At 69.8% G+C, this 52,801-nt stretch carries 49 protein-coding genes and 1 tRNA gene (1 of these 50 running past the window's edge); 29 read left to right on the top strand and 21 right to left on the bottom strand.

Annotated features, from left to right (window positions below):
* Positions 1-359 precede the first annotated feature (359 nt).
* From AB0H62_RS45055 to dnaE, 3 genes are all read right to left on the bottom strand, one after another.
* Complete coding sequence (locus tag AB0H62_RS45055; protein ID WP_220237912.1) at positions 360-1,556, bottom strand: low temperature requirement protein A; 1,197 nt, start codon at positions 1,554-1,556, stop codon at positions 360-362.
* A gap of 485 nt (positions 1,557-2,041) precedes the next feature.
* Entirely contained in the window at positions 2,042-3,517 is a 1,476-nt protein-coding gene (locus AB0H62_RS45050; protein WP_360592334.1) for an MFS transporter, read from the bottom strand.
* Positions 3,517-7,104, bottom strand: coding sequence for a DNA polymerase III subunit alpha (gene dnaE, locus AB0H62_RS45045; RefSeq protein WP_220237910.1), 3,588 nt, complete (start codon positions 7,102-7,104; stop codon positions 3,517-3,519). The genes AB0H62_RS45050 and dnaE overlap by 1 nt, the downstream gene beginning before the upstream one ends.
* A gap of 374 nt (positions 7,105-7,478) precedes the next feature.
* On the opposite strand from dnaE, the gene AB0H62_RS45040 reads away from it, so the two are divergent.
* Genes AB0H62_RS45040 through AB0H62_RS45025 form a run of 4 tightly spaced genes read left to right on the top strand, consistent with a single transcriptional unit; the run spans position 7,479 to position 10,929 of the window.
* A complete protein-coding gene (locus AB0H62_RS45040; protein WP_360592338.1) occupies positions 7,479-8,150 on the top strand; it encodes a FadR/GntR family transcriptional regulator in 672 nt (223 codons plus the stop codon).
* Between the two features lie 5 nt (positions 8,151-8,155).
* Entirely contained in the window at positions 8,156-8,284 is a 129-nt protein-coding gene (locus tag AB0H62_RS45035) for a hypothetical protein (RefSeq protein ID WP_255637662.1), read from the top strand.
* Positions 8,281-9,243 carry an asparaginase gene (locus AB0H62_RS45030; RefSeq protein ID WP_360592333.1) on the top strand — a complete coding sequence of 321 codons (963 nt, stop codon included), beginning with the start codon at positions 8,281-8,283 and terminating at the stop codon, positions 9,241-9,243. Before AB0H62_RS45035 ends, AB0H62_RS45030 begins: the two co-directional genes overlap by 4 nt.
* A 60-nt stretch (positions 9,244-9,303) precedes the next feature.
* Complete coding sequence (locus AB0H62_RS45025) at positions 9,304-10,929, top strand: CocE/NonD family hydrolase (protein WP_220237909.1); 1,626 nt, start codon at positions 9,304-9,306, stop codon at positions 10,927-10,929.
* Here the strand turns inward: AB0H62_RS45025 and AB0H62_RS45020 are convergent.
* Both AB0H62_RS45020 and AB0H62_RS45015 read right to left on the bottom strand, forming a co-directional pair.
* Entirely contained in the window at positions 10,919-11,686 is a 768-nt protein-coding gene (locus AB0H62_RS45020) for a metallophosphoesterase (RefSeq protein WP_360592332.1), read from the bottom strand. The genes AB0H62_RS45025 and AB0H62_RS45020 overlap by 11 nt on opposite strands.
* A 4-nt stretch (positions 11,687-11,690) precedes the next feature.
* The gene (locus AB0H62_RS45015; RefSeq protein WP_220237907.1) at positions 11,691-12,308 is read right to left on the bottom strand and encodes a GntR family transcriptional regulator; all 618 of its coding nucleotides are present in this window, start codon (positions 12,306-12,308) and stop codon (positions 11,691-11,693) included.
* Between the two features lie 45 nt (positions 12,309-12,353).
* Between AB0H62_RS45015 and AB0H62_RS45010 the strand changes: the two genes are divergently transcribed.
* Positions 12,354-13,559 (top strand): aminotransferase class V-fold PLP-dependent enzyme, encoded by a 1,206-nt coding sequence (locus AB0H62_RS45010; protein ID WP_220237906.1) that lies wholly within the window; start codon positions 12,354-12,356, stop codon positions 13,557-13,559.
* 4 nt (positions 13,560-13,563) lie between these two features.
* Here the strand turns inward: AB0H62_RS45010 and AB0H62_RS45005 are convergent, their stop codons facing one another.
* Positions 13,564-14,025: a MarR family transcriptional regulator gene (locus AB0H62_RS45005; protein ID WP_220237905.1), complete on the bottom strand. Its 462-nt coding sequence runs from the start codon at positions 14,023-14,025 to the stop codon at positions 13,564-13,566.
* An 80-nt stretch (positions 14,026-14,105) separates the two neighbouring features.
* On the opposite strand from AB0H62_RS45005, the gene AB0H62_RS45000 reads away from it, so the two are divergent.
* A complete protein-coding gene (locus AB0H62_RS45000; RefSeq protein WP_255637660.1) occupies positions 14,106-14,657 on the top strand; it encodes a carboxymuconolactone decarboxylase family protein in 552 nt (183 codons plus the stop codon).
* 169 nt (positions 14,658-14,826) lie between these two features.
* On the opposite strand, the gene AB0H62_RS44995 is transcribed toward AB0H62_RS45000, so the two are convergent.
* Both AB0H62_RS44995 and AB0H62_RS44990 read right to left on the bottom strand, forming a co-directional pair.
* Positions 14,827-15,924 carry a hypothetical protein gene (locus AB0H62_RS44995; RefSeq protein ID WP_220237904.1) on the bottom strand — a complete coding sequence of 366 codons (1,098 nt, stop codon included), beginning with the start codon at positions 15,922-15,924 and terminating at the stop codon, positions 14,827-14,829.
* 1,401 nt (positions 15,925-17,325) lie between these two features.
* Positions 17,326-18,561 (bottom strand): helix-turn-helix transcriptional regulator, encoded by a 1,236-nt coding sequence (locus AB0H62_RS44990; protein WP_360592331.1) that lies wholly within the window; start codon positions 18,559-18,561, stop codon positions 17,326-17,328.
* A gap of 223 nt (positions 18,562-18,784) precedes the next feature.
* Between AB0H62_RS44990 and AB0H62_RS44985 the strand changes: the two genes are divergently transcribed.
* Complete coding sequence (locus AB0H62_RS44985) at positions 18,785-18,985, top strand: hypothetical protein (RefSeq protein WP_360592330.1); 201 nt, start codon at positions 18,785-18,787, stop codon at positions 18,983-18,985.
* On the opposite strand, the gene AB0H62_RS44980 is transcribed toward AB0H62_RS44985, so the two are convergent.
* Positions 18,982-19,332 (bottom strand): GntR family transcriptional regulator, encoded by a 351-nt coding sequence (locus AB0H62_RS44980; protein ID WP_360592329.1) that lies wholly within the window; start codon positions 19,330-19,332, stop codon positions 18,982-18,984. The two genes, AB0H62_RS44985 and AB0H62_RS44980, sit on opposite strands and share 4 nt — an antisense overlap.
* A gap of 192 nt (positions 19,333-19,524) precedes the next feature.
* Between AB0H62_RS44980 and AB0H62_RS44975 the strand changes: the two genes are divergently transcribed.
* The 8 genes from AB0H62_RS44975 (at position 19,525) to AB0H62_RS44940 (ending at position 25,647) form a co-directional block, all read left to right on the top strand.
* Complete coding sequence (locus AB0H62_RS44975; RefSeq protein WP_360592328.1) at positions 19,525-19,818, top strand: helix-turn-helix domain-containing protein; 294 nt, start codon at positions 19,525-19,527, stop codon at positions 19,816-19,818.
* A 2-nt stretch (positions 19,819-19,820) separates the two neighbouring features.
* Positions 19,821-20,213, top strand: a complete 393-nt coding sequence (locus tag AB0H62_RS44970) for a hypothetical protein (protein WP_360592327.1) — start codon at positions 19,821-19,823, stop codon at positions 20,211-20,213.
* Positions 20,210-20,587 (top strand): hypothetical protein, encoded by a 378-nt coding sequence (locus AB0H62_RS44965; protein ID WP_360592326.1) that lies wholly within the window; start codon positions 20,210-20,212, stop codon positions 20,585-20,587. The genes AB0H62_RS44970 and AB0H62_RS44965 overlap by 4 nt, the downstream gene beginning before the upstream one ends.
* Positions 20,588-20,720: 133 nt before the next feature.
* Complete coding sequence (locus AB0H62_RS44960; RefSeq protein WP_360592325.1) at positions 20,721-20,972, top strand: hypothetical protein; 252 nt, start codon at positions 20,721-20,723, stop codon at positions 20,970-20,972.
* 307 nt (positions 20,973-21,279) lie between these two features.
* Positions 21,280-22,266: an AAA family ATPase gene (locus AB0H62_RS44955; protein ID WP_360592324.1), complete on the top strand. Its 987-nt coding sequence runs from the start codon at positions 21,280-21,282 to the stop codon at positions 22,264-22,266.
* Positions 22,267-22,797: 531 nt separating this feature from the next.
* Positions 22,798-23,016: a hypothetical protein gene (locus tag AB0H62_RS44950; protein WP_360592323.1), complete on the top strand. Its 219-nt coding sequence runs from the start codon at positions 22,798-22,800 to the stop codon at positions 23,014-23,016.
* A gap of 1,267 nt (positions 23,017-24,283) precedes the next feature.
* Positions 24,284-24,487 (top strand): helix-turn-helix domain-containing protein, encoded by a 204-nt coding sequence (locus AB0H62_RS44945; protein WP_360592322.1) that lies wholly within the window; start codon positions 24,284-24,286, stop codon positions 24,485-24,487.
* The gene (locus AB0H62_RS44940; protein ID WP_360592321.1) at positions 24,487-25,647 is read left to right on the top strand and encodes a tyrosine-type recombinase/integrase; all 1,161 of its coding nucleotides are present in this window, start codon (positions 24,487-24,489) and stop codon (positions 25,645-25,647) included. The genes AB0H62_RS44945 and AB0H62_RS44940 overlap by 1 nt, the downstream gene beginning before the upstream one ends.
* A gap of 55 nt (positions 25,648-25,702) precedes the next feature.
* Here AB0H62_RS44940 and AB0H62_RS44935 read toward each other — a convergent pair.
* The 3 genes from AB0H62_RS44935 to AB0H62_RS44925 all read right to left on the bottom strand — a co-directional run bounded on the left by AB0H62_RS44935 (position 25,703) and on the right by AB0H62_RS44925 (position 26,798).
* Positions 25,703-25,777: transfer RNA gene (locus tag AB0H62_RS44935), tRNA-Val, on the bottom strand.
* 49 nt (positions 25,778-25,826) lie between these two features.
* Entirely contained in the window at positions 25,827-26,288 is a 462-nt protein-coding gene (locus tag AB0H62_RS44930) for a peroxiredoxin (protein ID WP_220237891.1), read from the bottom strand.
* 75 nt (positions 26,289-26,363) lie between these two features.
* Positions 26,364-26,798: a DUF3052 domain-containing protein gene (locus AB0H62_RS44925; RefSeq protein ID WP_220237890.1), complete on the bottom strand. Its 435-nt coding sequence runs from the start codon at positions 26,796-26,798 to the stop codon at positions 26,364-26,366.
* A 431-nt stretch (positions 26,799-27,229) separates the two neighbouring features.
* On the opposite strand from AB0H62_RS44925, the gene aceE reads away from it, so the two are divergent.
* From aceE to AB0H62_RS44910, 3 genes are all read left to right on the top strand, one after another.
* Positions 27,230-30,025: a pyruvate dehydrogenase (acetyl-transferring), homodimeric type gene (aceE, locus tag AB0H62_RS44920; RefSeq protein ID WP_360592320.1), complete on the top strand. Its 2,796-nt coding sequence runs from the start codon at positions 27,230-27,232 to the stop codon at positions 30,023-30,025.
* Between the two features lie 155 nt (positions 30,026-30,180).
* Positions 30,181-31,392: an alpha-hydroxy acid oxidase gene (locus AB0H62_RS44915; RefSeq protein WP_220237888.1), complete on the top strand. Its 1,212-nt coding sequence runs from the start codon at positions 30,181-30,183 to the stop codon at positions 31,390-31,392.
* 220 nt (positions 31,393-31,612) lie between these two features.
* The gene (locus tag AB0H62_RS44910; protein ID WP_220237887.1) at positions 31,613-33,226 is read left to right on the top strand and encodes an L-lactate permease; all 1,614 of its coding nucleotides are present in this window, start codon (positions 31,613-31,615) and stop codon (positions 33,224-33,226) included.
* On the opposite strand, the gene AB0H62_RS44905 is transcribed toward AB0H62_RS44910, so the two are convergent.
* The 4 genes from AB0H62_RS44905 to AB0H62_RS44890 form a co-directional block, all read right to left on the bottom strand.
* Positions 33,207-33,845: a nicotinamide mononucleotide transporter family protein gene (locus AB0H62_RS44905; RefSeq protein ID WP_220247468.1), complete on the bottom strand. Its 639-nt coding sequence runs from the start codon at positions 33,843-33,845 to the stop codon at positions 33,207-33,209. The two genes, AB0H62_RS44910 and AB0H62_RS44905, sit on opposite strands and share 20 nt — an antisense overlap.
* 153 nt (positions 33,846-33,998) lie before the next feature.
* Complete coding sequence (locus AB0H62_RS44900) at positions 33,999-34,886, bottom strand: hypothetical protein (protein WP_360592319.1); 888 nt, start codon at positions 34,884-34,886, stop codon at positions 33,999-34,001.
* 375 nt (positions 34,887-35,261) lie between these two features.
* The gene (locus AB0H62_RS44895; RefSeq protein WP_255637658.1) at positions 35,262-36,476 is read right to left on the bottom strand and encodes an ABC transporter permease; all 1,215 of its coding nucleotides are present in this window, start codon (positions 36,474-36,476) and stop codon (positions 35,262-35,264) included.
* Complete coding sequence (locus tag AB0H62_RS44890; protein ID WP_220237885.1) at positions 36,473-37,396, bottom strand: ATP-binding cassette domain-containing protein; 924 nt, start codon at positions 37,394-37,396, stop codon at positions 36,473-36,475. Before AB0H62_RS44890 ends, AB0H62_RS44895 begins: the two co-directional genes overlap by 4 nt.
* Before the next feature lie 160 nt (positions 37,397-37,556).
* Between AB0H62_RS44890 and AB0H62_RS44885 the strand changes: the two genes are divergently transcribed.
* The 5 genes from AB0H62_RS44885 (at position 37,557) to AB0H62_RS44865 (ending at position 42,524) form a co-directional block, all read left to right on the top strand.
* The gene (locus tag AB0H62_RS44885) at positions 37,557-38,768 is read left to right on the top strand and encodes a helix-turn-helix domain-containing protein (RefSeq protein ID WP_220237884.1); all 1,212 of its coding nucleotides are present in this window, start codon (positions 37,557-37,559) and stop codon (positions 38,766-38,768) included.
* Between the two features lie 220 nt (positions 38,769-38,988).
* Positions 38,989-39,912 carry an ACP S-malonyltransferase gene (locus AB0H62_RS44880; protein WP_266118348.1) on the top strand — a complete coding sequence of 308 codons (924 nt, stop codon included), beginning with the start codon at positions 38,989-38,991 and terminating at the stop codon, positions 39,910-39,912.
* Entirely contained in the window at positions 39,909-40,892 is a 984-nt protein-coding gene (locus AB0H62_RS44875) for a beta-ketoacyl-ACP synthase III (protein WP_220237883.1), read from the top strand. The genes AB0H62_RS44880 and AB0H62_RS44875 overlap by 4 nt, the downstream gene beginning before the upstream one ends.
* 71 nt (positions 40,893-40,963) lie before the next feature.
* On the top strand, positions 40,964-41,209 hold the full coding sequence (locus AB0H62_RS44870) for an acyl carrier protein (protein WP_220237882.1): 246 nt from the start codon (positions 40,964-40,966) through the stop codon (positions 41,207-41,209).
* Positions 41,210-41,273: 64 nt separating this feature from the next.
* Positions 41,274-42,524, top strand: coding sequence for a beta-ketoacyl-[acyl-carrier-protein] synthase family protein (locus tag AB0H62_RS44865; protein WP_220237881.1), 1,251 nt, complete (start codon positions 41,274-41,276; stop codon positions 42,522-42,524).
* Positions 42,525-42,599: 75 nt separating this feature from the next.
* Here AB0H62_RS44865 and AB0H62_RS44860 read toward each other — a convergent pair whose 3' ends face one another.
* Positions 42,600-43,193, bottom strand: coding sequence for a hypothetical protein (locus AB0H62_RS44860; protein WP_220237880.1), 594 nt, complete (start codon positions 43,191-43,193; stop codon positions 42,600-42,602).
* Between the two features lie 31 nt (positions 43,194-43,224).
* The gene (locus tag AB0H62_RS44855; protein ID WP_220237879.1) at positions 43,225-43,728 is read right to left on the bottom strand and encodes a DUF3145 domain-containing protein; all 504 of its coding nucleotides are present in this window, start codon (positions 43,726-43,728) and stop codon (positions 43,225-43,227) included.
* 279 nt (positions 43,729-44,007) lie between these two features.
* Between AB0H62_RS44855 and AB0H62_RS44850 the strand changes: the two genes are divergently transcribed.
* A complete protein-coding gene (locus AB0H62_RS44850) occupies positions 44,008-46,323 on the top strand; it encodes a hypothetical protein (RefSeq protein ID WP_360592318.1) in 2,316 nt (771 codons plus the stop codon).
* Between the two features lie 63 nt (positions 46,324-46,386).
* Here the strand turns inward: AB0H62_RS44850 and AB0H62_RS44845 are convergent, their stop codons facing one another.
* On the bottom strand, positions 46,387-47,796 hold the full coding sequence (locus tag AB0H62_RS44845; RefSeq protein WP_360592317.1) for an NAD(P)/FAD-dependent oxidoreductase: 1,410 nt from the start codon (positions 47,794-47,796) through the stop codon (positions 46,387-46,389).
* Between the two features lie 137 nt (positions 47,797-47,933).
* Between AB0H62_RS44845 and AB0H62_RS44840 the strand changes: the two genes are divergently transcribed.
* A complete protein-coding gene (locus AB0H62_RS44840; RefSeq protein ID WP_360592316.1) occupies positions 47,934-48,395 on the top strand; it encodes a histone-like nucleoid-structuring protein Lsr2 in 462 nt (153 codons plus the stop codon).
* Between the two features lie 3 nt (positions 48,396-48,398).
* Here the strand turns inward: AB0H62_RS44840 and AB0H62_RS44835 are convergent, their stop codons facing one another.
* Positions 48,399-49,127, bottom strand: a complete 729-nt coding sequence (locus AB0H62_RS44835) for a lipoate--protein ligase family protein (RefSeq protein WP_360592315.1) — start codon at positions 49,125-49,127, stop codon at positions 48,399-48,401.
* Positions 49,128-49,220: 93 nt separating this feature from the next.
* A complete protein-coding gene (locus AB0H62_RS44830; protein WP_255637657.1) occupies positions 49,221-49,874 on the bottom strand; it encodes a TetR family transcriptional regulator in 654 nt (217 codons plus the stop codon).
* A gap of 128 nt (positions 49,875-50,002) precedes the next feature.
* On the opposite strand from AB0H62_RS44830, the gene AB0H62_RS44825 reads away from it, so the two are divergent.
* The 4 genes from AB0H62_RS44825 to AB0H62_RS44810 form a co-directional block, all read left to right on the top strand.
* The gene (locus tag AB0H62_RS44825) at positions 50,003-51,097 is read left to right on the top strand and encodes a ferredoxin reductase (RefSeq protein ID WP_360592314.1); all 1,095 of its coding nucleotides are present in this window, start codon (positions 50,003-50,005) and stop codon (positions 51,095-51,097) included.
* An 82-nt stretch (positions 51,098-51,179) separates the two neighbouring features.
* Positions 51,180-52,295, top strand: a complete 1,116-nt coding sequence (locus AB0H62_RS44820; RefSeq protein ID WP_360592313.1) for an acyl-CoA desaturase — start codon at positions 51,180-51,182, stop codon at positions 52,293-52,295.
* A gap of 10 nt (positions 52,296-52,305) precedes the next feature.
* A complete protein-coding gene (locus AB0H62_RS44815) occupies positions 52,306-52,572 on the top strand; it encodes a hypothetical protein (RefSeq protein ID WP_360592312.1) in 267 nt (88 codons plus the stop codon).
* A gap of 87 nt (positions 52,573-52,659) precedes the next feature.
* On the top strand, positions 52,660-52,801 hold the 5' portion of the coding sequence (locus AB0H62_RS44810; protein WP_360592311.1) for a sensor domain-containing protein. 1,130 nt of this gene lie beyond the right edge of the window; the window shows 142 of its 1,272 coding nt (coding positions 1-142); the start codon lies at positions 52,660-52,662; its stop codon lies off the right edge, out of view.

Raw genomic sequence — 52,801 nt, 5'->3', positions numbered from 1 at the left:
ACGAGGTTACATATAAGCTCTACTGGCTTAGTTCACTAGCACACTGTTGAGTTCTCAAGCAACACACCGCAACCCAGCCCGCCCAGCAGGCAAACTAGATCACCGCGTTGTTTCAAGCTGTTTTGTTCCAGAGACTTACAGTACACCCTGGCGAAACTCGCGCTTCGCGGGGGGGCTGGTTCAGCTCCGGAGGTTTGGGACCACCCACTCTACCACCCAGAGGTGGGAGCTTGGTTCGTGTTCCCGGCGGCCACCCGGTTTCCCTGGCGACTTGGAGAACTTTACATGGCCGAAAACCGGCCCGAACAGGGGGGTCCCCTTTTCGCGCACCGGGCCCCTGACCTGCACCGATACGCCGCTCAAGCCAGCCGTGGCCGCCCATGGGTCGCGAACACCGTCAGCGCCACCAACGCAGCCGCCAGCACCGCCGCGACGTGAATGGGCGCCGGCCCGAACGAAGCCGCCAGCACGAGCACCGCGGTGACCGGGTATCCGATCGCGATCTCCCGGCACTCGTTCGTCGGCCCGATGTGCAGCAGCCACACGCTCAGCAGGAACACCGCGACCGGCACCGTCACCGCGAGCGCCGTGGCGAGACCGCTGATCGCGCTGTGGTGCGTGTCGTAGTCCACCGCCAGCTCGAGGCCCGTCCCGACCGCCGCGGCGGAAGCGAAGATCAGGTAGTGCCCGTACCCCCAGCTCGACGTGCTCAGCAGCGACGGGTGACGCACGAGCCGCAGGTGCCCCGGCTGGTCGAAGTACAGCCACCACATCGAAAACACCAGCACGAGCCCCGCCGCGGCGAGCCCGATGAGCGTGCCGACGTGCTCGCCCTCGGACACGCCCTCCTTCACGGCGGTGGTGGCGCTCAGCACCACCTCGCCGAGCACGATCAGAGTGAAGAGCCCGTAGCGCTCGGCGATGTGGTGCGGGTGCCACGAAGTACCTCCCCGCGACTCCGCGATGCTCGGCACCGCGAGCTCGCAGACCACCAGCACCGCGAACACGATCGCCGCCGTGGTCTGAGGGAAGCCGATCAACGCGTCGGCGACCCACAACACCTGCACGACGGTGATCCCGCCCGCGTACCAGAGCGCCGTCGTGCGGCGTTCGGGATCCGATTTCGCGGCGCGCAGCCACTGGGTCACCATCGCGAGGCGCATCAGTACGTAGCCGACCATCACCACGCGGAAGTCGCCGTTGAACGCGCGGTCCACGCCGGCCGCGACGGTGAGGCCGCCAGCGATCTGCACGAGGGTGGCCAGCCGGTAGGGCACGTCGTCGGTGTCGAACGCGGAGGCGAACCAGCTGAAGTTCAGCCAGCCCCACCAGATCGCGAAGAACACCATCGCGTAGCTCAGCACACCGTGGCCGATGTGCCCTTCGACCAGCTCGTGGTGCAGGTCGGCGCTCGCGGCGCCCACCGCGACGACGAAACACAGGTCGAACAGCAATTCCAGCGGGGTGGACACGCGGTGGTTCTCACCGCTGTCGCGCGACCGCATCGGCCGGTACCACACCCGGAACCGCTGGACCGGAAAAATCCCCTGGGACATCGACGCTCCCCGCACTCACCCGACGAACGCCGCCATCCCAACACGGCCAAAGCGCTCAGGCGAGTACGACCCCCAACAGAGGGTGAAAGGGGAGAAAATCCGAGGTGAGAAAGGGCGGGCCCGGTTCCCCCTCTTCCGGACCCGCCCGAACGCCTTCGCCGCACTCCCTCGCCACCTCGGGGGCAATGCTCCCGGCGGTCGCCGTACGGTCCCCCGCGGACGCCGACGATCCGTTGCCTGGGAGGTGACCAAGAGTGTCCATTCCATGGAACTCCGGAACTCTCAGCCGCTCGCCCGATCGACCCATCCCCGGTCGATCGATCGAAATGCCACTGTAGGTAGCCAAAGTGTCGTGCTGAAGGCTCCATAAGGTCTACCCGGTTGCTCTGAGTAGCGCCAGTGTCAAACGTAGCGTGTCACTCGGATGGAGCATCGCGGATTCGCTGAAAGTAATTCACCTGTAGTGCTGAGTGAGCGTGATCTGCTCACTGTCGGTGAACGCCGGCAGCCGCTTCCGCAGCGGCACGCTCCTCGTCACGCGCAGCCCTGTTGCGACGCGCCCGCAGCTCCAGTACAGCCAGCACGAGCGCGACGCACGTGAGCCCGGCCGAGCAGCACATCGCCGTGGTGAGGGCCAGCGAGTAGTCCCGGTTCGAGCCCACCACCACCGACTGGAAGACCGACGCCAGCACAGCCGTGCCGATCGCCGTGCCGATGCGCTGCCCGGTCTGCAGGGCGCCACCGGCGACGCCCGCCATCGACGTGGGCACGCACTCCAGCGTCAGCGTGGTGTTCGGCGCCAGCACCATGCCGCCGCCGATGCCGCCGATCAGCAACGGCAGCGCCACCGCGAACCCGGCCGCGGACGGCGGCACGAGCTCCACCACCAGCGCCACCAAGAGCAGCGCGAACGCCACCAGGCTCAGTCCCGTGACGGACAACCGGCGGCCGAACCGCGGCACGAGCCTGCCCGCGACCGCCGCCGAAACGGCCGAACCGATCGCAAACGGCGTGACCGAAAGCCCCGACTGCAGCGGCGTGTACCCCAGCCCCTGTTGGAAGAACAACGCGAAAACGAGCCAGATCCCGGCGAACCCGCAGAAGTACAGCGCACCCACCGCGGCGCCGGCCGAGTAGCCCGGCGTGCCCGTGAACAGCCGGACGTCCAGCAGCGGCGACCGTTCGCGCGCGACCACCCGGCGTTCCCACCGCACGAAACCGATGCCGAACACCACCGCCACGGGGAAGAGCCACCACAGCTTCGCGAGACCGCCCTGCTCCGATTCCACGAGTGGCAGCAGCACCCCGAGCACGGTGATCGCGAGCAGCGCGATGCCGACGAAGTCGATCTCCGAGCGCACTCGCATCGGCCTGCGTTCGGTCTTCGGCAGGAGCCGCATCGCCAGCACGAACGCGACGGCGCCCACCGGCACGTTCACGAAGAACACCCACCGCCAGCCGCCGGGGTCGCCGAACACCGCGAGGATCACGCCGCCCAGCACCGGCCCCACAGCCGTGGAGATCCCCACGACGGCGCCGAAGATGCCGAACGCACGGCCGCGCTCGGCGCCGCGGAACAAGTCCTGGATCAGGCCGCTGTTCTGCGGCGTCAGCAGGCCGGCCGCGCAGCCCTGGGCGAGCCGCGCGATCACCAGCATGGTGGGGCCGGTCGCCGCGCCGGCCAGCACACTCGTGGCCACGAACGCCGCCAGCGCGATGAGGAACATCCGGCGCCGGCCCAGCGCGTCGCCGAGCCGGCCGCCCGTGACCAGGACCAGGCCGAACGTGAGCGCGTAACCCGACACGACCCACTGGACCGTGCCGCTGCCGGTGTTCAGGCCGCGCTGCATCGCCGGCAGTGCCGTGTTGACGATGCTGACGTCGAGCAGCGTCATGAGCCCGGCCGCCAGCGTGACGGCGAGTGCCCGCCACCGGCGCGGGTCCGGCACGTACTCCGTCATCAGGTGTTGGCGGTGATCCCGGGGATGCCCTTGAGCTCACCGATGAGCATCGAACTGACCTTCACCGGGTAATCGTAAAGCGCGAACACGGTCTGGTTCTTGCCGACGAGCTTCAGGTGCACCGGGGTCTCGCCCTTGTGCGCCAGCAGCGTCGACTTGAGCTCGCTCACCACCGACTGGTCGATCTTCTCGGCGGCGGCCAGCAGCATCAGCGGTGGTTCCTCGTCGCCGTTGCCGATCTCGGACAGGTCCAGCGGCACGAGCCCGCCACCGAACACCGACATCTTGTCCTCGCGCCAGTTGACCCGGCCCTTGACCAGCACCGCGTTGTCTTCGACCAGGTCCGCGCCGAACATCGAGTACGCCTTCGCGAAGAACAGCACCTCGATGGCGGCGTCCATGTCCTCGACCGTGCAGATCGCCCAGGGCTCGCCCTTTTTGTTCACGCGCCGCTCCAGCGAGGTGAGCAGGCCCGAGATCACGACCTCGCCCTCCCTCGGCGGATCGGCGAGCAGGCCGGCGATCGGCTTGGGCGCGTGCTTGCGCAGGATGCGCTCGGCACCGTCGAGCGGGTGGGCGGACACGTAGAGGCCCAGCATCTCCCGTTCGTAGGCGAGCAGCTGCTTGCGCGGGTACTCCTCCTCGCCGAACTTCAGGTGCGCGAGCGGCGACGAGGACGGCGTGGCCTCGGCCGAGTCGTCGTCCCCGCCGAAGGAGCCGAACAGGTCGAACTGGCCCATGGCCTCCTGGCGCTTGAGCGGGACGACGGCTTCCACCGCGTCCTCGTGCACCTGGATCATCGACAGGCGGGTGTGGCCCATCGTGTCGAACCCGCCGGCCTTGATCAGCGACTCCATGACCCGCTTGTTGCAGGCCACCAGCTCCGACTTGTCGAGGAAATCGGTGAACGAGGAGTACTTGCCCTTCTCCTCGCGCGTCTTGATGACCGACTCCACCACGTTGGCGCCGACGTTGCGCACGGCACCCAGCCCGAAGCGGATGTCGGTCCCGACGGCCGCGAACCGCAGGGCCGACTCGTTGACGTCCGGCGGCAGCACCTTGATGCCGAGCCGGCGGCACTCCGACAGGTAGATGGCCGACTTGTCCTTGTTGTCACCCACCGACGTGAGCAGCGCGGCCATGTACTCCGGCGTGTAGTTCGCCTTGAGGTAGGCCGTCCAGTACGCGATCAGGCCGTACGCGGCCGCGTGGCTCTTGTTGAACGCGTAGCCGGCGAACGGGAGGATCGTGTCCCACAGCGCCTTGACCGCTTCGGGCGAGAAGCCGCCGGGCAGCAGGGGACTGGCCTTCATGCCCTCTTCGAAGCCCTCGTACTCCTTCTCGAGGACTTCCTTCTTCTTCTTGCCCATGGCTCGGCGCAGCGTGTCCGCTCGGCCCATCGTGTAGCCCGCGACCTTCTGCGCGATCTGCATGATCTGCTCTTGGTACACGATCAGGCCGTAGGTCTCGGACAGGATCTCCCGCAGCGGGTCCTCCAGCTCCGGGTGGATCGGCGTGACCTTCTGCCGGTTGTTCTTGCGGTCGGCGTAGTCGTTGTGCGCGTTCATGCCCATCGGGCCGGGGCGGTACAGCGCGAGAACCGCGACGATGTCCTCGAACCCGGTCGGCAGCATGCGGCGCAGCAGGTCGCGCATCGCGCCACCGTCGAGCTGGAACACGCCGAGCGTGTCACCGCGGCCCAGGAGCTTGTAGGCCTCGGGATCGTCGAAGCCGAGGCGGTCGAGGTCGATCTCCTCGCCGCGGTTGGTCTTGATGTTGGCCAGCGCGTCGCCGATCACCGTGAGGTTGCGCAGGCCCAGGAAGTCCATCTTCAGCAGGCCGATGTTCTCGCACGACGGGTAGTCCCAGCCGGTGATGATCGAGCCGTCGTCGCGCTGCCACACCGGGATCGCGTCGGTCAGCGGCTCGCTCGACATGATCACCGCGCAGGCGTGCACACCGGCGTTGCGGATCAGGCCCTCGAGCCCGCGCGCGGTGTCGAAGATCGTCTTGCACTCCTCGTCGGTCTCGACGAGGGCACGGACCTCCGCGGCTTCGGCGTAGCGCTCGTGCTTGGTGTCGACGATGCCGGACAGCGGGATGTCCTTGGCCATGATCGGCGGCGGCAGCGCCTTGGAGATCTTGTCCGCGATCGAGTAGCCCGGCTGGCCGAAGTGCACGCGAGCCGAGTCCTTGATCGCGGCCTTGGTTTTAATCGTGCCGAACGTGATCACCTGCGCGACGCGGTCGGCGCCGTACTTGTCGGTGGCGTAGCGGATCATCTCGCCGCGGCGGCGGTCGTCGAAGTCGATGTCGATGTCGGGCATCGACATGCGCTCGGGGTTCAGGAACCGTTCGAACAGCAGCTTCTGCGGGATCGGGTCGAGGTTCGTGATGCCCAGCGCGTACGCGACGAGCGCGCCGGCGGCGGAACCGCGACCGGGGCCGACCAGGATGCCGACCTCGCGCGCGTGCTGGATGAGGTCGGCGACGATGAGGAAGTAGGCCGGGAAGCCCTTCTGCTCGATGACGCCGAGCTCGTAGTCGCAGCGCTCCTCGTAGCCGTCGGGCACGCCGGCCGGGAAGCGCCACCGGAGGCCCTCGGCCACCTGGTGGCGCAGCCACGTCGCCTCGGTGTGGCCCTCGGGCACCTCGAAGACCGGCATGCGGTCCTTGTGCGAGTAGACCTCTTCGTAGGACTGCACTCGCTCGGCGATCAGGAGCGTGCTGTCGGCCGCGCCCGGGACCTCCTTGTCCCAGTACTGCCGCATGTCCTCGGCCGACTTGAGGAAGTAGCCGTCGCCGTCGAACTTGAACCGGGTCGGGTCGTTGAGCGTCTTGCCCGCCTGCACGCACAGCAGCGCCGAGTGCGTGTCGGCCTGGTCCTTGGTGACGTAGTGCGAGTCGTTGGTCGCGAGCGGCTTGAGGTCGAGCAGCTTGCCGACCTCGAGCAGGCCCTCGCGCACGGACCGCTCGATCGGCAGGCCGTGGTCCATCAGCTCGAGGAAGAAGTTGTCGGCGCCGAAGATGTCCTTGTAGTCCGACGCGGCCTGGATCGCGGCCTCGCGCTGGCCCAGCCGCAGGCGGGTCTGCACCTCGCCCGACGGGCAGCCGGTGGTGGCAATGATGCCTTCGTGGTTCTCCGCGATCACCTCGCGGTCCATGCGCGGCTTGCGGTAGTAGCCCTGGATCGAGGCGACCGACGAGAGTTTGAACAGGTTCCGCAGCCCGGTGGCGTTCTCGGCCAGCATCGTCATGTGCGTGTACGCGCCGGCACCGGAGACGTCGCCGCCCTCACCGAACTCGTCCGAGCCGCGCTGGCTGGCCTGGCCCCAGAACACCGGCTTCTTGTGGAAGCGGCTCTCCGGCGCGATGTAGGCCTCGATGCCGATGATCGGCTTCAGGCCGTGCTTCTTGGAGGTCTGGTAGAACTCGTCGCCGCCGTACATGTTGCCGTGGTCGGTCATGCCCACCGCGGGCATGCCCAGCCGCGCCGCCTCGGCGAAGAGGGGTCCGATCTTCGCCGCACCGTCGAGCATCGAGTACTCGGTGTGGACGTGCAGGTGGACGAAGGAATCGTTCGACACCAGCGAAAACCTCCCCTAGGCAGACGGCTTCCCGGTTGTTGCTGCGGCGCGGCCCGGGGTCCTCCACCCTAGTCCGCGCTCGCGCTGTGCGGCTCGGTAGGGATCCTCTCTCCTCACCCGCCCGCCGCGCCCGCCGACATGCCGCCCGGGGCCCGACGAAACCTTCGCGGGTGACGCCACGGCGACACCCTCGCACGCCCCACCGACAGAACCGGGGCGAGTGAACCGGCCCACAGAATTCCGGTGATTCCCCCAGTCCGGATGTGGCAGACCTCCACCTGACTTGACACCGGTTCGGCGGAACTTCACGATCTCGTTCCATGAACCTGTCTGACAGCCAGACAGCCGGACAAGGCCCCCGTCGCGTGAGCGCCATGGAGGCTGTGCTGGCCTACCTGCGCCGCGCCATCGAACGCGGCGAGTACGCCGTGGGCGACAAGCTGCCGTCCGAAGCCGCGCTGAGCAAGGAGTTCGAGGTCAGCCGCTCGGTGATCCGCGAGGCGCTGCGCGGGCTGCAGGCGCTCGGGCTCACCGTCTCCCGCACCGGCAAGGGCACGTTCGTCACCGCGACCGGCCCGGCCGAGAGCCCCACATTCGGCGACTATTCGGCCCGCGACCTCATCGAGGTGCGCCGCCACGTCGAGATCCCCGTGGCCGGCTACGCGGCGCTGCGCCGCGACGCCGACCACCTCGACCTGCTCGGCCACCTCGCCGAGCGGATGGAGCTCGAGACCGACAACACGGCGTGGGTGGCACTCGACTCGCTGTTCCACATCACCATCGCCCAGGCCTCGGGCAACCCGGTGTTCGCCAAGGTCATCGAGGAGATTCGCGACGCGCTGGCCCGCCAGTCGGCCTTCCTCAACCAGCTGGGCGACCGGCGCGCGGAGTCGAACGTGGAGCACCGGCGGATCGTCGCGGCGATCACCGAGGGCTCCGAAGAGGCGGCCGTGGCCGCGATGACGGCGCACCTCGCGCACGTCGAGCAGGCGCTGACCACCATCGTGCGGCCGGGCCGCACGGCGAAGCAGAACAGGAACGACTGAAAAACGTGAGTGCGCAGACCCTTCCGTCGTCCGGCGAAACGGAGAAGCACGCCGACGCCGGTGACGCCGGCTACAACAAGGCGCTGAAGTCCCACCACATCTCCATGAGCGCGTTCGAGAAGGCCGAACGGTGAGCACTCCCGAACAGCGCGTGCCGCGCCACGTCCCCCTGGTCCACCTCCTGCGCGACGGCATGGTCGAAGGCGTGCACCACGGTTCGGTGATCGCCCTCGCGCCGGACTGGTCCACGCTCTTCTCCGCCGGCGACCCGGACGTCGCGATGTACCCGCGTTCGACGGTGAAGCCGCTCCAGGCCACGGCGATGGCACGGCTGGGCCTGCGGCTGCCGCCGGCGGGGTTCGCGATCACCGCGGCCAGCCACTCGGGCGAGCGCCGGCACCTCGACGCCGCGGCCGCCGTGCTGGCCGGCCACGGCCTGACCGCCGAGGACCTCGGCAACCCGGCCGACTACCCGTTCGACCCGGTCGAACGCGACGCGTGGGTCGCCGAGGGCCGGCCGCCCGTGCGCCTGGCGCACAACTGCTCCGGCAAGCACGCGGCCATGCTCGCCACCTGCCGGGAGCAGGGCTGGGACCCGCGCACGTACCTCGAGCCCGGGCACCCGTTGCAGCTCGCGATCCGCGCGACCGTCGAAGACCTCACCGGGCAGACCGTGCCGCGCGTGGCCGTCGACGGGTGCGGTGCGCCGCTGTTCGCAATGTCGCTGCGGGGACTCGCCCGAGCGGCCTCGCGGCTGGCGACCGCGGCGCCCGGCACACCGGAAAGCCTGGTGGCCCAAGGGATCCGGCAGCACCCGGACCTCGTGGGCGGCACCCGGCGTGACGTCACCGCGGTGATGCGCGCGGTGCCCGGGCTCCTCGCGAAGGACGGGTTCGAGGCCGTGCAGCTCGCCGCGTTGCCCGACGGCACGGCCGTGGCGCTGAAGATCGCCGACGGCGGCGATCGCGCGCGGCATGCCGTGCTCGCGGCCGCGCTGGAGCGGTGCGGGGTCGACGCCGGCGTGCTCGAACCGTTCACGAACCCGGCGCTGCGGGTGACCGCGGAACTCGAGGGCCGCCCGCGCGCTGCGTGACCCCGCTCACGCGAGACGGGTAGCTTCGAAAGCGTCCGGATTGGTGAAAGGGGTAAACCTGTGCTGCAGCGCATCGCCGACCTCCTGCTCGGTCTCCCGAAGGCGGAGGGCCCGGCCCCCGTCGCCACCAAGGGCCTGCGGATACCCATGCCCGACGGGGTCCACCTCGTGGCCGACCGGTACACGCCGGCCGGCCGGCGTTCGGGGCCGGTCGTGCTCGTGCGCACGCCGTACGGGCGCAGCGGGCCGATCGCCGCGCTCTTCGGCAGCGTCTTCGCGCGCCACGGCCTGCAGACAGTCGTGCAGAGCACGCGCGGCACGTTCGGCTCCGAGGGCGAGTTCCGCCCGTTCCACCTCGAACGCGAGGACGGCATCGCCACCGCCGAGTGGCTGCGCGAGCAGCCGTGGTGCGACGGGCGGCTGGCGACGGCGGGCCTGAGCTACCTCGGGCACACGCAATGGGCGATCGGGCCCTACCTCGACCCGCCGCTCGAGGCGATGGCGCTGGGCGTGACGGCTTCGGAGTTCGTGAGCACGTTCTACCCGGGCGGGGTGCTCGCGGCCGACAACATGGTGTCGTGGTCGGCCATGATCGGCCGGCAGGAGGAGCGGTTCGGCGGGCTGCCGAACCCGGTGCAGACGCGCAAGACGCGCCGCGCAATGGCGCACCTGCCGCTGAACGCCGCCGATGTGGCCGCGATCGGCAAGCAGGTGCTGTTCCTGCGCGACGTGACCACCCACGCCGAACCGGACGACGGCTACTGGGCCATGTCCGACCACAGCGCGGAGGTCGCCGGGCTCACCGTGCCCGTCAGCATGGTCACCGGGTGGTACGACCTGTTCATCCAGGGGCAGCTGCGCGACTTCCGCACGCTGCAGGACGCCGGGCGCGCGCCGCGGATCACGATCGGGCCGTGGGCCCACGGCGACCCGGCCAGCCTGCGGATCTCCGTGCAGGACCAGGTCGGGTTCCTGCGCGCGCACCTGCTCGACGACCGCGCGCAGCTGCAGCGCTCCCCCGTGCGGCTGTACCTGCAGCAGGCGGCGACCTGGCTCGACTTCGACGCGTGGCCGCCCGAGTCCACGGCCACCGACTCGCACCTGCGGCCGATCGGCGGCCTCGGCGAGGTGGTCGACGGCGAAGCCCGGCCCACCGCGTTCACCTACGACCCCGCCGACCCGACACCCGCGGTCGGCGGGCCACTGCTGACGGGCACCAACAAGCAGCAGGACAACAACGTGGTCGAGGCCCGCGACGACGTGCTCGTGTTCACCGGCGAACCGCTGATCGCCGACCTCGACGTGATCGGCGAGGCGAGCGCGACCGTGTTCGTGCGCACCGAACTCGGCCACGCCGACGTGTACGTGCGGCTCTGCGACGTGGACCAGGACGGGCGCTCCCGCAACGTCACCGACGGCATCCTCCGGCTGCGGCCCGGCGCGCCCGAGGCGGACGCCCACGGGATCGTGACGGTGCGGGTTCAGCTCGACCCGACGGCCTACCGGTTCCGCCGCGGCCACCGGCTGCGCGTGCAGGTGGCGGGCGGTGCGTTCCCGCGCTTCGCCCGTAACCACGGCACGGGCGAACCGGTGGCGAGCGCCGTCGACGGCAAGGCGAACCGGTTCGAGATCTTCCACGACGCGGCGCACCCGTCGCGGGTCACGCTGCCCGTCTTCAGCCGCTGAACGGCACCACCCGCTGGTGGGTGGTGAGCCGGCCGTCGTCGTGCAGCACGTGCAGCAGCAGCGACGGCGGCCGCTCGAGGTCGATCGGCCCGCCCTCGGCCCAGGAGCGGTCGGCGCCGGGCTCGACGGGCAGCAGCCCACCGGAGACGACGCCCGGGGCGACGCGCACGGGCACGCCCGCGAACGTGGTGGCGGCGCCGGTGTGGACGTGGCCGCAGAGCAGCGCGAGCACCCGCGGGTGGCGCCGCAGGACCTCGGCGAGGCGGTCTTCGCCGGTCTGGCGGATGGCGTCCACGAGCGGGATGCCGACCTCGACCGGCGGGTGGTGGAACGCGACGAACGCGGGACCGTCGTGGGCGGTGAGCGCTTCGTCGAGCCACGCGAGCGTCGCGTCTTCGAGATAACCCGCGCCCTCGCCGGGAATCGTCGAGTCGCACATGGCCACGAGGACGCCGTTCACGTCGGTGGCGACATTCACCGGGGCGACGCTCGCCGGCTCGCCGAGCAGGACCTCGCGGAAGGCCTCGCGCACGTCGTGGTTGCCAGGACACGTAAGCACGGGCGCGGGGTGCTTGAGCAGCTCGGTCGCGCGGCGGTACTCCTCGGGCAGGCCGTGGTCGGCGAGGTCGCCCGTCACGAACACGGCCTCGACCGGGCGCTCGAGGGCGCGCAGGTAGTCGAGCACCGCGGCGGCGCGCGCGTCGGCGCGTTCGCCGCCGTCGAGGTGGATGTCCGACAGGTGCGCGAAGACCTTCATACGTTCAGCTCCGTTCGAGGTACGCCAGTGCCTTGACCCAGTTGCGCACGAGCAGCGCCGTCGCGCCGGGCCCGTCGCCGGAACGCAGCGCGTCGGCGATCCCCCGGTGCTCGTCGATACTCTCGGCGGCCCGCTCGGGGCCGCCGAAGTACACGGATTCGTAGCGTTTGAGCAGAGGTTTGGTCTGCTCGATCAAGCGCAGCAGGTGCGGGTTGCCGCAGCGGGAGAGCAACAGCTCGTGCCAGCGATCGTCCACAGTGGACAGATCGGCGCCGGCGGGCCGAGCCGCCATCTCGTCGGCGATCGCGTCGAGCGCGTCCGGTAGGAGGGTCAGGTCCAGCGGCGAGGTCCAGCGCAGGGCGAGCGACTCCAGCTCGGCGACCAGCGGGTAGAGCCGCCGGGCCTCCTCCGGGTCGAGCGGCGCGACGAGGAACCCGCGGCCGGGCGCGGCGACGAGCAGCCCGCGGTCGGCGAGCCCGATCAGCGCTTCCCGCAGCGGCGTGCGGCTCACGCCGAGCTCGCGCGCGAGGTGCACCTCGTTGATCCGGGCGTCCAGCCGGCCGTCGAGCACGCGCGCGGTGATCTCCTCGATGAGCTCACCCCGCAGGAGTCGCTTGGTCATCCGCGCAGTATTGCATACAGACTGGCCCTACTGTATTCAGTTCACATGGTCAGCATCCAGCCCGCCGACGTGGCCCGCGCCCGCGCCGAGACGCCCGGCTGCACCGGCGTCGTCCACTTCAACAACGCCGGTTCGGCGCTCCCGCCGGCCCGCGTCACCGACACGATGGTCGACTACCTGCGAGCCGAAGCGCTGGTCGGCGGCTACGAGGCCGCCGCGGCGGCGGCCGAGCGCACCGAGGCCGTGTACACGTCCGTGGCGAGGCTGATCAACGCCGCGCCCGAGGACATCGCGATCACGGACAACGCGACACGCTCGTGGCAGGCGGTCTTCTACGCGCTGCGCTTCGGCCCGGGCGACCGGATCCTGACCTCCCGCGCCGAGTACGCGAGCAACGCGATCGCCTACCTGCAGGTGGCGCGCCGCACCGGGGCACGCGTGGAGGTGGTCGCCGACGACGAGACCGGCCAGCTCGACGTGGCCGACCTGCGCCGCCTGATCGACGACGACGTGAAGCTCATCGCCGTGAGCCACGTGCCGACGCAGTGCGGCCTGGTGAACCCGGCCGAGGAGATCGGCAAGGTCGCGCGCGAGGCCGGGATCCCGTTCCTGCTCGACGCGTGCCAGTCGGCCGGGCAGCTCGACCTCGACGTGGAGCTGCTGCAGTGCGACGCACTGTCGGCTACCGGCCGCAAGTACCTGCGCGGGCCGCGCGGCACCGGCTTCCTTTACGTGCACCCGCGGCTGCGCGAGCAGCTCGAGCCGGCGATGCTCGACCTCCACTCGGCCAGCTGGGAGTCGCCGGACGAGTTCGTGGTGGACCCGACGGCGAAGCGGTTCGAGGTCTGGGAACGCGACTACGCGGCCGTGCTGGGGCTCGGCGCGGCCGTCGACTACGCGCTCGAATGGGGCCTGCCGGCGATCGAGCACCGCGTGGCCGAGCTGGGCGCGACGCTGCGCGGCCGCCTCGGTGACCTCGACGGCGTGCGGGTGCACGACGTCGGCGCGCGCAAGTGCGGGCTCGTCGCGTTCAGCCTCGACGGCCTCGGCGCGGAGCAGGTGAAGGTGCGGCTTTCGGCCGCGAAGATCAACACGAGCGTGACCCACGCGACCTCGGCGCAGTATGACTTCACCGCCCGCGACCTGCCCGACCTCGTCCGCGCGTCGGTGCACTACTACAACACCGAGGGCGAGATCGACTTGCTGACGAGCCAGGTGGCGAAGCTGGCCCAGGAGTCGCGCAACGGCTGACGCGCTACCCGGCGAACCAGCCCGCGACGTCGAGCCGGAAGCCGCCGCCGGTCATGGTGCGCAGGTCGGCTTCGAGGGCGCGGACGCGGTCGGCGCCGAGCTCGCCCACCCAGTTCGCGCGCAGCGTTTCGAAGATGGCGGCGGAGCGGGCGAGGGAGTCGATGCCGCGCGGGGTGAGCCGCACGAGCTTGCGGCGGGCGTCCTCGGGGTCGTCGGCGCGCTCGGCGTACCCGAGCTGCTCCAGGCGGTCGACGGTCTTGCCCGCGGCCTGCTTCGAGACGCCGAGCCGCTTGCCCAGCTCCGACGCGGTGGCCCCGCGCGGTCCGATGGCCTGCATCGCGAAGCCGAACGCGGGGCGCACGTCGGGGTGCCCCTGGCGGGCGAGCTCGGCGTGCAGGTCGTCGATCAGCGTGCGGAAGCCCGAGAACAGCAGCAACGGCAGCTCGAAGCCGGGCGCGTCAGCCATGCCGCTTGCCAAATTCGACAACCAGGTTTACCTTCTGGAATTCGACAACCACGTTGACGACTTTACCCCAGGAGGGTTCCGTGCCGCACTTCCCCGAGCACACCGCCGAGACCGCCCCACCGGCCGCCCGCCGCGCACTGGCCGCGACCGAAGCCCAGTTCGGCTCACTGCCGGCCGCCGTCGCCCGGTTGGCGACGTCGCCGGAGCTGCTGAACGGGTTCCTCAAGCTGAGCGCCCTGTTCGAGACCACCACGTTGTCGCTGCTGGAGCGCGAGACGCTGATCCTGGTGGTATCCACGCGCAACAGCTGCCACTTCTGCGTCGCGATGCACACCGCGAAGCTGGTGCAGCTCGACGCGCCGGCTTCGCTGATCGCCGCGCTGCGCGCGTCGGCGCCATTGCCCGTGCCTCGGCTGGAGGCGCTGCGCCAGTTCGCCTTGACCACGTTCGCGACGACCGGTGATGTGCCTGCTGCTGACCTCGACGCGTTCCTCGCCGCCGGCTACACCCCGCGGCAGGCACTCGAGGTGGTGCTGGGCATCGGCGCGTACACGCTTTCGACGTTCGCCAACCGGCTCGTGGCCGCTCCCCTGCACCCGAGCCTGACCGAGCACGCGTGGACCGCCGCCTGACAGCGTCGGTCCTCGTCGGGTCCTCGTCGGTCTCGGAAGATCACCCGTTTGCCGCAGTCTCCGACGTATCCACCGGGGCCCGCCGAGCCTCCTACTCCACGTTCGCCCGCGACGCGCACCACGCGGCCGGGCCTGTCGAGGGGGCAGGCCCGGCCCCGGTCCGCCGGCCTCAGAACGGCGGCGGCTCCACCGCGGTCCACTCCCGGTAGTGCTTGATCGCCTCGCGGATCGCGTAGGCCGCCGCCAGCACGGCGATGATCCAGCCGGTGACGCCCTGCGGGAGGACGTAGTCGCCGTTCGGGGCGGTGAGGTAGCCGTAGACGTAGTTGCCGGCGAGGTACAGCAGGCCCATCCACGGCTGGGCGCCACGGGTCATGATGTTCAGGCAGGTGATCGACCCGAGGAGGATGCCGGCGACGCCGATGACGGCGCCGACGACCGAGAGGCCGGCGCCGGCGTCGAGGGCGTAGCCGATCGCCACCAGGGCGAGGGCGCCGAGGGAAGCCGGGTGGGACAGGGCGCGCCAGGCGGATCGGCGGGTCGACCAGTTGACCATCATGAGCAGCAGGATCGAGAAGCTCACGACTGCCGGCCCGGCGAGGACGCCAAAGCCGCCGTTGAGGAGCTCGTCCGAGGTGGGGCGGTCGCCGTCGGACAGCAGCCGGGGCACGATCGCGCCGGCGAACAGCGAGGCGTCGACCAGCGTGCCGACGAGCCAGAGCCGGGTCGTCTGGATCGGCCGCGGCGGCTCAGGCTCGACCAAGACCGCGATCCCCGCCGCCTGCAGCGCCAGCAGCTCGTGCCGTTCCCGAAAACGCCACGAGTAGTACCCGGCGGCCGCCAGGAGCACGAGCCCGGCGAACAGCAGGAGAATCGGCCGCGGGAAGTCCACGAGGTTCTGCAGGCGCGCATGTGATTCGGCGTCCCCGAGTTCGCCGGCCACGACCGCGGTGCCGGCCACCGCCCCGAATCCCGCCGCGGCGAGCACCCAGGCGGCCAGCGTGAACGGGAACGCCGGCGAAAACCCCGCCCGGCGCCGCCGCCTGGAGGCTTCGACGTACCGCGCCGACGCGACCTTCCGCCCGGCCCGCAGCACCACCGCTCCGACCACTGCGATTCCCGCCAGCACCAGCGCGGGCGTCCACTCCACCCTCGACCGGCTCAGCGCTCCGTCAGCGACGGCCGCCGTGCCCACCGCGGTGCTGAACAGCAGCGCGAAGAATCCGAACGTCCCGCTGACCCGCCGATATGCACGCTGCGCGTCCACTCGTCCCCCCACCGCAGACCGGCGACCCTCCGATCACGCCGGTCCAGCGTAGGGCCACTCCGCCGCGCCGGTCTCGACCCGTCCCCGACCGATCACCAACCGTTACAGATCAGACAAAGACGACCCCCGCCGGGGGCAGCTCCGGGCGCACCCCCCACGACCACCGCCGGAACGTCCGGCGCCGCCACGACCACCCCAGCCGACGACCGCCGGAACCCGGGAGACCACCCACGCAAGCCGACCACCGCGGGAATCCGGAGACAACCCACCCAAGACGACCACCGTGGGGGCCCGGGCGCGAAGCCCGCCGGGCGGGGTTTGGGGGTTGCACCCCCAAACGACACCGTGGGACGACCCAGTCCGCGCGTTCCGCGGACACAGTCCACCCAGAGGACCGCGTGGGCGCAGCAGGGTTCGAACCTGCGACCGCTCGGGTGTAAATTAAGGGCTTCCCCACTTGCACCCGTCCTTTTCCTGCTCCGACAGGGATTCGACGTCCATCGTTGTTCAGATCCGTCCACGACGGATCACACCCGTTGGTGTCAGAATTGGATGTCAGCCCAGGGGCTGAAACAGAGGGGGCGCTGGCGCCGGCCGAGGTGACGGCACGGGAGGTCGCGGGTTGAGGTGCTGGCGCTTTGCGGGGGCATGAACGCGCCCACGGCGAGGCTCTTGACTGCGAGAAACACGTGTACCATCATCGCGCAGTGACCTCTCTTGGCGTATCAGTATTCGCGCTGGCTATTTCGTTCGCATCCCTGACCATTTCCGGCGGAGCACTCATTTGGAACGTTTACTCATTCCGACGACAAGGGCCAGTTGTCTCCGTTAAAACAAGCGGCGCAACGTCACTAGTTCGCACGAATGAGTCAATCCCGGAAGCATACAAATCCGCCGGAAAATCCGTTACACTTGTGAGCGTTACTATTATTAATTCTGGACGTTCCTCTGTAGAGGTTCGCAGCATTTGGTTCGGCGACAGTAGCCCTGCCTGCAGTATTACACCGCGAGAGGGTAGCCCAGATCTACCTGGACGCATTGAGGCTCACTCCACCCAGGAATGGGACTTTTACTATCTTGAGCTTCTATCAATATTGGATATCGAAAAGGGGGATGATCCCATGTTTGTCGACGTTCACCTCGGAAACGGGCACACAATTAGGGAGAATATTCGACATGGCTGGCTTCATGAAAGAATCTAGTGCGACGAAAAGTCCACGCTGACCTCACGACCGACCTACGGCCCCAAAGATCCCCACGCCAGCTGTACCTGCAGTCATCTACCACTCCCCGTCATGTGCCCTCTCAAACGGGCACATGACGGGAAACGCCCTCGCAGCTGGCGTTTGACCGCTCAACGGCGCCAAGTCAAGCGCCAGCTGAACTGACGTCCGCCTTCACTCATGAGGCCGGCCGCTGGATCGCCCGCAGCTGCTCCAGGTACTCGGTGGCCTCACGCTCACGGGGGTAGCGCTCGCGGAGGACATCCGCCAGGTCCTGCGACACCATCGCCAGCGATGGCAGCGACTTGCGTCCATTGCCGATCGCCTTCCGTCCGTAGCTCACGGCCTCGTCCAGGTCGCCCTCACGGGCCGCGACGACACCAAGGGTGACCTGCGCTTCCGCAATGCGCATCGGCCAACGATCCTGGTTGTTAAACCCCGAGCTGACCCGGATCACCTCGTCTGACAACTCCCGGGCCATTCGGTCCTCGCCGACGTGTCGGTAGCAGTCCATGACGTAGAAGTCGTACTTGGACGGATCGACCACGAAATGATTGTCGATATTCGACGGATACTCCATCTTGTCGAGCGCAACGCGGCCGCGTTCAAGGGTGCTTTCCATTTCCGCACGCTTGCCCATTCGTGCGTACGCCTTCGCCTGCTGGGCGATCAGCTGAACCGAGACGCTGTGGTTTTCGGCAGCCGACTCCCCTGCCTTCCCCGCCGCAACCACGCCCCGGTAATCGCCCGCGGTGAGCGCAAACCACGCACTCATCTCGTGCGCCCACCCGAGAATTCCGGGGCTGCCTACTTCGCGTCCGAGGCTGAGTGCCGCCTGACGAGTCGCCTCGGCGGCCCGTCGGTCCCCGAGGTCGTACTCAAGACAGCCCACCAGAAGCGCCAACCAGCCGGCCAATTCCAGGGTATCGCGTCGCTGCCTGAAATTGAGTCGCTGCTCCTGCATTTCGACAAGTCGCCGAAGCCACTGCCGTCCCTCGCCGATCAGCTCGAAAGGCGGCTGGCGTGCGTACTCGGAGCAGAGCTTGTCGACTGTGATTCGTACGGCTTCGAGAGTGGCGTCATTTACGTCAGATGCCTGGAGACGCGACACGATTTCGAGGGTGTCCATGCCAGTCGCGTTGAGGATTTCCAGACCCGTATTCGGCTTCTCGTCGGGCGGAAACAGCGACTGGGTGACTGTGTTGAGCGTCGCGGCGATGATCGGCGCGTACTCGCGACCGGGCTTGTTCTCCCCCAGCTCCCACGCCTTCCACCGTCGCGCCAGGTGGTCCGTTTCAGGCAGCGCCCGAGGGGAGTGCCGGCGCATCTGCTCCGCCGCCTCCGTCTGGGACCAGCCGCGTGCCTCCCGCATCGCCCTGATGCGTTTGGCCCACGTCGGTTGGTCGTCACTCATCCTGCGTCCCTCTCCCTCGTGGCTGGCTGACCTGCACTTCCAGTGTGGCACCCGCGCCAAGTGTTACGCGGTGATGCGCTGGTGATGCTCATGTATCCCCGCATCACCTCAGTGTCACTGATGGTGACACTACTTTCAACGCTCCGTGACGACGATGGTTGTAAGCGAAGGCAGCGACACCAGCAACGGAAGTCGCAGCAACGTACACGGGAGATGAAACTCGATGGCCAAGACACAGATTCCCGGCTTCAAGACTGGCGGCGGACTGCTCCGGAAGGTGATCGGCTGCGGAGTTGCGATTGCGCTCTTGATCCTGATCATCCGCTACCCCGCCGATGCGGCGAACTGGGCCCATGGGGCAGCCGCGACGGTCGGCGACGCAATCGACGGCCTGGTGGCGTTCTTCCGAGGCCTGGCGAACTAACCGTGACTACGAAGTTGCCGTTCCACCGAGTCGAGCAGACGACGAATCGTCGCGATCTGCTCGTAGACCTGGCCAAGGTCACCGGGAGCCCCGTGGTCCACAACGGGTGGCAAGGGGTCGCGCACGAACGAACCCTGCCCTTGCCGAGTCACGATGAGCTGCTCTTCTTGCAGCTGCGCGAAAGCCCGCTTGACGGTCCCTACGGACACACCGAAGTCATCAGCAATCGCCTGGTGCGAAGGCAGCTTCTCCCCCGGTTCGAACGAGCCGGCGTAGATCTCGGAGCGAAGCGACTCCGACACCTGCAGGTACGGCGAGCGAGCGTCGTTCGGGTCAAGTTTCGGCATGCCAGACAGGTTACGACACCAAGTCAACTAACCCATCCAGGTGAACAACTACTACTTATATTGCCCATGTTGGCTATGTCGTCCTACTGTTCCTCGTGTCGCAGGGATCGCACAAACCCCCGCGAACAGCAGACGGCCCCGGCGGTGCTGGAACACCGGCCGGGGCCCACATCGAAACCTCTGGGAGCAACGATGCAGGTCGAGACTAACCGGTACTTCCGAGTCAAGCAGCTGGCGGAGATGCTCGACGTCTCCCGCGCCACGATCTACCGCGCCATCGAGTCCGGGCAGCTGGACGCGCTGAAGATCGGCACCGGCAAGGGCGCCCTGCGCATCCCCGGCCAGGCCGTGAACACCTACCTGAACGACTGCGCCGACGCCGCTTACCGCGGCTACGTCGAGGGTGGCGAGGCGGCGGCGGCCGACGACACCGACACCGAGATCGCCCAGGTCGAGGCCAGCGCCGACGCGGCGGAGGTGGCGTGATCATGGGGACGCTGCGTAGGGCGATGGCGGCAGGCTCGATCGGCGGGGCGAAGACCCCGTTCCACACCACCACCCAGCAGGAAGACGGGACGGTGCGCGTGTCGATGGCGACGCGACTGACGCTGGAGGACCTGACCGCGCTGGTGTGGTCGGCGCTGTGGGACTCCTCGACCGAGGACATCAAGAAGTGCCTGAAGGACGCGCGCTACGTGCGCCAGCTCGCGCTGGAAATGCTGCTCTGCGAAGGCACCGAGGACATGGAACTGCAGCGCCTCGGCCTGGCCCAGGTCGAGCGCGACCGCGTCCAGCGCCCCCGCCTGGCCCTGGTCCGCGCCCGGGTGGCCCAGCTGTTCGCGAACGGGCTCCCCGCCCCGCGTTCGGGGGCGGGCCGATGATCGACGGACGCACCACCTACGACGGCTACCGGCTCGCCCCGGCCGCGCCCGGCATCGCCGCCGACGGCAGCACCGTGGCCCGGGTCGGCATCTGGGCACCGGGCGCCCCGGCCCCCTACGTCCTCACCGTCGACGAGATCGCCGTGGCCATCGCGCACAGCGGCGACACCATCGGCCGCTACGGCACGATCCTCGACCACGCGGCCGAAATGACGGTCGAGGGCGTGCGCCGCACCGGACGCGGCCCCCTCGCCTGCATGGCCGACCGCCTGCGCGCGGGCAACGAGCTGGACGTGTTCCCGCCCGGGCACGTCCCCGCACGCTGCCTCACAGCCGCTGCCGAGCTCTGCAGCGCCGCCCACCGCAACCGGTAACCCTCGAACCCGCTGGCGCCCGGCGTGGCCCGCCTCGCAGATCCGCCGCACGACCCGCGCCGGGCGCCAGCACACCCCACCCCTATGGCAGCGCCGATCGGTGCTGCCCTCGACTTCCCCTCGGGAGACCTCCATGCGCGACCACGACGCCCACGACCGGACCGTCCGCGAGAGCGACGCCGGCCGAAGCGCCGACCCGTTCACGAACGGCCCGGTGCACCTGCTCACCGACGGACTCGGGAACTACTACGTGCCCGTGTTCAGCGTCGACCCCGACACCGGCACCGCCGTCTACCTCGGGACCGCCGTGTACCGCGACGTCGCCGACGAACCCGGCCACCCGCCGTACTCGGCCTCGATGCCCGCACCCCGGACCGGGGACTGAATCCACCTCGATCACCACCACGACCAGCGCGAGTCGACCCCGGATCGACCTGGACTCACCACAGGCCGAGTCCCCGCCTGACCTGCACGAGTACAGCCCGGATCGACCCTCGATCCACCCAGCGCAAGGGAGTTCACCAGTGACCCACCCCGAGTCCAGCACACGGCACTTGTGGCCGGTCGACCCGGCGGACGCGGGCGCCCGTGAGACCGCCCCGGACGCCGACTCGCGGGCCGTTCACGAACCGCGTGAACCCGCCCCGGCGCGTATCCGCCACATCCGACTCACCCCCGCATCGGAGATCTCCATGGCACCCCCGACCTGGTTATGGGACGGGCGCGTCCCGGAAGGCGCGCTCACGGTCGGCCCCGGCCGCGAGGGCATCGGCAAGTCGCTGTTCTGCGCGTGGCTGGCCGCCCAGGTCACCCACGGCAGGCTCCCCGGCGTGCACGAGGGCAGCCCCAAGGGCGTCATCTACGCGGCCACCGAAGACAGCTGGGAACGCACCCTCGCCGGGCGCCTGCACGTCGCCGGGGCCGACATGGACCACGTCTACCGGGTCGAGGTCGAGCACATCAGCGGCACCTCGATGCCGCTGTCGCTGCCGCGTGACTGCGACGCCATGGCCGACGCGATCCGCGCGCACAACGTCGCGCTGCTGATCGTGGACCCGCTGATCTCCGTCCTCGACGACAACCTCAACCCCCACCAGGACCGGGACCTGCGCATCGGCCTGGAACCGCTGACGAAGCTCGCCGACGAAACCGGGTGCACCATCTTCGGGCTCGCGCACTTCAACAAATCCGCCGGCACCGACGTGCTCTCCCGGATCATGGGCGGCCGGGCGTTCTCCGCCGTCGCCCGCGCCGTGATCGCGTTCGCCCGCAACACCCGCGACGACGACGGCTCCGCCGTGATCTCCCAGGTCAAGAACAACCTCGGCGAGCTCGGCCTCCCCTCGCTGCGCTACGTGGTCGAGTCGGTCGAGGTCCAGACACCCAGCGGCCCCGGCCAGTGGGGCCGCATGGTCATCACCGGCGAAACCGACCTGCACGTCAACGACCTGCTCGACGACGCACCGCCGGACCGGGCCGAACGCCGCGAGAACGAAGCCGCGCAGGACTGGCTGCGCGACTACCTCACCGAGCACGGCGGGGAAGCCGCCTCGGCCGAGGCGAAACAGGCCGCGAAGATCGACGGGATCACCGAACGCACCCTCGCCCGCGCCCGCACCAAGCTCGGCATCACCGTGCGCACCGAAGGCCGCGCGACGTTCTGGCGGCTGCCCACCTGACCCGTGCCAGCACCCGTGCCACCCATGCCACACCCGCGCCACGGGTGGCACGGATCGGAAACCGCCCCTGATCTGCTGAAACAGGGCGGAAAACCCGACCCGTGCCACCCGTGCCAGGCACATAGGCCACTGGCACCCGTGCCACCCATGCCACCCCCTCCTATGCCCCTGGCACAGGTGGCACGGGTCACCGAAAACACCGTAAAACCCCAGGTCAAACCCCCTGCACAACCCGTGCCACCCCTGGCACAGATCTGGCACGGGTGGCACAGGTGCTGGCACCGGTCCGAACCCCGCGCCGCGCACCACCCGAGGGGAATGCCGACACACCCACCGACCACCCGCAAAACGACCCACAGGCACAGCCCGAAGCGGCCGTTCCCCTTGCTCCCCCTCCTCCCCTCCCGGCTCGAAACCGCAGCTCACGGCAGGGGAAACGCGCGGGGGAGCCCGGAGAAGCAAATCCTTCCCCACCACCGCAGCTCCCCTCCCGCTTCACCCGACCGTTCACCCACGCCGATGGAGGCACCCATGTCCGCGTTCGACGTCCTCGACCAGTACGGCCCGGCCAAGCTGCTCGGCTTCCTGCTCGCCGTGACCGCCTTCCTCACCCTGCACCTCGCCCGGCTCCCCCTCGTCGCGATCGCCTGGCTCCTGCACCAAGCCATGCGCGGCATCGACCACCAGCTCACCACCCGCCTCACCCCCGCCGGCCACTCCCGACCCCACCCCGCAGGAGCCCCCACGTGACTGCAACGCGCAGTGGATCCGGCAGTGGCCCGACGCATCGCCAGTGGATCCCCACTCGACCGCCCACTTACCCGACCCACTGCGCGCCACCAGCGCAGATGAGCGGCCAGTGGCTCAGTGGATCGACGCGACGCGGCCCCGTAAGAGGCCCTCGGAGCAAGGTTCCCGGGGTCGACGCGCCGCCCACTCACTGCACCTGGCGGGCCCCGACGGAATTACGGCCGCCGGACCGCACGCGACACCCTGGATTCCGGGGTCCGGGCGGCACCTCGGGAGGGGGCGTAACTCGCGTAATTCCGTAACTTCCCGCAGGTCAGACCGGATTACGGGCCGCGGTGACCCCGAATTAGATCCGTAACTCGGTTCGCAGGCCGTAACCCGGGGCGTAACTCGCCCCGTAAACCGCTCAGCACGCCCCCGGCGACCCCGCCGGGGCCACCACGACAGGAAGGAGCTCCGCCATGTTCAGCGCGTCGGCCGTCGCCCGGATCACCTACTCGAGCGCGGCCCGGCTCCGGAAGATGGCCGGCCATGCCATCGACCAGATCGACCGCTGCGCACTCACCCTCGCGGCCGTCGCCGACACCACCACCGACACCGCGAAGCACGAGGGAGCCGACGAGGGAGCCGCGCCGACCCGAGGGAATTTTCCCTGTCCGGCTCCCTCGGCCGCCTCCCTACTGCTGAGCTGCGCAGACATGCCCAGGAAGGAGGCCAGGGAGCCTAGGGAATGGAGGGAATCCGGGTGCCCAAACCCCCGGAATCGGCGGGTTCGCGACCCTCGCGCCGACTCCCTCCCTCGCGCCACTGTTCCAGCTGTCCTAGACCGAGCGGGGTCTAGGTCTAGACCCCGGCCCTAGACCCCTCCGTCCCCCCAACCAGCTACCTAGACACCTAGACCCGTCGAACGGAGACACCCACGACGCCGCCCCAGAGCCGCTCTCATCCGCGCGCCAGGGCCTAGCCCTAGCCACACGCCAACCACCCGACCACCGCGACACCAGGCGGATACGGCAGGCCCCCACCCCCCACCTGCCAGCCCCTGACCCGACCGCCGCGCCAAGGCTGGCAGGAGGGGGATACGCCACTCCTCGGCAAGCCGTCCCCAGCTCCGCCACCACCACGCACCAACCACACCAGCTCACCAACCGCTGCGTGCGGCCACCAGCTGGCCGCACGGCGACCCAGCACGCCCAAAACCAAGGAGGAGGAGATGCGCGATCACGCGCCAACGCCGCACGTACCTGCGATCTTCGGAGCCTCATCCATGCACACGCACGACACAGAAGCCACCGACCGCCTGTTGCTGCGCGTCGAGGAGGCTGCCCACCTCCTGAACATCGGCCGCACCCGCGTGTACGACCTCATTCGGCTTGACCTCCTCAAGTCCGTGAAGGTCTTCGGGGCCCGCCGAATCCCACGGTCCTCGGTCGAGGACTACGTCAACGCCCTCATCGAGGAGGCCGCCTGATGGCGAAGCGAGCAGAGAACGGCATGGGCACGATCGTCGCCCGAAAAGACGGGCGATTCCACGCCGCTGTCTACGTGCTCACCCCGGACGGGAGCAGCAAGCGCAAGTACGTCTACGGCAAAACGCGCGACGAGGTGAAGGAAAAGCGTGTCGAGCTGCTCGACAACAACCGCAAAGGTGTGCCGTCGATGAGCTCGACCATGCAACTCGGCGACTACCTGGACTACTGGGTGGAGAGCATCATCAAGGTCGAGCGCGCCGAATCGACGTACGCCGGGTACGAGACCGTCATTCGCCGGTTCCTCAAACCCCACCTCGGCAAGCGGAAGCTGAACGCGTTGACACCGCGTGACGTACGAGGCCTCATCGCGAAGTTGCGAAAGGAGAAGACCGTTCACGGTGAGAAGCTGTCCGACCGGTACGTACAGAACGTCTTCGAGGTGCTACGAAGCGCTCTGAGCAACGCCTGCAAAGAAGAGCTGATCGGGCGGAACGTCGCGCGCCTGGTGACCACGCCAAGCCGCGGGGAAACCGACATCGAACCGTTGGACGAAGAGGCCGCCCGCACGTTCCTTCGCGCGGTCGCTGCTCACTGGCTGCACGCGCTGTGGCTGATCCTCGTTACCACCGGACTCAGGAAGGGAGAAGCGCTCGGGCTCACCTGGTCGGACGTGGACATGGAAACGGGACTCGTGAAGGTCCGTCGGACGGTCCAGCGCGTCCGAGGCCGGCTGTTGTTCGGCAAGGTGAAGACGAAGCGATCCCGCCGAGAGATCTACCTCGGCCAGGTCGCGCTTGCCGCCCTGGCCAAGCACCGCCAGCAAACCGCTGAGCGGCTCTCAGAGCCTCTCAACCCTGCTCAGGGGCAGCCAGACGACCTCATCTTCGTCACGAGTTCAGGGCGCGTCGTGGAGCCGCGCAACGTCAACACGATGCTCAAACGCATCCTGACGAACGCCAAGCTCGATCACGTCCGGGTCCATGACCTGCGCCACACCGCCGCGACGCTGCTCCTGCTCGACGGCGCGACCATTCGGGAGGTGATGGAACAGCTCGGCCATGCCTCGATCGCAACGACGGCGAACATTTACGGGCACGTCCTCGACACGGCAAAGAAGCGGCTGGCGGACCGGATGAACCTCCGCGCCACCGGCGACTGATGTCAAATGGTGATGTCAACGGGGCTCCCAATGATCTTGGGAGCCCCGTTCCGCCTGGTGGGCGCAGCAGGGTTCGAACCTGCGACCGCTCGGGTGTAAACCGAGTGCTCTTCCGCTGAGCTATGCGCCCGCTGACGGGACCGGCCGGTGAGAAGCCGGGCCCGTCAACAAAAAGAACGTCAGGCCAGTTCGGCCACGGCCTTCTTCCACGCCGACTGGTCGCGAGCCTCGCCGGGCTGGTTGACCTCGGCGAAGCGGACGATGCCGTCGGTGTCGATGAGGAACGTGCCGCGCAGGGCCATGCCGGCCTTGTCGTTGAAGACGCCGTAGGCCTGGGCGACCGCGCCGTGCGGCCAGAAGTCCGAGAGCAGCGGGAACTGGTAGTTCTGCTGCTCGGCCCACACCTTCAGCGAGAAGACCGCGTCGACGGAGACGCCCAGGATCTGCACGCCCTGGGTGTCGTAGTCGGCGAACTCGTCACGCAGCTGGCACAGCTCGCCGGTGCAGGTCCCGCTGAACGCGAACGGGAAGAAGACCAGCAGCACCGGCTTGTCGCCCTTGAACGACGACAGCGTGACGGGCTGCTTGTTGTAGTCGTTGAGCGTGAAGTCCGGGGCTGGCGTACCGACCTCGACGGCCATGCGGCGAATCCTCTCCGAAAGCGATCACGAAACCTGCGCCGACAACCCTATCGTGTCAGCTGCGCAGGCCCCGGTTCACCGCTGTTTCGCCTTCGAGGATTTCGGCGACACCAGGCGGGTCCCGAGCCAGTCGGCTCCCACGCTGATGTTGGCGGTCTGTGACAGACCGACCTGGGGCACGGCTTCGGCGATCTCACTGGGCTCGACGTGCCCGGGCTGACCCGTTTTGGGCGTCAGGACCCAGATCACGCCGTTCTCGTCCAGCGGACCCCGGGCGTCGACCAGGGCGTCGCCCAGGTCGCCGTCGTCTTCGCGCCACCAGAGCAGCACGACGTCGATGACTTCGTCGGCGTCCTCGTCGAGGAGTTCGGCGCCGATCGCCTCCTCGATCGCCGCGCGAACGTCTTCGTCGACGTCCTCGTCCCAGCCGATCTCCTGGACCACCATGTCCGGCTTGATGCCAAGGCTCTCGGCGACGCCGGCAGTGCCTGCGTCTCCCGCGGCGACCACTGCTTCCACTCCTCCAACTACGACGGAGCGCGGTGGTCGGACACACGGGCGAAGCCGCGCCGGCCACCACACTCGGGTACACGGTTGTCGATAGCGAACACTGGCGCGGCGCTGCGCGCAACCGTCCACACCGGATCTTTGACAAGTCGTGTCGCAGCGTGGAGGCCCCCCGGGGTCTTCGGTGACCCCGGGACAGGTGTCTGTGGGCAGTGTCGCACGACCGCTCCGGCAACCCCCGGAAACCTCTCCTCTAGTGTTGGGGAGAAGAAAACGCGCGCGCGATACACCGCACGCGGGGAGTGGCACACTCGGGGCGACCCTTGTTACCGGACAGTAAAGGTGACGGGAGCCGGGCCGGGGACGACGATGGGAATCGGCGTGCACTCCCGCCCAGCAGCTACAACGGCTACAACCAGTTACAAGGAGACCCCTTGGCCCCGCAGAACGACGGCGCCTCCGGCAAGGAGACCCCGGCACGCGTACGCGTCATCCGTGACGGACTCGCGGCGCACCTGCCCGACATCGACCCGGAGGAGACCGCCGAGTGGCTGGACTCCTTCGACGAGGCGCTGGCCAGGGGTGGTCAGCAGCGCGCGCGTTACCTGATGCTGCGCATCCTGGAGCGCGCCCGCGAGCGCAACGTCGGCGTGCCCGCGCTCACGTCCACGGACTACGTGAACACGATTCCCACGGAGAACGAGCCGTGGTTCCCCGGCGACGAGGAGATCGAGCGCCGCTACCGCCGTTACATCCGCTGGAACGCCGCGATCATGGTGCACCGCGCGCAGCGGCCGGGCGTCGGCGTCGGCGGGCACATCTCGACCTACGCCTCGTCCGCGGCGCTGTACGAGGTGGGCTTCAACCACTTCTTCCGCGGCAAGGACCACTCCGGCGGCGGTGACCAGGTCTTCTTCCAGGGCCACGCCTCCCCGGGCATGTACGCGCGGGCGTTCCTCGAGGGCCGCCTGTCCTCGTCGCAGCTCGACGGCTTCCGCCAGGAGTACAGCCACGCCGGTGAGGGTGGCGGCCTGCCGTCGTACCCGCACCCGCGGCTGATGCCGGACTTCTGGGAGAACCCCACGGTGTCGATGGGCCTCGGCCCGATGAACGCCATCTACCAGGCGCGATTCAACCGCTACCTGCGCGACCGCGGCATCAAGGACACCAACGACCAGCACGTCTGGGCGTTCCTCGGCGACGGCGAGATGGACGAGCCGGAATCGCGCGGCCTCATCCACGTGGCCGCCGGCGAGGGCCTCGACAACCTGACCTTCGTGATCAACTGCAACCTGCAGCGGCTCGACGGCCCGGTGCGCGGCAACGGCAAGATCATCCAGGAGCTCGAGTCGTACTTCCGCGGCGCGGGCTGGAACGTGATCAAGGTCATCTGGGGCCGCGAGTGGGACTCGCTGCTGCACGCCGACCGCGACGGCGCCCTCGTCAACCTGATGAACGTGACGCCGGACGGCGACTACCAGACGTACAAGGCGAATGACGGCGCGTACGTGCGCGAGCACTTCTTCGGCCGCGACCCGCGGACGAAGGACCTGGTCAAGGACCTCTCCGACGGCGACATCTGGAACCTCAAGCGCGGTGGCCACGACTACCGCAAGGTGTACGCCGCGTACAAGGCGGCCATGGAGCACCACGGCCAGCCGACGGTGATCCTCGCCCACACCATCAAGGGCTACGGCCTCGGCCCGGCGTTCGAGGGCCGCAACGCCACGCACCAGATGAAGAAGCTCACGCTCGACGACCTCAAGCTGTTCCGCGACGCCCAGCGCATCCCGATCAGCGACGCCGAGCTCGAGCGCGACCCGAAGCTGCCGCCGTACTTCCACCCGGGCCCCGACTCGCCCGAGATCGAGTACATGATCGGCCGCCGCAAGGCACTGGGCGGCTACCTGCCGGAGCGCCGGCCGAAGCACGCCAAGGCGCTCGTGCTGCCGGGCGACAAGGTCTACGAGGGCATCCGGAAGGGCTCGGGCAAGCAGGAGGTCGCCACCACGATGGCGTTCGTCCGGCTCGTGCGCGAGCTCGCGAAGGACTCGGAGATCGGCAAGCGCGTCGTCCCGATCATCCCGGACGAGGCACGCACGTTCGGTCTCGACTCGATGTTCCCGACTGCCAAGATCTACAACCCGCACGGCCAGACGTACACGTCGGTCGACGCGAGCCTGATGCTGGCCTACAAGGAGTCCGAGAAGGGCCAGCTGCTGCACGAGGGCATCAACGAGGCGGGTTCCACCGCGTCGTTCACGGCCGTCGGCACCTCGTACGCCACGCACGGCGAACCGATGATCCCGATCTACATCTTCTACTCGATGTTCGGGTTCCAGCGGACCGGCGACGGCCTGTACGCGGCGGCGGACCAGATGGCGCGCGGCTTCGTGCTCGGCGCCACGGCGGGCCGCACCACGCTGACCGGTGAGGGCCTGCAGCACGCCGACGGGCACTCGCTGCTGCTGTCGGCGACCAACCCGGCGGTCGTGGCCTACGACCCGGCTTACTCGTTCGAGATCGCCCACATCGTCCGCGACGGTCTGCGGCGCATGTACGGCGAGACCGGGCCGCACGGCAACGGCGAGAACGTCTTCTACTACCTGACGATCTACAACGAGCCCTACCAGCAGCCCGCCGAGCCGGAGAACCTCGACGTCGACGGCCTGCTCAAGGGTCTCTACAAGTACGCCGACGCCCCGGCGGGCGACGGCCCGGAGGCGCACATCCTCGTCTCCGGCGTCACGATGCCCGACGCACTCAAGGCCCAGCAGCTGCTGGCCGAGGAGTGGGGCGTGCGCGCGGCGGTGTGGTCGGCCACGTCGTGGACCGAGCTGCGCCGCGAGGCCGTGGAAATCGACCACGACAACCTGCTCCACCCGGCCGACAGCCCCCGCGTGCCGTACGTGACGCAGGCGCTGTCGGGCGTCAACGGGCCGGTCGTGGCGGTGTCGGACTGGATGCGCGCGGTGCCGGACCTGATCCGCCCGTGGGTGCCCACCGACATGCTCACGCTCGGCACCGACGGGTTCGGCTTCTCCGACACCCGCCCGGCCGCCCGGCGCAAGTTCCTCGTGGACGCGCAGTCGATCGTGGTCGGCGCCCTCACTGCGCTCGCCAAGCGCGGCGAGGTAGCGCAGGACAAGGTGACCGAAGCGGTGCGCCGCTACCGCCTCGACGACGTCTCGGCCGCCGGCCCGCAGACGTCGGACTCGGGCAACGCGTAAGCAGTGGTCGCAGCAAGACCCTCCGGGCGCACAATGGCCCGGAGGGTCTTGTTGTTTCGAGACCCCAGCCCACTAGGGTAGACATCGGATGTATCTCAGCGTCCGAGAGCTCTCGTCCCTGAAATGACCGAGCGCCTGAGGAAGGGTGATCGCGCGTGACCCAGCGTCGTCTGCCGCGGCCGAGTGAACTGAAGCAGATCCTGCGGCCGAAGCCGATCGTGCTCAACCCGACCGAGCGGCGCTTGGCCGGCGCGCACACGATCGCCGACCTGCGGATGATCGGGCGCAAGCGCACACCGCGCGCCGCGTTCGACTACACCGACGGGGCGGCCGAGCTCGAAGACAGCCTGCTGCGCGCCCGCCAGGCCTACCGGCGCGTGGAGTTCCACCCCAACGTGCTGCGCGGCGTGTCCGATGTGGACACCACGCGGACGGTGCTCGGCAAGACCTCGGCGCTGCCGTTCGGCTTCGCGCCCACTGGGTTCACGCGCATGATGCAGCACGAGGGCGAGCGTGCCGTGGGCCGCGTGGCGCAGCGCAACGGCATCCCGATGGGCCTGTCCACCATGGCGACCACCTCCATCGAGGACCTCGCCGCGGCGGCGCCCGACGCGCGCAAGTGGTTCCAGCTCTACGTGTGGCGCGACCACGGCGCGGGCGAAGATCTGATGAATCGCGCGTGGGAGAACGGCTACGACACGCTCCTGCTCACCGTCGACACCCCGGTGGCCGGCGCGCGCATGCGCGATGTGCGCAACGGCCTCACCATCCCGCCGGCGCTCACGCTCAAGACTTTCGCCGACGGCGCGATGCACCCGGCGTGGTGGTTCAACCTGCTCACCACCGAGCCGCTGAACTTCGCGTCGCTGAGCCACTTCGACGGCACCGTGGCCGAGCTGCTGGCCCAGCTCTTCGACCCCACGCTCGACTTCGACGACCTCGACTGGGTGCGCCGCACCTGGCCCGGGAAGCTCGTGGTCAAGGGCGTGCAGAACGTGGCCGACGCGCGCGACGTGGTGAAACACGGCGCCGACGGCGTGGTCCTGTCCAACCACGGCGGCCGCCAGCTCGACCGCGCGCCGACGCCGCTGGAGCTTCTGCCCGCGGTGCTCGACGAGATCCAGGGCACCGCCGAGGTCTGGGTCGACACCGGCATCCTCTCCGGCGGCGACATCGTGGCCGCGATCGCGCGCGGCGCCGACTTCGTGCTCGTCGGCCGGGCGTTCCTCTACGGCCTGATGGCGGGCGGCGAGCGCGGTGTGCAGCGCTGCGTCGACATCCTGCGCACGGAGATGATCCGGACCATGCAGCTGCTGGGCGTGCGCCGCGTCGAGGACCTGCGACCTTCGCACGTGACCCTGCGCTGACCTTCCGCCGAGCCTGAATCGCCCCGATGTGGCGTTCTTGGTGCGCGTTGCACCGAACGCCACATTCGGTGCGCCCAACACACCCAATGCCGCGTTGGGGCATTGGTCCAGACGTGCGACACCGGGTTGACGTACCGGTGGGACTGTGACGAGTATCTCTGCCACCTCGTGAAAGGCTGTTTCCGCAATCCGGAAACGGCGGTCCCCCCGGGAGGTCGGCGTGTTCGTGCAAGACCTGGCTCCGCTCGGTGGTCTCGGGCTTTCCGCGCTCGTCGCGGTGGTGCCGCTGGCCGTGGTGCTGGTGCTACTGGGGGTGGTCCGGACCAAGGCCCACCACGCCGCGCTGATCGGGCTTGTCGTGGCGCTCGTCGTCGGCATCGCCGTGTACGGGATGCCTGTGGGACAAGCGATTTCCGGCGCGCTGCAAGGGGCGGCGTTCGGGCTGTTCCCGATCCTGTGGATCGTGGTCAACGCGCTGTGGATCTACCGGATCACCGTGCACACGGGTCATTTCGACGTGCTGCGCCGCTCGTTCGGGCGGATCTCCGACGACCCGCGGCTGCAGGCGCTGATCATCGCCTTCTGCTTCGGCGCGTTGATGGAGGCGCTGGCCGGCTTCGGCGCGCCCGTGGCGATCAGCGCGGTGATGCTCGTGGCGGTCGGGTTCGGGCCGGGCAAGGCCGCCGTGGTGGCGCTCGTCGCGAACACCGCGCCGGTCGCGTTCGGCGCGATGGGCACGCCCGTGGTCACGCTCGCGCAGGTGACGGGGCTGCCGCTGGAGCAGGTGTCGTCGATCGTCGGGCGGCAGACGCCGTTGCTGGCGCTGTTCGTGCCGCTGCTGCTGGTGATCATCGTCGACGGGAAACGCGGCCTGCGGGAGACGTGGGTGCCGGCGCTGGTCTGCGGCGTCGCGTTCGGCGTGGTGCAGTTCCTCGCGTCCAACTTCGTTTCGCCGCAGCTGGCCGACATCGGTGCGGCCCTGGCCGGCGCCGCCGCGCTCGTAGCGCTGCCGATGACGCGCCGCGCGGTGCCCGCCGAGGTCCGCGCGCAGGTGCTCACCGGCTCCCGCACCGCGACGCTCGACCGGCCGGACGAGCGCGGCGAGGTCGTGCGCGCCTACCTGCCCTACGCGTTGATCATCGTGATCTTCTCGCTCGCGCAGGTGCCGCCGATCAAGAAGCTCCTCGACGCGGCCACGTGGAAGTTCCACTGGCCCGGCCTCGACGTGCACGGCCCGGACGGCAAAGCCGTGTCCGGCAACACGTTCTCGCTGCCGTTCCTCAACACCGGCGGCACGCTCGTGCTCATCGCGGGGCTGCTCACGCTCGTGGTGCTCAAGGTCGCCGCGAGCACGGCCGGACGGGAGTGGCTGGCGACGGTGAAGGAGCTGCGGTTCGCGATCGTCACCGTGACCGGGGTACTCGCGCTGGCCTACGTGATGAACCTGTCCGGCCAGACGACCACGATCGGCACGTTCATCGCCGCCGCCGGCGCCGGGCTCGCGTTCCTCTCCCCCGTGCTCGGCTGGTTCGGCGTCGCCGTCTCGGGTTCGGACACCTCAGCCAACGCGTTGTTCGGCGCCCTGCAGGTCACGGCCGCGCACCAGACGGGCCTGCGCGCGGACCTGCTGGCCGCGGCGAACAGCTCCGGCGGCGTGCTGGGCAAGATGATCTCGCCGCAGAACCTGACCATCGCGTGCGTCGCGGCCAACCTGCCGGGCGAAGAGGGCAAGCTGCTGCGCAAGGTGCTGCCGTGGAGCGTGGGACTGCTGCTGGTCATGTGCCTGATCGTGTTCGGGCAGAGCACCCCGGTGCTCAGCTGGATGCTGCCGTGACCGCCCGGTGCGCGGCCACGCGCTTGGCCGAGCGGTTCCAGTTCCACCAGCCGTGCACGACCAGCACCGCGAAGACGAGGTAGATCGCGGCGGAGAAGTACAGGCCGGAGGAGATCTGCAACGGCACGCCGATCGCGTCGACCACCAGCCACACACCCCAGAACTCGACCAGCCCCGCGCCCTGCGCACCGAAGGCGACGAGCGTGCCGATGAAGATCGCGGCGTCCGGCCACGGCGCCCACGACGCGTTCAGCGCCTGCAGCACCAACGCCATCGCCACCGTGCCGACCACGAACGCGCCGAGCATCGCCCACCGCTCGGTCGCCCGCGCGGTGCGCACGACCACCCCGTTGACTGGGTCGGTGCGGCGCCGCCATGCCCACCAGCCGTAGAGCGAGATCGCGAGGATGGCGATCTGCCGGCTGGCCAGGCCGCCCAGGTGTGCGGAAACGTAGACAGAGAACAGCAGGATCGTCGCGCCGACCTGCACGGGCCAGGTCCACAGCGTCCGCCGGTCGGCGAGGAACACGACCGCGAGCGCGAGCACCTGCCCCGCGAGCTCCGCGATCGAGATCCACTGGCCGAACACCGTGACACCGTGCTGCAGCAGGAAGTCCACGTCCGCACCCCTTCTCGTCCCCATGTAACTCTCGCCGCAACACCTCGGGCGGGCGCGGGATTCCCCGAGGTGTGAGGCGGGCGACACCGTCCCAGCACGCGGACAGGCCCGGTGCCCTCCCGATGCACCGGGCCAGTCCGAACCGCGCCGGGATCAGCGATCGACGCGGTTGAACCCGACCGGCGGGGTCGGGGTGTCGTTCGCGGCCGGGTGGCCGTTTCCCGGCTGAACGGGCTGGGTGCGGGTCTGCGTGGTCTGGGCCTGCGTGGTCTGGGCCTGCGTGGTCTGGGCCTGGGTCTGGGTGGTCTGGGCCTGCGGCTGAGTGGTCTGGGCCTGCAGCCGGCCACCGACCTGCCGCTGACCACCTCCGTCGCCCGGGCTCAGCTGGCCCTGCAGGTTGGCGAGCCAGCCACCCCAGCGGTCCTGGGCGGGCTTGATGAGGCCGCCGCCGAAGCCGACCACGATCACGCCGCCGATGGTCGCCAGCACCGTGATGAGCACCGGGCCCGTGATGGCGGTGGCGATGTTGACCTGGCCCAGCGCGGCGATGATGCCGAACGCCATGATCAGCCAGTAGGCGACGGTGCCGAGCAGCCGGCCCGCCGGCCGCGTGGACATCGCCGAGTTCACGACGTCGCGCACGACCTTCGCGATGGCGGCGGCCACCACGATCAGCACCAGCGCCACCACGATCCGCGGCAGGAACGCGATGATGTCGTTGAGCAGCTGGCTGACCGGATTCGACTCACCGAACACGCCGAACGCCAGCTGGAGCGCGATCAGCAGAATGAAGTAGTAGACCAGTTTCACGAGGATGCCGGTGGCGTCGACATTCGCCTGCTTCATCATTCCGGTCAGGCCCGTCTTCTCGACGAGCCGGGAGAATCCGAGTTTTCCGAGCACCAGTGACAGTGCTTTGGACACCGCTTTCGCGATCAGCCAGCCGATCAGCAGGATGATCAGAAACCCGACGAGTTTCGGGACGAACGTGGCCACCAGATTCCAGGCCTGTCCGAGTCCGTCCTTGAGTTGCTCACCCACACTGGGCTCCCTTCGTCATGGATTCCCGGCTGCGGGCTGTTGCAGCGGGTCGATGATCAGGTACCCAGCCAGCGGGAGTGCGTTGCACCACGATCGAGTGAGACGACTGGCGCGAGAAGATCAATCGCGGCCATACTTGTACTACCGGTGGGGACCGGGGAGACGAGGCCGTCCGGCGCAGCGTAAACCGCAAGCGCCGGGCGGCCTCGAGCATTTGCGGGTATTACCACCGGGCGTATTCAGCGGGTGTTCGCGTCGTCGCCCTGCGAATACGCTTCAGGTTTCGCCGGACCCTTCAGGGCTTTCAGCACCCTTCGAGGTTTCAGCGGCCTTCGGGTTTCACAGGGCGACGACGCACGTTCACCGAACGGACACTCAGGCCGCGCGCAGCGCGTCGCGCAGTTTGACCTTCGCACCGGTGCGCATCACGGCGTTGCGGTAGATCCGCGCGGCCAGCCAGATCAAAAGCGGAATCAGCAGCACCACGAGTCCCACCGACACCACGGCTTCCCACACGGGCACCCCGCCCATGGCGAGCCGCATCGGCATCAGCGTCGGCGCGAACACCGGGATCACCGAAAGCACCTCGGCGAATTCGTTCGACGGGTCCGAGGGCAGCACGGAGATGCCCACCACGTACCCGACGATCACCAGCATCAGCGCCGGCGACACGGCGCCGCTCACGTCCTCCTGCCGCGACACGAGCGCGCCGAGCGCCGCGAACACGATCGAATACATGAAGAACCCGAGCAGGTACCACACCACCAGCCAGACGACGGTGCCGATGGCCGCGGACACCGAGATGGTGAGCACCCCCGTCCCCAGGCCCGCGGCAATGCCGACGACCCCGATCGCGAGCATCTGGATCAACCCGACCGTGCCGATGCCGAGCACCTTGCCCGCCATCAGCTGCCACGGCTTGATGGTGGACAGCAGCAGCTCGACCACGCGCGACGTCTTCTCCTCGACCACACCCTGCGCCACGGTCTGGCCGTTGAGCAGGAGTGACATGTAGATGAGGATGCCCGCGATGATGCCGAGCACGAGCTGCTGGCTGTCGTAGTCGTACGGTTTCTCCAGCGGCGGCAGCTCGTCGATGCTCGCGCTCGCGACGGCGGCGTCCACCTTCGCCGGATCACCGTGCTGCGCGATGATCTCCGAGTTCTGCGCGACGCGGCCCGCGAGCACGGTGAGCACGTTCTTGAGGTTGCCGTCGAGGTCCTTCTCGACCTGCACGTGCACCCGGTCCGCGCCCTGGACCAGCAACGCGTCGATCGAGCCGTCCTTCAGCTTCGCGAGGCCGGCCTGCTCGTCGGCGACGCGCTGCGTGGCGATGTCCTGCCCCACCGACTTCCCGATCGCCGTCAGCGGCGCCGACAGCGGTGCCGCGGCCGGCACGTAGCCGACGGTCTCGTCGGGACCGCTGCTGCCGCCCACGAGCTTCAGCACCACGACCCCGGCGACGATGAGGATGAGCAGCACGAGCGTGCTGATCCGGTAGGCCTTGGACTTCAGCCGCGTGCTGATCTCGCGCGAGGCGACCAGGCCGACCCCGGACAGCGGGCTCATGCGGACGTCGGGCGTGCTCATGCCGCAACCTCCTCGTGATGGTGCTCGGTGACGACGGAACGGAACAGATCGGTCAGCGACGGGAGCTTCCGCGCGAACTCGCGCACCGGCCCGGTCGCCAGCGCCGCGCGCAGCACGACCTGGTCGTCGGCACCGTCGACGAGCTCGAGCTCGGTCACCGAACCGTCGCGGCCCAGCACCGTTACGCCGGGCAGGTTCGCGGCCCAGCCGTCGGCCGCCTGCGGCGCGTCGACGAGCAGCCGCACGGCGCCGCCGGCCCGCAGCTGCGAGACGGTGCCCATCGCCTCCATCCGTCCACTCCGGACGATCCCGATGCGGTCGCAGAGGCGCTCCACCAGATCCAGCTGGTGGCTGGAGAACACGACGGGCACGCCGTCGGCCGCCTTCTCCTTGAGCACCTTGCTCATCACGTCGACCGCGACCGGGTCCAGGCCCGAGAACGGTTCGTCCAGCACGAGGATGCGCGGTTCGTGCACCAGCGCGGCCGCGAGTTGCACGCGCTGCTGGTTGCCGAGGCTGAGCTTCTCCACCTCGTCGCCGCGGCGCGAAGCCACGCCGAGCCGTTCGGTCCAGCGCTCGGTCGACGCCTTCGCGTCGGCCGCCGACATGCCGTGCAGCCGCGCGAGGTACGTCAGCTGCTCGCCCACCTTCATCTTCGGATACAAACCACGCTCTTCCGGCATGTACCCGATGTGCCGCCGGGTTTCGTGAGTGATGGGCGAACCCGCGAAGCGGACTTCGCCCGCGTCCGCGCTGAGCACCCCGAGCGCGATGCGCATCGTGGTGGTCTTGCCCGCGCCGTTGCTGCCGACGAAGCCGAACAGCTCGCCCGGCCGCACGTCGAAAGTCATCTTCTCCAGTGCCACGACAGTGCCGTAGCGTTTGGAGATCGCATCGATCTCCAGTCCGGGCTCTGGCATCGGCCCTTTCCCCCTTGTTGTCGGATTTCGGTGACGTACATCACCGGTTACGGATCGTAGAGTTCCCGCCGGACGGTGCCTAGCGCCCCCGGTTGCGTGTCCGCCACCGAAAGTTGCCGATCGAATGTCCAACTAGGATTCCAGCGGAGGATCGAAACGAATGGCAGAGACGACGGGGCGCCGGGTCCCCAAGCACCACGGGCTGTCAGCGAAGACGCTGCGCTCGCTCGACCACGCCTCAGGACGGCTCGCGAGCGCGAGCGTCGCTGTGATGGAACGACGGCTGGTGTGGTTCGGGCGGCTGCCCGCCGACCAGCGCGCCAGCGTGCTGCTGATCACGCAGGCGGGCGCGGCGGGGTTCGTCGACTGGCTGCGCGACTCGAAGGAAGCGCTCAAGCTCACCACCGAGGCGTTCCGCGACGCGCCCGCCGAGCTGTCGCGCTACATCAGCCTGCGCCAGGCCGTGAGCATGGTGCGGCTCGCGATCGAGCAGTTCGAGGAACAGCTGCCGGAGTTCGCCGCGAACGAGGCCGAACGCGCGGCCCTGATCGAGGGAATCCTGCGCTACGGCAGGGAGATCGCGTTCGCCGCGGCCAACTCCTACGCGGCGGCGGCCGAGGCGCGCGGCGCGTGGGACGCGCGGCTGGAAGCGCTGGTCGTCGACGGAATCGTGCGCGGCGACGCCGAGGAGGCGGTGCTCTCACGCGCGGCCGCGCTCGGCTGGGACCCCGCGTCGGCCGCGACCGTGATCGTGGGCAACCCGCCTTCGGAGGACCCGCCGACGGTGGTGTTCGAGGTCCGCAGCCGCGCCGCGCGCGTCGGCCGGCCAGTGCTGCTGTCGGTGCAGGGCTCACGGCTGGTGATCGTGATCGGCGGCCCGACCGAAGGCGGCGTGAAGGAACGCGAAACGCTTTCGCGGATGTCCGCGGTGTTCGCCGACGGTCCCGTGGTCGCCGGCCCGACCGTGCCGTCGCTCGCCGAGGCGCACCACAGCGCGGCCGAAGCGCTTTCGGGCCTGCGCGCGGTGGTGGGCTGGCCGGGCGCGCCACGGCCCGTCCGCTCCGACGACCTGCTGCCCGAGCGCGCGCTGTCGGGTGATCCCGAGGCCGAGCGCCTGCTGGTGGATCTCGTGGCGCGGCCACTGGAGGAGGCGGGCACCGCGCTGCAGCGCACCGTGGAGACCTACCTCGAGAGCGGTGGCGTGCTCGAACGCTGCGCGCAGACGTTGTTCGTGCACCCCAACACCGTGCGGTACCGGCTGCGCAAAGCGGCCGAGCTCACCGGCCGCAACCCCACCGAGCCGCGCGACGCGTTCGTGCTCCGGGCCGCGCTCACCGTCGGCAGGCTGGCCCGCGCCCGCGGCCTCTGGTGACTCTTGCGGCGGCCCGGATGACGACTCGGCGTGACGTGCCCGCGCGCGGCACCGGTCCCGTGACAGACTTCACGGCAAGCGATGGTTGAATCCCACAAGGCATCTGGGTTAAGGGCAAGGTTCTATCCCGGGTCTTTGGAGGTTTCCTCCAATAACGCCCCGTGGACTTGGTGACCGGCCGCATCCGAGGGACGCGACCCAGCGTGGTGTCATAGACGGCGTGACAGCAGCAGTCCTCTCACCCGGCCAGGGCTCACAGGCCCCCGGCATGCTCTCCCCGTGGCTCGAGACCGACGGCGCCCGCGCGCGCGTCGAGGAGTGGTCCGCCCGCGCCGGGCTCGACCTCGTCCGCCTCGGCACGGAAGGCGACGCCGAGGAGATCCAGGACACCGCGGTCGCGCAACCGCTGATCGTCGCGCTCTCGCTGCTCTCGTTCGAGCGCCTGCAGCAGGTGGCGCCGGTGGCCGACGACGCGCCGGTGGCCGGCCACTCCGTGGGCGAGCTCGCCGCCGCCGCGATCGCCGGGGTGCTGACCCCGGCCGACGCCGTGGCGCTGGCCGCGGTGCGCGGCGCCGAGATGGCCAAGGCCTGCGCGCTGGAGCCGACGTCGATGGCGGCCGTGATGCTCGGTGACCCCGAGCAGGTCGTCGCGTGGCTCGAAGAGCGCGGGCTGGCCGCGGCCAACCGCAACGGCGCCGGCCAGATCGTCGCCTCGGGCGCGGCCGACGCCATCGAGCGGATCGTCGCCGAACCCCTGGAGGGCACGAAGATCCGTGCGCTCAAGGTCGCGGGAGCCTTCCACACGCCGTACATGGCGCCGGCGGAAGACGCCCTTCGCGAGCACGCCGCCGGCCTCACCCCGGCCGACCCCACGCGCCCGCTGCTGTCGAACGCCGACGGCACCGTGGTCACCAGCGGCACCGAGTACCTGGAGCGGCTCCTCGCGCAGGTCACCCGGCCCGTGCGCTGGGACCTCACGATGGACGGCCTCGTGTCGCTCGGCGTGAGCAGCACTGTCGAACTGGCGCCCGCGGGCACGCTGACCGGCCTGGTCAAGCGGCAGCTCAAGGGTGTCGTCACCACAACCACCGCGCTGAAGACGCCGGCCGAGCTGGCGAAGCTGCGCGAGGAGGACGCCCTGTGACCGACCGTCCCAGCCTGCGCCAGAGCACGGGCCCTGCCAGCACCCGCATCCTCGGCGTCGGCAGCCACCAGCCGGAGAGGGTCGTGACCAACGACGACCTCTCGGAGCTCATGGACACCAACGACAAATGGATCCGCGAGCGCGTGGGCATCATCGAGCGTCGCTTCGGGAACAAGGACGAGCTGCTCGTCGACTTCGCCGTCGCCGCCGGCACCGCCGCACTGGAAGACGCGGGCGTCGATCCGTCCGAAGTGGACACGGTCATCCTGCCGAACTGCACGATGCCCTCGCCCATTCCGAACGCGGCCGGCCAGGTCGCCGCCCGGCTCGGCATCCCGAGCCCCGGCGCCTTCGACCTCAACGCCGCGTGCGCCGGCTTCTGCTACGGCCTCGGCGTGGCCTCGGACCTGATCCGCGCCGGCTCCGCGAAGAAGGTGCTCGTGATCGGCGCCGAGAAGCTCACCGACGTGGTGGACCCGACCGACCGCGCCAACGCGATCATCTTCGCCGACGGCGCGGGCGCCGCGGTGGTCGGCGGCTCCGACGAGCCGGGCATCGGCCCGGTCGTGTGGGGCAGCGCGGGCGACCTCGTGGACCTGATCTACATGCGCGACGAGAAGTGGATCTACCAGGAGGGCCAGTCGGTCTTCCGCTGGGCGACCACGCAGATCGCGCCGATCGCCCTGCGGGCGCTCGAGGCCGCGGGCCTGCAACCGTCCGATGTGGACGTGCTGATCCCGCACCAGGCCAACCTGCGCATCGTCGAGTCGATCGCGAAGAAGCTGCGCGCCGCGGGCGCGCGGGAGGACATGATCGTGGCCGACGACATCAAGTATTCCGGCAACACTTCGTCGGCGTCGGTCCCGTTGGCGCTGGACCACATGCGCAAGGCAGGCACCGCGAAGCCGGGCGACATCGTGCTGGCGATCGGTTTCGGCGCCGGGCTCTCGTATGCCGGACAGGCCTTCGTCTGCCCCTGATGGATACTTCCCTCGCGGACGCCGTGTCCGCGAGGTGGACCTGTAGAAGAACCGAGAAGGGAACAACTCCAATGGCTGACAACGCTGAGATCCTCGCCGGCCTCGCCGAGATCGTCGAAGAGGTGGCCGGTGTGGCTCAGGACGACGTCACCGCCGAGAAGTCGTTCGTGGACGACCTGGACATCGACTCGCTGTCGATGGTCGAGATCGCCGTGCAGGCCGAGGACAAGTTCGGCGTCAAGATCCCGGACGACGAGCTCGCCAACCTGAAGACCGTCGGCGACGCGATGAACTACGTGTCCGCCAACTCGAAGTAAGTCCTCTTCGTACCCGGGCCGGGGATGCTCCCCGGTCCGGAGCCGAGACCTTGGGGAGACTCCCATGAGCAACATCGACGTCGTGATCACCGGTATGGGGGCGACCACGCCCCTCGGCGGGGACGTCGCGTCCACCTGGGACGGCCTGCTGTCCGGCCGCAGCGGCATCCGCCCGCTGACCGCGGACTGGGTCGAAGAACTCGGCCTGCCCGTGAAGATCGGGGCGACGCTGGCCGTCGATCCGTCCGAGGTCCTGCCGCGGGTCCAGGCCCGCCGGCTGGACCGGTGCGAGCAGGTGGCGATCATCGCCGCCCGCCAGGCCTGGGCCGACGCTGGGTTCGCCGAGCAGACCGACGAGCACACCGACGTCGAGCCGGAACGCCTCGGCGTGTCGATCGGCACCGGTGTCGGTGGCCCGATGACGCTGCTGAGCCAGAACGACCTGTTGCACCAGCAGGGGCTCCGCAAGGTGTCGCCGCTCACCGTGCCGATGCTGATGCCCAACGGGCCGGCGGCGCACGTGAGCATCGACCTCAAGGCGCGGGCGGGGGTCCACTCCCCCGCTTCGGCGTGCGCCTCCGGCGCCGAGGGCATCGCCACCGGCTACGAGATGATCCGGTCCGGCAGGGCCGACGTCGTGGTCGCCGGCGGGACCGAGGCGTGCATCCACCCGATCACCCTCGCGGGCTTCGCCCAGGCGCGCACGGTGTCGACCCGCAACGACGACCCGGCGGCCGCGTCCCGGCCGTTCGACTCCAGCCGCGACGGCTTCGTGCTCGGCGAAGGCGCCGGGGTGGTCGTGCTGGAGCGGGCCGACCTCGCCAGGGAGCGCGGCGCGCGGATCTACGCGAAGCTCGCCGGCTACGGCATCACGTCCGACGCCTACCACATCACGGGCAACCACCCGGAAGGCATCGGGCAGATCGCGGCGATGCGGGCGGCCATGAGCATGGCCGGCCTGTCCCCGGCGGACATCGGTCACGTCAACGCGCACGCGACGTCCACTGTGGTCGGTGACATCGGCGAGGCGGCGGCGATCCTCAAGGCCGTGGGCGACCACGCCGTGGTCACCGCTCCGAAGGGCGCGCTCGGCCACCTCGTCGGCGGTGCCGGCGCGGTCGAGGGCATCGCCACGATCCTCGCGCTCTACGAAGGCGTGGTGCCCGCCACGCTGAACCTCACCGACCTCGACCCGAAGGTGCAGCTCGACATCGTGTCGGGCGAGAACCGCAAGGTCGAGCTCACCGCGGCGCTCAGCAACTCGTTCGGCTTCGGCGGCCACAACACCGCCCTGCTGTTCACGCCGGCCGCCTGATCGGTTCCACCGCAACGAATCAGGGCCCCTCCCGTCGCGGGAGGGGCCCTGATTCGTTGTCCGGGCCGGGCAGAGTCAGCACTTCTCCTGTTCGGGCAAGGTCCCGGGGGTGACGGTGTCGATCTTGTACCCGCCGCCTTCGAGGATCATCGGCAGCACCAGGCGCCAGTGGATGCAGCCCTCCTTGAGCGCTTCCGGTGCCTCGTTGGACGACTGCGTGCTGGTGAAGCCCACGAGCACCCGCAGCGACGAGCCTGCTCCGGGTTCGATGCGGTACAGCAGGATGCTGCCGTCCTTCGTGGACTTGTAGTCGCTCGTCCACATCGTGCGGGGGTTGTCCAAGATCCGGGCTTTGCTGACCGAGCGTGCCCATTGGTCGTAGTCGTGGTTGTTGATGCCGTCGAAGTAGTCCTGCAGCACGGCTTGCACGGCCTTGCCGTTCGGGTGCCGGGCGGCGTCCTCGGTGACCTTGACGTCACCGGGACCGGGTAGGTCGTCCTTGTCCACCGACGTCGGCGTCGTGAGGGCGATGGGGTCGGCGGTGTCGACGACCGGGCGGCGGTACAGCTCGCGCGCGAGCAGGCCACCGCCGACGGTGATCGACAACACCACGACGATGACGGGTACCAGCCACCGCTGGCGGGCGGGTGCGGGCGGACGGGCGGTCACCCCCGAGAGGGTACCCACCCGCCCGCGGGTGTCACCCGACCTGGTGCAGCCACGTGACGGGAGCGCCGTCGCCTGCGTGGCGGTAGGGCTCGAGTGCCTCGTCCCAGCTCGCCGCGAGCAGCTCGTCCAGCTTGTGCGCGAGCGACTCACCGCCACGAGTCATGCTCACGAGGGAACGCAGCTGGTCCTCGCCCACCACGATGTCGCCGTTGGCGCTGGTACGGCCGTGCCACAGGCCCAGTCCGGGCGCGAAACAGAACCGTTCGCCGTCGACGCCGGCGCTGGGTTCCTCGGTGACCTCGAAGCGCAGCATCGGCCACGCCTTGAGCGCCGAGGCCAGTTTGCCCGCGGTACCGGAAGGCGCGCGCCAGCCGCACTCGGCACGCAGCTGCCCGGGACTGGCGGGCTGCGCCGTCCACTTCAGCTCGACTCGGGCCCCGAGGGTGCCCGAAATTGCCCACTCGACGTGCGGACACACCGCAGACGGCGACGAGTGGACGTACACCACACCTCGGGTGTTGCCACGGGTGCTCACTGCTGACCTCCGCTTGCTCGACGAGGGACGTCTTCCCCTACGACCTCTCGAGCTTCGCTTCGGCTTGTGGGCTTCCGTGCCCCTCCCCGATGTGCCACTTCCCGATCTGTGTAGCACATTCTGCACCCCAACCGTGCCGTTTGGCCACACGAACACCACAAGTCGCACCGGAATCCCCCTTGAGGAGGGAGGCTCGCCGACGCGTCCGCGTGTAGCAGGGATCTGCGGGGCAGGCACGCTAGCGTGGGCCGCGAAACGGACGAGGTGAGGAGGGTTTCGGTGCGACTGGTCCGCCTCGGGCAGCAGCCGTCGCGCGTCGCCGAGGATGTGCGGGCAGCGCTGGCCTCCCTCGGCCGCGGCAGCACCGTGATCGGTGGCGTGGCCCTGATCGGCGCCCGCCCGGCCGGCGGCGAGCGCGCCGTCGAAGCCGTGGTGGTGCTGCCGAAGGGCGTGCTCATCGTGATCGGCGTCGACCTCCCCGACCCGGCGCTGCGCCTCGAAGCGCCGCTCGGCGGCCCGTGGAAGGCCGACGGCTGGCCGCTGGTCCACGGTGACGACGCCGTCAACCCCGCCACGGAAGCCCTGGACCTCTCGGCCGAGTGCGAACGCCGCATCGCCGAGCTGGCGCCGGGTTCCGGCCCGGTGGGCACGATCGTGGCGGTCGGTCCGTATGTCGAGACGGTCGATCAGCCACCCGCGGACCTCTCCGGGCCGGTACGCGTGCTGCACCCGACGCCGACGACGATGCTGGCCGCGACGGTGTCGCTGGCCACGGCGCGGAGTCCGCGGTCGCTGGACCAGGCGCGGGCGTTGATCACCGCGCTGGCGCCGGATGCGCCAGGGATGTCGGACGAGGTGCTGCTGGGTGAGGGGTTCGTCCGGTACACGGATGATCCGCCGGTTCCTGTGCCTGCTCCTGTTCCGGCTGCCGCTCCTGTTTCTGCTTCCGGTGTGTCGAAGCCCGCGCAGCGCACGCGCATCACGTCGGTGCCGCCGCCACCGCCGGTCATCCCGACCACCCGGCCGGTGCCGCACGTCGCCGCGCCGTCCCTGGCCGGCGTCCCGGCCGAGGCGCCGGCTTTCCCGGGTGCGTCCACTTCGGTCACTTCCCCGGCCGCGGTTCCGGAACAGGCGGGTCACCTCGCCACCGCACCCACCGAGTCGACGGCGGCACCGGGTTCGTCCACTTCGGCCGCTTCGCCTTTCCCCACGGAGTCTTCCTCGGCGGCCGTTCCCCCGGCCACCGAGGAAACCACCGGCACCGACCAGGACGCGGCGATCCACCTCGCCGACGCCCCGACGGAGTCCACCGCCGCACCGACCTTCCCCGGTACGGCTGCTTCGCCGGCCACCGGGGAGTCGGCCACCGCGCCTGAGCAGGCGATTCCCCTCGCCGACGGGCCGACCGAGTCGACTGCCCCGCCGAGTTTCCCCGGTGCGGTGCCGAACGGTCCGTCCACTTCGGGCGGTGGCCGGGGCGGTTCGCTGGAGTCGGCGGTGACGGAGAAGATGACGTCGCCGAGGCAGGATGGGCCGAAGCAGAGCGGGCAGCGGCCGGCCGGGCAGCGAGCGGTGCCTGCGCCGAGGCCGGTCCCGCCGGGGAATGGCAACGGCAGGCCGACTGGTGCGCCCGGCGGCAAGCCGCCCGTCCCTCTCGGTGGAAACCCGCCTGTCGCTCCGGCTGGAGGCAGGTCTTCTGTCTCCGCTGGTGGCAAGGCTCCGGCTGGACAGCCTCCCGTCGCTGCCGGCGGCAAGCCCGCCGTGGCCGGCACCAACGCCGTCGCGGGTGGCAAGCCCGCCGTGGTCGGCGCCGGACCGGGTGGCACACCGCCGGCACCGGCGGCCCGGCAGGGTGCCGCAGCGACCGCGACGAACGCGGCGAGCCCGCCGAGGGCTGTGTCGTCGGCGCCGTCGGCCTCCGGGTCGGTGGAGGTTCCCGCGGGTGGCGGTGCGCCGCCGCGGGAGAAGGAGCAGTCGCGGACCGTGCGGTGGGTGCCGGTGGCCGCGATCGGGTTGCTGGCGATCCTGTTGGTCACGGCGATCGTCGTGGCGGCGACCGGCAGCGGTGGGGGCGGCGAGGCCGCTCCCGCACCGAGCTCGAGCGCGCGGCCGGTGCCGCCGCCCGCGGCCGTGAGCAGTGCGCCGGCCGGCAGCGCGTCGCCGAGCCTGTCGTTCGAGCCGCGGGCGAGCAGTTCGGACCAGCGCTGCGCGTCGCACGCGTTCGGCGACGTGCAGGCCAGTCTGCAGCAGACGAGCTGCTCCGCCGTCAGCCGCGCCAGCTACACCGCCCTGGTCGATGGGCGCGCCGCCGCGGTGACCATGGCCGTGGTCCAGTTCCCCGACGCCGCCCAGGCCACGCACTTCAAGCAGGTCGCCGACACCCCGGGCGGCGGCGGCATCCTCGACGTCGCCACCGAGACCGGCAAGTGGCCGGCCCCGCCCCCGCAGTTCGACAGCGCCGCCTACGCCAGCAAACTCGACGGCACCGGCGTGCGGCTGGTGCAGGTCGTGTGGCAGTCCGGTCCGTCCACTCCGGACGACCCCGGCCTCACCCGCGCGGCCCAGCGCGCCCTCGCACTCGCCATGCCCGCCTGACCGCCTTGAAAAACAGCGGGTCCCCGGCAACAGCCGGGGACCCGCCACCTTCCAGAGCCCTGCCTACAGGCCGTAAGCCTCCAGCAGCCGCAGCCAGACCTCGCTGATCGTGGGGAACGAGGGGACCGCGTGCCACAGGCGGTCGAGGGGGACTTCGCCCACGACGGCGATCGTGGCGGAGTGCAGCATTTCGGCGACGTCCTGGCCGGCGAAGGTGACGCCCAGGACCACGCCGCGGTCGGTGTCGACGACCATACGGGCCTTGCCGGTGTAGCCGTCGGCGAACAGCGCCGAGCCGGCGACCGCGATGTCGATGTCGACGACGCGGTCGGCCGAGCCCTCGCGGGCCTCGGTGAGACCGACGGACGCCACCTCCGGGTCGGTGAAGATGACCTGCGGCACTGCGTGGTGGTCGGCGGTCGCGCTGTAGCGGCTCCACGGCGCGGTGGAGATGTCCTCACCGCGGCCGCGCGCGGCGATGCTGTCACCGGCCACGCGGGCGCCGTACTTGCCCTGGTGGGTCAGCAGCGCGCGGCCGGTCACGTCGCCCGCGGCGTAGAGCCAGCCACCGTCCACGGCGGACACGCGGCCGCTCTCGTCGACCTCGAGCGGGCCCTCCGTGGGCAGGCCGAGGACGTCGAGCCCGACGTTGCCGGTCGCCGGTACGCGGCCGGTGGCCACCAGCAGCTCGTCGACCACCAGGTCTTCGCCGCCGGTGAGCTTGAGCCACGCGCCGCCGCCGTCCACAGCGGACACCTCGTCGATGCCCGAGCCGGTGTGCACGATCACGCCGTCGGCGCGCAGGCCCGCGAGCACCAGGTCGCCCGCGAACTCCGGCAGCCGCGGCAGTGGGCGCTTGCCCGTGATGATCAGGTGCACCTGCGCGCCCAGGCGCGCCCACGCCTGCGCCATCTCCACGCCGACGACGCCACCGCCCAGCACGCCGAGCCGCGCGGGCACGGCCGACGACGCCGTCGCGTCGCGCGAGCCCCAGGGCTTGATCGTGTCGAGGCCGGGGATCGGCGGGTAACGCGGCACGCTGCCGGTGCAGACGATCACGCCGTGGCGCGCGGTGAGCACCTGCCCGTCGGACAGCGTCACCTCCCGTTCACCGGAAATCCGCCCGTGGCCGCGGATCGGCTCGACGCCCACCCCTCGCGCCCAGTCCACCTGGCCGTGGTCCTGACCTTGCGGGTCACCGCGGCCGATGAACGAGTCCCGGCGGGCGAGCACCTGCGCCGGGTCGAGCGCGTCGCCGACCACCACCCCCGGCATGCGTTTGGCCGCGGCGAGCAGGTTCCCCGGGCGCAGCAACGCCTTGCTGGGGACACACGCCCAGTACGAGCACTCACCGCCGAACAACTCGTGCTCGATGAGCGCCACCTTGAACCCGCCCATGGCGGCGCGTTCCGCGGCGACTTCACCGACCGGGCCGGCCCCGATCACCACGACGTCGAAAGTCTGTCCTGACATGGGTTCAGCGCACACCACCGCGCGGCTTCACGCAAGCCAGCCGTTATTGTCTTCCGCGAGCTGCAAGAAATCGGCGACACCGGGTCGTCGCCGTGCCGATTGCACGCACGACCACGATCGAGCACGGAGGCTTTCGCATGGCCAAGAACACCGCCGTCCACGTGTTGGACGACCTCACCGGCGAACCCGCCGCCGAGACGGTGGGCTTCGGCCTCGACGGACTCGACTACGAGATCGACCTCTCCGTCCGCAACGCCGCGGCACTGCGCGAAATTTTCGACCCCTACGTGACGAACGGCCGTCGCACGGGTGGCCGCAAGCAGCGGCCGCGCCTGGTGGCGGGGGCGAAAGCCGTGGAACCACAGGAAGTTCCGGCGAAGGCCAAGCCCGCCAAGCGCATCGCGGCAGCGGCGAAGACGACGGCCCGCCCGGTCGAGCTGGCCGAACCGGCGCCGAAGACCACGCGGGCCAAGCAGCCGGTGAAAAACCCTGCCGCGGAACCGAAAGCCGTGGTGAAGACCACTGAGCCGAAGCCGGCCAAGGACGTCCGACGCCCGGTGAAGAAGATCCCCGCCGTCACGTTCTCCGCCGGCGAGTAGCGCTCACCGGCGCTGTTTGCCGTCGGTGTGCCAGCCGTCGTAGTGGTAGCGCGTGTCCAGCAGCACACGCTGCCGCTCGAGCTCCGCGTCCGTCGGCGGTCGCGGCACGAGCGGGCCGAGCAGCCCCGCGGACGCGGCACGCACCACGGACTCCACCTCGCCTTCCGGCGGGCGCACGCCGTGGTCGGCCAGCGAGGCGACCTTGCTGCGGTGCGAGTCGAGCGGCTTCGGGTCCGGCGGCGGCCCGGTGAGGTAGGCACCGACGCGCGCGGCGTCGGTGTCGATCAGCAGTGTCGAGTGGGCCAGCAGCCCGTTCTTGGTGCGGAACACCGCGAACCCGCACAGCTTCGCGTCGCCGATGAACAGGCCGCGCCCACCGAGGCGCGGCGGCAGGCCGAGCTTCTCGACGGCCGCCGACATCACCAGCCCGAGCATCTCCAGCGGCCGGTCGGCCGGGCCGGGCAGCACGAGCGTGACGTTGAGGTTGCCCGGATCGTGGAACACCGTCCCACCACCGCTGGCCCGGCGCAGCACCGGCACGCCGTCGCGCTCGCACTCGGCCACGCGCACCTCGCGCGCCACCTTCTGACCGCGGCCGACGACCACGCTCACCGGGTTGCGCCACAGCCACAGCACCGGCGCGGCCGGGCCTTCCCGCAGCAGCGCCTCGTCGAACGCCAGGTTCCCGGCCGGGTCGCTGAACTCCGCACGCACGTCCGACCCGGTGTCCACAGCGCTCCTCCACGACCTCGCCCGCCGAAGATCCGGCGTCCCCGAAGAACAGGCTGGTCAACGAAATCGTAGCTCTCCGGCGCCGGCCCGCGGCTAGGCGGACGGGCGCCAGTGGGGCACGCCCACGAGGATCATCCGCAGGCGCTTGCGGGCCAGCTCCAACGTGCGTTCGTCGGCTTCGCGGTCGCCGTGGCGGACGTCGAGCAGGTCGACGACCGTGGCGAGCATGGCCGTGACGATGAGGTCGGCCAGCGCATGGAGGTCTTCGGTGGGCCACTCGCGCAGGTGGTCGAAGCGGGCGAGGTCGATGGCCAGGTCGCTGGAGAACAGCCGCAGCTCCACGCCGATGGCGCGCGCGACCGTGCCGGTGCCGGCGTAGCGCTCGCGCGTGACGAAGCGGAAATGGTCCTCGTGCGCTCGCACGTGTTCGAACAGCGTGCGCACGGACGCGTCGATCATGCCGCGGTGGCTCACGGGCTCGGCGCGCGCGGAGCGGATCATGCCGCGCAGCGTGCGCGTGGTCTCCTCGACCAGGGCGACGCCAAGCTCGTCCATCGAGGTGAAGTGCCGGTAGAACGCGGTGGGCACGATGCCCGCGCGCTTGGTGACCTCGCGCAGCGACAGGCTGCCGAACCCGCGATCGGCCAGCAGCTCCAGTGCCGCGTCGAGCAGCGCCTGGCGGGTGCGCTGCTTGCGCTCCTGCCGGCTCACCGACGCCGGCACCTCGAATTCCGACCCAGCGGACACCCCCAGCAGCGTACTGACGCCTTCGGCATGGTCCACGTCACATCACCTCGCTCCCGCGTTGACAGCCACCCGGGCCGTGCCCCCACACTAGTGAGTGTACAGATGTGCACTCAAATCCGGAGGGCGTGATGACCGCACTGCTCCCGCAGCGCCTGCGCGGGCTCGCCTCGCTCGCCGAGGCCCTGCTCACCCCGCACGGTGCAGACCGCTACCTGGAACTGCTCGACCCGATGCTGGTCCGCCGCGAGATCCGCGGCCGCGTCGTCGACATCCGGCGCCAGACCCCGGACACGGTCACGTTCACCGTGCGGCCGAGCCGCGCGTGGCGGGGCTTCGAGGCCGGGCAGTACGTGCGCCTGACCGTGGAGATCGACGGCGTCCGGCGCACCCGTTGCTACTCGCCCTGCGGGCCGGGTGGCGGCGACCTCGAGTTCACCGTGAAGGCCGACCCGCAGGGCCTGGTGTCGCGCCACCTGCACGCCAGCACCCGCGTCGGCACGGTCTTCGGGCTGTCCGCCGCGGACGGCGAGTTCACCCTGCCCTCGCCGCGACCTGAGCGGATCGTGCTGGTCAGCGGCGGCAGCGGCATCACGCCGGTCCTCGCGATGGCACGCCGGCTCGTCGCCGAGGGGCACCGCGGCGAGGTCGTGTTCCTGCACTACTCCAACACCGCGGACGACGTGCTCTACCGCACCGAGCTGGCCGGGCTCGCCGAGCGCCACCCCGGGTTCCGGGTGGTCCACGCGCACACCCACGGCCGGGGCGGCGACCTGCGCGGGTTCTTCTCGAAGCAGCACCTCGCCCACGCCGCGCCGTGGTTCCGCGACGCCGAGACCTTCCTCTGCGGTCCGAAACCGCTCATGGACTCGGCCCGCGAACTGTTCGAGGCCGAAGGACTCGGTGAACGACTGCACACCGAAGAGTTCACGGCGCCGCCGCTGACGTTCGACGCTGAGACCAACCAGACCGCCGAGGGCACCGTGCGCTTCGCCCGCAGCGGCCGCGAATGCGCCAACTCGGGCAAGCCGCTGCTGGAGCAGGCCGAGGACGCGGGCCTGTCGCCGGAGCACGGGTGCCGCATGGGCATCTGCTTCTCCTGCACCCAGGTGAAGACCGCCGGGCGCGTGCGCAACGCCCGCACCGGCGAGGTCTCCGGCGAAGAGGACGAAGAGATCCAGCTCTGCATCAGCGTCCCGGTCGGGGACGTCGAGATCAACGCCTGAGAGGCGTCGTGAGCACATCGTGCCCCGCCCGATCGCGACGCCGACCGGGTGCGGGTGCGCCGCAAGACACAGGAGGTACGCCATGACAGGACTTCAGGACCGCCTCACGCCAGAACAGATCGAGGAGTTCGGCCGCGAGCTCGACGCGCTGCGCCGGCGCGTCGTCGACGACCTCGGCGAGGCCGACGTCGAGTACATCCGCACGATCATCAAGACCCAGCGCGGGCTGGAGGTCGCCGGGCGGGGGCTGCTGTTCGCCGGGTTCCTGCCGCCCGCCTGGGTCGCCGGCGTCGCGGCGCTGTCGCTGGCCAAGATCCTCGACAATATGGAGATCGGCCACAACGTGATGCACGGCCAGTACGACTGGACGCGCATCCCGGAGCTGAGCTCGCAGCGCTTCGAGTGGGACAACGTCGCGCCCGCCGAGAACTGGCGGCATTCCCACAACTACCTGCACCACACGTTCACGAACATCCTCGACAAGGACCGTGACATCGGTTACGGCATCCTGCGGATGGACGCGGCGCAGAAATGGCACCCGTACTACCTCGGCAACCCCGTGTACGCGACGCTGCTGGCCCTGCTGTTCCAGTGGGGCGTGATGCTGCACGACCTCGAAATCGAGCGAGTTTTCAAGGGCGAGCGCACGTGGGCCGAGAACGTGCCGGTGCTGCGCAAGATCGTGCGCAAGGCCGGGCGTCAGATCGGCAAGGACTACGTGCTCTTCCCGCTGCTGACCGGACCGCTGGCGCCGCTGACGCTGGTGGGCAACGCGAGCGCGAACCTCGTGCGGAACCTGTGGGCGTTCGCGATCATCTTCTGCGGCCACTTCCCCGCCGACGTGGAGAGCTTCACCCAGGAAGAGACCGACGACGAGTCGCGCGGCCAGTGGTACCTGCGCCAGATCCTGGGGTCGGCCAACATCACCGGCGGCCCCCTGTTCCACATCCTTTCGGGGAACCTTTCGCACCAGATCGAGCACCACCTGTTCCCGGACATCCCGGCGCGGCGCTACCCCCAGATCGCGGCCGAGGTGCGCGAGATCTGCGAGCGCTACGGCCTGCCCTACAACACCGGGCCGCTGCGCAAACAGCTGTGGTCGGTGGCCAAGAAGATCGTGAAGCTGGCGCTTCCCGGAACGCCTCCGGGCGGCCCGGAGGTTACGGTGGACCCCGACCGGCAACTCCGAGCAGCCTGAGGAACCGCACATGGTGGGTCAGTTCGAAAGCGGCAAGGACACGGTGCAGGAGCTCACGGAATCCGCGGCCACCCACATCGGGGCGATCGCGACGATCATCACCGGCGCCGTGCGCGACATCGCGCGCGAAACCGGCAGCTGGCTGACCGACGTGATCGAGATGCGCGAAGCGTCGCAGCGCGCTCGGGAGGACAGCGCCCGTGAGCACGGTGCCCGTGAGCACAGCGCTCCTGAGTACAGCGCTCGCGAGGACGAGCAGCGCCCCCAAGAAGACTGACGCCCCGGGCCGAGCGGGGGAAATCCCCCACCCGGTCCAGGGCGAACCTGGTGGTCGGCCGGCCGGGTGACGGGCAGACTTCGGGGCATGACTTCTCGGGCCGCGGACGCACGCGCGCCGCGGCGCGGGTGGTGGCCGGGGCCGCTGCGGCAGACGCGGGCGGAAACGGTGTGGCTGGTGGTGGCCGGGGTGCTGTCTCCGGTCGCGCTCGTCGTCGTGCTCGTCGGGC

Origin of the sequence: Amycolatopsis sp. NPDC050768, assembly GCF_040654155.1 — a bacterium.
Lineage (GTDB): Bacteria > Actinomycetota > Actinomycetes > Mycobacteriales > Pseudonocardiaceae > Amycolatopsis.
Note: the sequence above shows the minus strand (reverse complement) of the source record. Positions and strands in the feature narration are given on the sequence as shown.

What these genes read in the sequence shown, in the direction of transcription:
- AB0H62_RS45055 (WP_220237912.1), bottom strand. Translation starts at nt 1,556, where the DNA reads ATGTCCCAGGGGATTTTTCCGGTCCAGCGGTTCCGGGTGTGGTACCGG.
- AB0H62_RS45050 (WP_360592334.1), bottom strand. Translation starts at nt 3,517, where the DNA reads ATGACGGAGTACGTGCCGGACCCGCGCCGGTGGCGGGCACTCGCCGTC.
- AB0H62_RS45040 (WP_360592338.1), top strand. Translation starts at nt 7,479, where the DNA reads ATGGAGGCTGTGCTGGCCTACCTGCGCCGCGCCATCGAACGCGGCGAG.
- AB0H62_RS45020 (WP_360592332.1), bottom strand. Translation starts at nt 11,686, where the DNA reads ATGAAGGTCTTCGCGCACCTGTCGGACATCCACCTCGACGGCGGCGAA.
- AB0H62_RS45015 (WP_220237907.1), bottom strand. Translation starts at nt 12,308, where the DNA reads ATGACCAAGCGACTCCTGCGGGGTGAGCTCATCGAGGAGATCACCGCG.
- AB0H62_RS45010 (WP_220237906.1), top strand. Translation starts at nt 12,354, where the DNA reads ATGGTCAGCATCCAGCCCGCCGACGTGGCCCGCGCCCGCGCCGAGACG.
- AB0H62_RS45005 (WP_220237905.1), bottom strand. Translation starts at nt 14,025, where the DNA reads ATGGCTGACGCGCCCGGCTTCGAGCTGCCGTTGCTGCTGTTCTCGGGC.
- AB0H62_RS44990 (WP_360592331.1), bottom strand. Translation starts at nt 18,561, where the DNA reads ATGAGTGACGACCAACCGACGTGGGCCAAACGCATCAGGGCGATGCGG.
- AB0H62_RS44985 (WP_360592330.1), top strand. Translation starts at nt 18,785, where the DNA reads ATGGCCAAGACACAGATTCCCGGCTTCAAGACTGGCGGCGGACTGCTC.
- AB0H62_RS44980 (WP_360592329.1), bottom strand. Translation starts at nt 19,332, where the DNA reads ATGCCGAAACTTGACCCGAACGACGCTCGCTCGCCGTACCTGCAGGTG.
- AB0H62_RS44975 (WP_360592328.1), top strand. Translation starts at nt 19,525, where the DNA reads ATGCAGGTCGAGACTAACCGGTACTTCCGAGTCAAGCAGCTGGCGGAG.
- AB0H62_RS44970 (WP_360592327.1), top strand. Translation starts at nt 19,821, where the DNA reads ATGGGGACGCTGCGTAGGGCGATGGCGGCAGGCTCGATCGGCGGGGCG.
- AB0H62_RS44965 (WP_360592326.1), top strand. Translation starts at nt 20,210, where the DNA reads ATGATCGACGGACGCACCACCTACGACGGCTACCGGCTCGCCCCGGCC.
- AB0H62_RS44960 (WP_360592325.1), top strand. Translation starts at nt 20,721, where the DNA reads ATGCGCGACCACGACGCCCACGACCGGACCGTCCGCGAGAGCGACGCC.
- AB0H62_RS44955 (WP_360592324.1), top strand. Translation starts at nt 21,280, where the DNA reads ATGGCACCCCCGACCTGGTTATGGGACGGGCGCGTCCCGGAAGGCGCG.
- AB0H62_RS44950 (WP_360592323.1), top strand. Translation starts at nt 22,798, where the DNA reads ATGTCCGCGTTCGACGTCCTCGACCAGTACGGCCCGGCCAAGCTGCTC.
- AB0H62_RS44945 (WP_360592322.1), top strand. Translation starts at nt 24,284, where the DNA reads ATGCACACGCACGACACAGAAGCCACCGACCGCCTGTTGCTGCGCGTC.
- AB0H62_RS44940 (WP_360592321.1), top strand. Translation starts at nt 24,487, where the DNA reads ATGGCGAAGCGAGCAGAGAACGGCATGGGCACGATCGTCGCCCGAAAA.
- AB0H62_RS44930 (WP_220237891.1), bottom strand. Translation starts at nt 26,288, where the DNA reads ATGGCCGTCGAGGTCGGTACGCCAGCCCCGGACTTCACGCTCAACGAC.
- AB0H62_RS44895 (WP_255637658.1), bottom strand. Translation starts at nt 36,476, where the DNA reads ATGAGCACGCCCGACGTCCGCATGAGCCCGCTGTCCGGGGTCGGCCTG.
- AB0H62_RS44890 (WP_220237885.1), bottom strand. Translation starts at nt 37,396, where the DNA reads ATGCCAGAGCCCGGACTGGAGATCGATGCGATCTCCAAACGCTACGGC.
- AB0H62_RS44885 (WP_220237884.1), top strand. Translation starts at nt 37,557, where the DNA reads ATGGCAGAGACGACGGGGCGCCGGGTCCCCAAGCACCACGGGCTGTCA.
- AB0H62_RS44870 (WP_220237882.1), top strand. Translation starts at nt 40,964, where the DNA reads ATGGCTGACAACGCTGAGATCCTCGCCGGCCTCGCCGAGATCGTCGAA.
- AB0H62_RS44865 (WP_220237881.1), top strand. Translation starts at nt 41,274, where the DNA reads ATGAGCAACATCGACGTCGTGATCACCGGTATGGGGGCGACCACGCCC.
- AB0H62_RS44845 (WP_360592317.1), bottom strand. Translation starts at nt 47,796, where the DNA reads ATGTCAGGACAGACTTTCGACGTCGTGGTGATCGGGGCCGGCCCGGTC.
- AB0H62_RS44840 (WP_360592316.1), top strand. Translation starts at nt 47,934, where the DNA reads ATGGCCAAGAACACCGCCGTCCACGTGTTGGACGACCTCACCGGCGAA.
- AB0H62_RS44825 (WP_360592314.1), top strand. Translation starts at nt 50,003, where the DNA reads ATGACCGCACTGCTCCCGCAGCGCCTGCGCGGGCTCGCCTCGCTCGCC.
- AB0H62_RS44820 (WP_360592313.1), top strand. Translation starts at nt 51,180, where the DNA reads ATGACAGGACTTCAGGACCGCCTCACGCCAGAACAGATCGAGGAGTTC.
- AB0H62_RS44815 (WP_360592312.1), top strand. Translation starts at nt 52,306, where the DNA reads ATGGTGGGTCAGTTCGAAAGCGGCAAGGACACGGTGCAGGAGCTCACG.